This is a genomic window from Bradyrhizobium sp. CCBAU 25338 (assembly GCF_028128965.1).
GTDB lineage: Bacteria > Pseudomonadota > Alphaproteobacteria > Rhizobiales > Xanthobacteraceae > Bradyrhizobium > Bradyrhizobium liaoningense.
Genome location: NZ_LFKY01000041.1, coordinates 57,672 through 114,522, shown reverse-complemented (window position 1 = coordinate 114,522; position 56,851 = coordinate 57,672). Strand labels below are relative to the sequence as shown.

The 56,851-nt window shown below is 64.0% G+C and carries 51 protein-coding genes and 1 tRNA gene (2 of these 52 only partly in view); 36 read left to right on the top strand and 16 right to left on the bottom strand.

Annotated features, from left to right (window positions below; genetic code table 11):
* From ACM42_RS27505 to ACM42_RS27450, 12 genes are all read left to right on the top strand, one after another.
* Positions 1-779, top strand: the 3' portion of a protein-coding gene (locus ACM42_RS27505) for a YncE family protein (RefSeq protein WP_271530803.1). The gene continues 691 nt to the left of window position 1, outside the view; 779 of the gene's 1,470 nt are visible here — the last part of the coding sequence; the start codon falls outside the window, past its left edge; it ends in the stop codon at positions 777-779.
* 39 nt (positions 780-818) lie between these two features.
* The gene (locus tag ACM42_RS27500; protein ID WP_271530801.1) at positions 819-1,337 is read left to right on the top strand and encodes a sigma-70 family RNA polymerase sigma factor; all 519 of its coding nucleotides are present in this window, start codon (positions 819-821) and stop codon (positions 1,335-1,337) included.
* Positions 1,334-2,107 carry an anti-sigma factor family protein gene (locus tag ACM42_RS27495; RefSeq protein WP_271530799.1) on the top strand — a complete coding sequence of 258 codons (774 nt, stop codon included), beginning with the start codon at positions 1,334-1,336 and terminating at the stop codon, positions 2,105-2,107. The genes ACM42_RS27500 and ACM42_RS27495 overlap by 4 nt, the downstream gene beginning before the upstream one ends.
* Positions 2,108-2,340: 233 nt before the next feature.
* The gene (locus tag ACM42_RS27490; protein ID WP_271530798.1) at positions 2,341-3,366 is read left to right on the top strand and encodes an ABC transporter substrate-binding protein; all 1,026 of its coding nucleotides are present in this window, start codon (positions 2,341-2,343) and stop codon (positions 3,364-3,366) included.
* A gap of 30 nt (positions 3,367-3,396) precedes the next feature.
* The gene (locus tag ACM42_RS27485) at positions 3,397-4,101 is read left to right on the top strand and encodes an NUDIX hydrolase (protein WP_271530797.1); all 705 of its coding nucleotides are present in this window, start codon (positions 3,397-3,399) and stop codon (positions 4,099-4,101) included.
* Between the two features lie 94 nt (positions 4,102-4,195).
* Complete coding sequence (locus ACM42_RS27480; protein WP_028177141.1) at positions 4,196-5,506, top strand: ABC transporter substrate-binding protein; 1,311 nt, start codon at positions 4,196-4,198, stop codon at positions 5,504-5,506.
* Between the two features lie 15 nt (positions 5,507-5,521).
* Positions 5,522-6,289 carry an ABC transporter ATP-binding protein gene (locus tag ACM42_RS27475; protein WP_271530796.1) on the top strand — a complete coding sequence of 256 codons (768 nt, stop codon included), beginning with the start codon at positions 5,522-5,524 and terminating at the stop codon, positions 6,287-6,289.
* 3 nt (positions 6,290-6,292) lie between these two features.
* Positions 6,293-6,997: an ABC transporter ATP-binding protein gene (locus ACM42_RS27470; RefSeq protein WP_271530795.1), complete on the top strand. Its 705-nt coding sequence runs from the start codon at positions 6,293-6,295 to the stop codon at positions 6,995-6,997.
* A gap of 5 nt (positions 6,998-7,002) precedes the next feature.
* Entirely contained in the window at positions 7,003-7,884 is an 882-nt protein-coding gene (locus ACM42_RS27465; protein WP_271530794.1) for a branched-chain amino acid ABC transporter permease, read from the top strand.
* A complete protein-coding gene (locus ACM42_RS27460) occupies positions 7,881-8,900 on the top strand; it encodes a branched-chain amino acid ABC transporter permease (RefSeq protein ID WP_271530793.1) in 1,020 nt (339 codons plus the stop codon). The genes ACM42_RS27465 and ACM42_RS27460 overlap by 4 nt, the downstream gene beginning before the upstream one ends.
* Positions 8,860-9,789 carry a polyphosphate kinase 2 family protein gene (locus ACM42_RS27455; protein WP_271530792.1) on the top strand — a complete coding sequence of 310 codons (930 nt, stop codon included), beginning with the start codon at positions 8,860-8,862 and terminating at the stop codon, positions 9,787-9,789. The genes ACM42_RS27460 and ACM42_RS27455 overlap by 41 nt, the downstream gene beginning before the upstream one ends.
* Positions 9,786-10,823, top strand: coding sequence for a patatin-like phospholipase family protein (locus ACM42_RS27450; protein WP_194392461.1), 1,038 nt, complete (start codon positions 9,786-9,788; stop codon positions 10,821-10,823). The genes ACM42_RS27455 and ACM42_RS27450 overlap by 4 nt, the downstream gene beginning before the upstream one ends.
* A 286-nt stretch (positions 10,824-11,109) precedes the next feature.
* On the opposite strand, the gene ACM42_RS27445 is transcribed toward ACM42_RS27450, so the two are convergent.
* Positions 11,110-11,994, bottom strand: a complete 885-nt coding sequence (locus ACM42_RS27445; protein WP_271530791.1) for an MBL fold metallo-hydrolase — start codon at positions 11,992-11,994, stop codon at positions 11,110-11,112.
* 715 nt (positions 11,995-12,709) lie between these two features.
* Between ACM42_RS27445 and ACM42_RS27440 the strand changes: the two genes are divergently transcribed.
* From ACM42_RS27440 to ACM42_RS27430, 3 genes are all read left to right on the top strand, one after another.
* Positions 12,710-15,040: a mechanosensitive ion channel domain-containing protein gene (locus ACM42_RS27440; RefSeq protein WP_271530790.1), complete on the top strand. Its 2,331-nt coding sequence runs from the start codon at positions 12,710-12,712 to the stop codon at positions 15,038-15,040.
* Between the two features lie 305 nt (positions 15,041-15,345).
* Positions 15,346-16,998 (top strand): NAD-dependent malic enzyme, encoded by a 1,653-nt coding sequence (locus ACM42_RS27435; RefSeq protein ID WP_271530789.1) that lies wholly within the window; start codon positions 15,346-15,348, stop codon positions 16,996-16,998.
* 371 nt (positions 16,999-17,369) lie between these two features.
* Positions 17,370-17,888 (top strand): septal ring lytic transglycosylase RlpA family protein, encoded by a 519-nt coding sequence (locus ACM42_RS27430; protein WP_271530788.1) that lies wholly within the window; start codon positions 17,370-17,372, stop codon positions 17,886-17,888.
* Positions 17,889-17,919: 31 nt separating this feature from the next.
* On the opposite strand, the gene ACM42_RS27425 is transcribed toward ACM42_RS27430, so the two are convergent.
* The 4 genes from ACM42_RS27425 to ACM42_RS27410 form a co-directional block, all read right to left on the bottom strand.
* Positions 17,920-18,135: a hypothetical protein gene (locus ACM42_RS27425; protein ID WP_271530787.1), complete on the bottom strand. Its 216-nt coding sequence runs from the start codon at positions 18,133-18,135 to the stop codon at positions 17,920-17,922.
* 179 nt (positions 18,136-18,314) lie between these two features.
* Complete coding sequence (locus tag ACM42_RS27420; protein WP_271530786.1) at positions 18,315-18,620, bottom strand: hypothetical protein; 306 nt, start codon at positions 18,618-18,620, stop codon at positions 18,315-18,317.
* Positions 18,621-18,703: 83 nt separating this feature from the next.
* Positions 18,704-18,976: a hypothetical protein gene (locus ACM42_RS27415; protein ID WP_271530785.1), complete on the bottom strand. Its 273-nt coding sequence runs from the start codon at positions 18,974-18,976 to the stop codon at positions 18,704-18,706.
* Positions 18,977-19,102: 126 nt separating this feature from the next.
* A complete protein-coding gene (locus ACM42_RS27410; RefSeq protein ID WP_271530784.1) occupies positions 19,103-21,790 on the bottom strand; it encodes a flavin-containing monooxygenase in 2,688 nt (895 codons plus the stop codon).
* Positions 21,791-21,981: 191 nt separating this feature from the next.
* On the opposite strand from ACM42_RS27410, the gene ACM42_RS27405 reads away from it, so the two are divergent.
* Together ACM42_RS27405 and ACM42_RS27400 are read left to right on the top strand one after the other, a co-directional pair.
* Positions 21,982-22,230 carry a hypothetical protein gene (locus ACM42_RS27405; RefSeq protein WP_271530783.1) on the top strand — a complete coding sequence of 83 codons (249 nt, stop codon included), beginning with the start codon at positions 21,982-21,984 and terminating at the stop codon, positions 22,228-22,230.
* A 75-nt stretch (positions 22,231-22,305) separates the two neighbouring features.
* A complete protein-coding gene (locus ACM42_RS27400) occupies positions 22,306-23,772 on the top strand; it encodes a carboxylesterase/lipase family protein (protein WP_271530782.1) in 1,467 nt (488 codons plus the stop codon).
* 7 nt (positions 23,773-23,779) lie between these two features.
* On the opposite strand, the gene ACM42_RS27395 is transcribed toward ACM42_RS27400, so the two are convergent.
* Positions 23,780-23,959 carry a hypothetical protein gene (locus tag ACM42_RS27395; RefSeq protein WP_035669098.1) on the bottom strand — a complete coding sequence of 60 codons (180 nt, stop codon included), beginning with the start codon at positions 23,957-23,959 and terminating at the stop codon, positions 23,780-23,782.
* A gap of 158 nt (positions 23,960-24,117) precedes the next feature.
* On the opposite strand from ACM42_RS27395, the gene ACM42_RS27390 reads away from it, so the two are divergent.
* Positions 24,118-24,912 (top strand): DODA-type extradiol aromatic ring-opening family dioxygenase, encoded by a 795-nt coding sequence (locus ACM42_RS27390; RefSeq protein WP_271530781.1) that lies wholly within the window; start codon positions 24,118-24,120, stop codon positions 24,910-24,912.
* Positions 24,913-24,957: 45 nt separating this feature from the next.
* Here ACM42_RS27390 and ACM42_RS27385 read toward each other — a convergent pair whose 3' ends face one another.
* The 3 genes from ACM42_RS27385 to glgC are packed head-to-tail and all read right to left on the bottom strand — an operon-like array spanning position 24,958 to position 27,964.
* Positions 24,958-25,218 (bottom strand): SemiSWEET transporter, encoded by a 261-nt coding sequence (locus tag ACM42_RS27385; RefSeq protein ID WP_024339661.1) that lies wholly within the window; start codon positions 25,216-25,218, stop codon positions 24,958-24,960.
* A 32-nt stretch (positions 25,219-25,250) separates the two neighbouring features.
* Positions 25,251-26,705 carry a glycogen synthase GlgA gene (gene glgA, locus ACM42_RS27380; protein ID WP_271530780.1) on the bottom strand — a complete coding sequence of 485 codons (1,455 nt, stop codon included), beginning with the start codon at positions 26,703-26,705 and terminating at the stop codon, positions 25,251-25,253.
* Positions 26,702-27,964, bottom strand: a complete 1,263-nt coding sequence (glgC, locus tag ACM42_RS27375) for a glucose-1-phosphate adenylyltransferase (RefSeq protein WP_271530779.1) — start codon at positions 27,962-27,964, stop codon at positions 26,702-26,704. The genes glgA and glgC overlap by 4 nt, the downstream gene beginning before the upstream one ends.
* Before the next feature lie 333 nt (positions 27,965-28,297).
* Between glgC and ACM42_RS27370 the strand changes: the two genes are divergently transcribed.
* On the top strand, positions 28,298-28,735 hold the full coding sequence (locus tag ACM42_RS27370; RefSeq protein WP_271530778.1) for a hypothetical protein: 438 nt from the start codon (positions 28,298-28,300) through the stop codon (positions 28,733-28,735).
* Between the two features lie 122 nt (positions 28,736-28,857).
* Here the strand turns inward: ACM42_RS27370 and ACM42_RS27365 are convergent, their stop codons facing one another.
* Positions 28,858-29,838: an ABC transporter substrate-binding protein gene (locus ACM42_RS27365; protein WP_271530777.1), complete on the bottom strand. Its 981-nt coding sequence runs from the start codon at positions 29,836-29,838 to the stop codon at positions 28,858-28,860.
* A gap of 466 nt (positions 29,839-30,304) precedes the next feature.
* Here ACM42_RS27365 and ACM42_RS27360 point away from each other — a divergent pair, with 466 nt between their 5' ends.
* The 9 genes from ACM42_RS27360 to ACM42_RS27320 all read left to right on the top strand — a co-directional run bounded on the left by ACM42_RS27360 (position 30,305) and on the right by ACM42_RS27320 (position 39,243).
* Positions 30,305-31,405, top strand: a complete 1,101-nt coding sequence (locus ACM42_RS27360) for an ABC transporter substrate-binding protein (protein WP_271530776.1) — start codon at positions 30,305-30,307, stop codon at positions 31,403-31,405.
* Positions 31,383-32,405, top strand: coding sequence for an ABC transporter permease (locus ACM42_RS27355; RefSeq protein WP_271530775.1), 1,023 nt, complete (start codon positions 31,383-31,385; stop codon positions 32,403-32,405). Before ACM42_RS27360 ends, ACM42_RS27355 begins: the two co-directional genes overlap by 23 nt.
* Positions 32,399-33,196: an ABC transporter ATP-binding protein gene (locus tag ACM42_RS27350; RefSeq protein WP_271530774.1), complete on the top strand. Its 798-nt coding sequence runs from the start codon at positions 32,399-32,401 to the stop codon at positions 33,194-33,196. The genes ACM42_RS27355 and ACM42_RS27350 overlap by 7 nt, the downstream gene beginning before the upstream one ends.
* Entirely contained in the window at positions 33,190-34,362 is a 1,173-nt protein-coding gene (locus tag ACM42_RS27345) for an acyl-CoA dehydrogenase family protein (protein WP_271530773.1), read from the top strand. The genes ACM42_RS27350 and ACM42_RS27345 overlap by 7 nt, the downstream gene beginning before the upstream one ends.
* Before the next feature lie 21 nt (positions 34,363-34,383).
* Positions 34,384-35,484, top strand: coding sequence for an LLM class flavin-dependent oxidoreductase (locus ACM42_RS27340; protein WP_271530772.1), 1,101 nt, complete (start codon positions 34,384-34,386; stop codon positions 35,482-35,484).
* The gene (locus tag ACM42_RS27335; RefSeq protein WP_271530771.1) at positions 35,481-36,419 is read left to right on the top strand and encodes an ABC transporter substrate-binding protein; all 939 of its coding nucleotides are present in this window, start codon (positions 35,481-35,483) and stop codon (positions 36,417-36,419) included. Before ACM42_RS27340 ends, ACM42_RS27335 begins: the two co-directional genes overlap by 4 nt.
* Before the next feature lie 347 nt (positions 36,420-36,766).
* Positions 36,767-37,612: a CmcJ/NvfI family oxidoreductase gene (locus ACM42_RS27330; RefSeq protein ID WP_271530770.1), complete on the top strand. Its 846-nt coding sequence runs from the start codon at positions 36,767-36,769 to the stop codon at positions 37,610-37,612.
* Positions 37,613-37,714: 102 nt separating this feature from the next.
* Complete coding sequence (locus tag ACM42_RS27325) at positions 37,715-38,029, top strand: septal ring lytic transglycosylase RlpA family protein (protein ID WP_271530769.1); 315 nt, start codon at positions 37,715-37,717, stop codon at positions 38,027-38,029.
* Between the two features lie 44 nt (positions 38,030-38,073).
* A complete protein-coding gene (locus ACM42_RS27320; RefSeq protein WP_271530768.1) occupies positions 38,074-39,243 on the top strand; it encodes a Gfo/Idh/MocA family protein in 1,170 nt (389 codons plus the stop codon).
* Between the two features lie 64 nt (positions 39,244-39,307).
* Here ACM42_RS27320 and ACM42_RS27315 read toward each other — a convergent pair whose 3' ends face one another.
* From ACM42_RS27315 to ACM42_RS27300, 4 genes are all read right to left on the bottom strand, one after another.
* The gene (locus ACM42_RS27315) at positions 39,308-40,618 is read right to left on the bottom strand and encodes an ABC transporter substrate-binding protein (RefSeq protein ID WP_271530767.1); all 1,311 of its coding nucleotides are present in this window, start codon (positions 40,616-40,618) and stop codon (positions 39,308-39,310) included.
* Positions 40,619-40,766: 148 nt separating this feature from the next.
* Complete coding sequence (uvrA, locus tag ACM42_RS27310) at positions 40,767-43,277, bottom strand: excinuclease ABC subunit UvrA (protein WP_271530766.1); 2,511 nt, start codon at positions 43,275-43,277, stop codon at positions 40,767-40,769.
* Between the two features lie 369 nt (positions 43,278-43,646).
* Complete coding sequence (locus tag ACM42_RS27305) at positions 43,647-44,831, bottom strand: calcium-binding protein (RefSeq protein WP_333922008.1); 1,185 nt, start codon at positions 44,829-44,831, stop codon at positions 43,647-43,649.
* Positions 44,832-45,047: 216 nt separating this feature from the next.
* Positions 45,048-46,286: an SMP-30/gluconolactonase/LRE family protein gene (locus ACM42_RS27300; RefSeq protein ID WP_271530765.1), complete on the bottom strand. Its 1,239-nt coding sequence runs from the start codon at positions 46,284-46,286 to the stop codon at positions 45,048-45,050.
* Positions 46,287-46,463: 177 nt separating this feature from the next.
* Here ACM42_RS27300 and ACM42_RS27295 point away from each other — a divergent pair, with 177 nt between their 5' ends.
* From ACM42_RS27295 to ACM42_RS27275, 5 genes are all read left to right on the top strand, one after another.
* Entirely contained in the window at positions 46,464-46,733 is a 270-nt protein-coding gene (locus tag ACM42_RS27295) for a hypothetical protein (protein WP_271531169.1), read from the top strand.
* 398 nt (positions 46,734-47,131) lie between these two features.
* Positions 47,132-48,694 carry a 2-isopropylmalate synthase gene (locus ACM42_RS27290; RefSeq protein WP_271530764.1) on the top strand — a complete coding sequence of 521 codons (1,563 nt, stop codon included), beginning with the start codon at positions 47,132-47,134 and terminating at the stop codon, positions 48,692-48,694.
* A 214-nt stretch (positions 48,695-48,908) separates the two neighbouring features.
* A complete protein-coding gene (locus ACM42_RS27285; protein WP_028180623.1) occupies positions 48,909-49,913 on the top strand; it encodes a TRAP transporter substrate-binding protein in 1,005 nt (334 codons plus the stop codon).
* A 200-nt stretch (positions 49,914-50,113) separates the two neighbouring features.
* Positions 50,114-50,710, top strand: a complete 597-nt coding sequence (locus tag ACM42_RS27280; protein ID WP_271530763.1) for a Spy/CpxP family protein refolding chaperone — start codon at positions 50,114-50,116, stop codon at positions 50,708-50,710.
* Positions 50,711-50,876: 166 nt separating this feature from the next.
* Positions 50,877-50,952, top strand: a tRNA-Lys gene (locus ACM42_RS27275).
* Between the two features lie 229 nt (positions 50,953-51,181).
* Here ACM42_RS27275 and ACM42_RS27270 read toward each other — a convergent pair.
* Both ACM42_RS27270 and ACM42_RS27265 read right to left on the bottom strand, forming a co-directional pair.
* Complete coding sequence (locus ACM42_RS27270; protein ID WP_128948312.1) at positions 51,182-52,708, bottom strand: hypothetical protein; 1,527 nt, start codon at positions 52,706-52,708, stop codon at positions 51,182-51,184.
* Between the two features lie 59 nt (positions 52,709-52,767).
* Positions 52,768-53,088 carry a hypothetical protein gene (locus ACM42_RS27265; protein ID WP_208757077.1) on the bottom strand — a complete coding sequence of 107 codons (321 nt, stop codon included), beginning with the start codon at positions 53,086-53,088 and terminating at the stop codon, positions 52,768-52,770.
* A gap of 473 nt (positions 53,089-53,561) precedes the next feature.
* Here ACM42_RS27265 and ACM42_RS27260 point away from each other — a divergent pair, with 473 nt between their 5' ends.
* The 3 genes in view from ACM42_RS27260 to ACM42_RS27250 are tightly spaced (at most 30 nt apart) and all read left to right on the top strand, a layout consistent with a single transcriptional unit that may run on beyond the window.
* Positions 53,562-54,896: an NtaA/DmoA family FMN-dependent monooxygenase gene (locus ACM42_RS27260; RefSeq protein ID WP_271530762.1), complete on the top strand. Its 1,335-nt coding sequence runs from the start codon at positions 53,562-53,564 to the stop codon at positions 54,894-54,896.
* Between the two features lie 30 nt (positions 54,897-54,926).
* Positions 54,927-56,615 carry an ABC transporter substrate-binding protein gene (locus ACM42_RS27255; RefSeq protein WP_128948315.1) on the top strand — a complete coding sequence of 563 codons (1,689 nt, stop codon included), beginning with the start codon at positions 54,927-54,929 and terminating at the stop codon, positions 56,613-56,615.
* Positions 56,612-56,851, top strand: the beginning of a protein-coding gene (locus tag ACM42_RS27250; protein WP_271530761.1) for an ABC transporter permease. The gene runs 723 nt beyond the window's last position; only the first 240 of its 963 coding nucleotides appear in the window; its start codon is at positions 56,612-56,614; the stop codon falls past the right edge of the window. The genes ACM42_RS27255 and ACM42_RS27250 overlap by 4 nt, the downstream gene beginning before the upstream one ends.

Here is a 56,851-nt window from a genome sequence, read left to right as displayed (position 1 = left end):
GGTTCACGCTGAAAGACGTGGGCCGGACCCAGGTGTTCAACGCGAGGCCGCCGTTCAATGCGATCAAGACCATCGAAACCGGCCCGATCACAAATCACGTCAACTTCGCGCATACGGCCAAGGGCACGTTTGCCTATGTCACTGTCGGTGGCCTGAACGAAGTGAAGGTGTTCCGCACCGACGACTTCTCGCAGGTCGCGACGATCCCGGTCGGTAGTCTTCCGCACGGTGTGTGGCCGTCCGGCGACGGGACTCGCATCTATGTCGGGCTGGAGAATGCCGACGCGCTTGCGGCTATCGATACGGCAACCAACAAGGTAATCGCCAACGTTCCGATCGGCCAGGCGCCGCAAGCGATCGCCTATGTCCCGAACGCCGCGCCTGACCCGGATGACCGCCAAAACCTGCAGGCTCTCGGCGTTGCCGGCCAGGTTGCTCATCTCGCGCTAGTGTCGAAGGGCGACGCAGGGGGCGGCAAGGCGCCGACCAGCGTGTCGTTGTTCGATCAAGGCTTGATACAGGTCCTGCAGGCTTCGGTGACGGGACTTCAGCCCAGGCAGAAATATGTGCTAGCGCTGGCGGACCATGGCGATGGAAGCGGCCCGCTGCAGCCATTGGCGGCGTTCATGACCAATCCAGCCGGATCGGCCATCGTCAACGCGGTGGGTCCGATCCGGCAGATCGTCGACCAGTCTGCCGCGGCTGCCAGGCGATATCTGGTGATTGCGTCCGGCGATGCGACCAAGCCGGGCGACGCCATTCAAATCGAGGCGCGATGACGTTCGGCGGGCATCAACCGAGATGAGGCGGAGCGCGTCATGAAGGATATGCTGGTTCAGGTCGAGCCGCTGATCCCCGCGCTCCGCCGCTATGCGCGTGCGCTCATGCGCGATCGCGCGGCGGCTGACGATCTGGTCCAAGACTGCCTGGAGCGCGCCGTCAGCCGCTGGCATCAGCGGCGCGATGGCAGCGTCCGCGCCTGGCTCTTCACCATCCTTCACAATTTGGCGATCACGCAATTCCGCCAGGCCACAGCGCGGGGAAGGCATATGCCGATCGACGATGCGGGTCAGCAGGAGCTTGTCAGCGCGGCAGCGCAGGAACAAAGACTGATCTACCGGGACGTCCTGAGCAAGCTTGCGCGACTGCCGGAAGAGCAACGGGCGGTCTTGCTGCTGGTCGCAGTCGAGGATCTCTCCTACGCGGATGCTGCGAAAGTTCTCGGCGTTCCGGTGGGCACCGTGATGTCGCGCCTGTCGCGCGCACGGGAGCGGTTGCAGCAGGAGATGGATGCGGTGGGGCCGAGGAACGTCGTCGCATTGCGGAGCTTGAAATGAACCACCGGCCGATCACGGAAGATGATCTCCACGCCTACGTGGACCAAGCGCTCGAGCCCGAGCGTCGCGCCGAGGTCGCATCCTATCTGGACGAGCATCCGGATGTCGCCAACCGCGTTGCGGGCTTCGCCAACCAGCGCGAGCAGTTGCGTGGTGCGCTCGCTTCAATCGCCGACGAGCCATTGCCCGCGGAATTGAACCTGTCGCACATCATCGAGAGCCGGAAGCGCCGTCCCCTGCGGGCGTGGCGGGCAATCGCTGCGATGTTGCTTCTAGGTATCGGAGGCCTCGGCGGATGGACCATGCGCAGCGTACTGCAGGATAGCTCGAACGGACTATCCGCGTTGGCCCAGGAAGCAGCCTATACCTATGGCGTCTACGCACCGGATCGCGTGCGCCCGGTCGAGATACGGGCGTCCGACAGCGCAGAGCTCACGCAATGGATCTCCAGCCGGCTGAAGCAGCCGGTCAAGGTACCGGACCTCTCCGTCTCGGGCTATCGGCTGATGGGCGGGCGCCTGGTCGCTACCTCGCACGGTCCGGCCGCGATGTTCATGTACGACGACGATCGCGGCGATCGCCTCGTGGTGCTGACGCGTCCGATGAGCAGCCGCAATCAGGATGCGCCGATGATGCCGCAGTCGTCCGGCGACATCGCGGGTTTCGCCTGGATAGACGGCGGCCTTGGCTATACCCTCGTCGGCCAGCTTCCGACAGACACTCTCAAACCGATCGCGAACGAGATCCGGAAGCAGGCGCGCTCGATCTAGCGGCGAAATTCACGAAGCGGGCCCGCGCATCGGCGCGAGCCCAATCGCGAGGGCTCAATCCGGCAGCGTGACGTCGTCAGGCGCCTGCGGCGGCGTCTTGATCCTCCCCATCGGGAATTGCTCTTGTTTGGGCACGCTATTGCGCCGAAAGGCCGATGGCCAGCCCACCCAGGCAGTGCTTCTCAAGCCCATCCCGCTGCTCTATGGTGCCGCCGGCCGAACGGAGGAAACCAATGAAGAACACGATTGCCAGGCTCGCCGGCGCGCTGCTCGCGCTGACGCTCACCACCTCGCTTGCCGCGGCGCAAAGCAAGGTGACCATCGCGATCGGCGGCGGCTCCTGCCTGTGCTACCTGCCCACGGTGCTGGCCAAGCAGCTCGGCGAATACGAGAAGGCTGGCCTCAATGTCGAGCTGGTGGACCTCAAGGGCGGTTCGGATGCGCTGAAAGCCGTGCTCGGCGGGAGCGCCGACGTGGTCTCCGGTTATTTCGACCATTGCGTCAATCTCGCGGCCAAAAAGCAGGAGCTCCAGTCCTTCGTGGTCTATGACCGTTACCCCGGTCTCGTGCTGGTGGTCGCACCCTCGCGCACCAACGACATCAAATCGGTCAAGGATCTCGCCGGCAAGAAGGTCGGTGTCAGCGCACCCGGATCTTCCACCGACTTCTTCCTCAAATACATGCTCAAGAAGAACGGGCTCGATCCCGCCGGCACGGCCGTGATCGGAGTCGGCCTCGGTGCCACCGCGGTCGCCGCCATGCAGCAGGGCCAGATCGACGCGGCCGTGATGCTCGATCCTTCGGTGACCGTGCTTCAGGGCACCCACAAGGATCTGCGCATCCTCTCGGACACCCGCACCCAGAAGGACACGCTCGAGACGTTCGGCGGCGAATATCCGGGCGGCGCGCTGTACTCGACCGCGGCCTGGATCAACGGCCATGAGAAGGAGACGCAGGCGCTCACCAATGCGATCCTCGCCACGCTGGCCTGGATCCATGCGCATTCGCCCGAGGAGATCATGGCGAAGATGCCGGAAGAGACGGTCGGCAAGAACAAGGACCTCTATCTCGCCGCACTGAAGAACACGATCCCCATGTACTCGGAGACCGGCAAGATGGATCCGAAAGGCGCCGACGCAGTGCTCGCGGTGTTCACCGTCGGCTCGCCCGAGGTGGCCAACGCCAAGATCGACGTCAGCAAGACCTTCACCAACAAATTCGTCGACCAGGCCAAGAAGACCACGGGGAGTGCCAAATAGCCGACGCGAACGCGTGGTAATCGCCCGGCCATGACGTCACCTGTCATTCATCGCGTCACGACGCTCGATCTCGCGGTGCGGCCGATCGTGTGGCCGTTCGCGGAGGAACGGCGCGCCGAGATCGCGGCGCATTTCGCCCAGAAGCAGCGCGAGCGGCCGAAGATCTGGAACGGCCGCGTCTTGCTCGGGCGCGATCCCGTGTTCACCGGCGACCGTTTTGCCGCGACCTATTTCGAGACCGATTTCGCCAGCTTCCTCGCCTGGCGCGACTGGGGCTTTCCCGATACGGCCGTGTTCAACGGTTTCGGCATGGGCGCACTGCGCACCTCCGACGGCGCCTTCGTGATGGGCGAGATGGGACAGCACACCGCCAATGCGGGCCGCATCTATTTCCCGTCGGGCACGCCCGACCTCGGCGACGTCAGAGGTGGCGCCCTCGACGTTCCCGGCAGCGTCGTCCGCGAGATCGCGGAAGAGACCGGGCTGACCGCCGACGACTACGCGGCGGAGGCGGACTGGCACTGCGTCGTCTCCGGCCGTGCGATTGCGATGATTCAGATCCTCAACCTGGACATGCCGGGCGACGAGGCCCGCGCCCGGATCGAAGCCAATCTCGCAGGTGACGACGAGCCTGAATTGTCGGCCATTCATCTCGTGCGCGACATGGGTGATCTCAGGCCGTCCATGCCGCGATTTGTCACGGCCTTCGTCGAGCGCCAGTTCGCGTCGCGCTGATGCGCGAGGCTTGACATCGTCGCGCTCAACCCATGTGATGGGCAAAAAGCAAAAGCAACAAGAATGCGATGCACAATCGTCCAGGGAGGTTTTGATGCGCCTGCGCATGGCTACCCGTTTGGTACGTGGGCTGTTGGTCGCGATATCAGCGACAGGCTTGGCGGTGTCCGCCGAGGCCCAGGAGAAGAAGCTCAAGATCGGTGTCATCTATGATCTGACCGGCCCGCTAGCCGGCGGCGGTTCGGAGCTGCAATATACCGGCGCAAGGATCATGCTGGATCAGTACAGCGCGAAGGACGTCGAGGGCTACAAGATCGAGGCGATCTATGCCGATGCTCAAAGCAAGCCGGATGTCGCCATCAATGAAGCGATCCGTTTGATCGAGCAGGAAAAGGTCGACATGCTGCTCGGCTTCTTTTCCTCGGCGCAGTGCGTGCCGGTGGCAGCGCGCGTCGAGCAGCTGAAGAAGTTCATGTGGATCACGACCTGCATTTCGTCCGCGGTGCTGGAGAACAAGAACTACAAATACGTGTTTCGGCCGCAGGCATCCGGCGATCAGTTCGGTATGATGACGATGGATTTCATCGCGCAGAACACAAAGGAAAAGCTAGGCAAGGATCCCAAGGACCTGCGGGTCGCGATCATCCATGAGGACGGCGCCTACGGCGTCGACGTGGCCAAGGGCAATGAGGCCGGTGCCAAGAAGGCTGGCTTCAACATCGTGCTGAGGGAGGGATATTCGGCCACGGCTCCGGATTTGTCCGCACTCGTAACCAAGCTGAAGCGGGCAAAGCCGGATGTGGTTTTCCACACGGGCTACAATCCCGACATCACCCTGTTGCTCCGGCAAGCCCGCGAACAGGGGCTGAAGTTCGGTGCACTGGTGGGACATGGCGCCGGCTACGGGGTCTATGAGAAGCTGAAGGAAGGCTTGGGCGCTGATGTAAACTACGTCTTCAATACCGATCCGATCTCGATCTGGCTCGCCAACCAGAAGAGCATGGATCCGAAGCTGCCGCCGATCATTAAGGCGGTTGGCGAGGAGTTCGACAAGCGCAAGCCGGGCGTCGCCATCCGTTCGGCTCATGTCGGCATGGCTGCGTCCAACACCTACCTGTTCCTGACCGACGTGCTGCCGCGAGCGATCAAGAAGTATGGCGGCATAGATCCCGACGCCCTGCGCAAGGCAGCACTCGATACCGACATACCCGAAGGCGGCACCATGCTTGGCTTCGGCGTCAAATTCCATGGCGAGGGCTCGCCAATGGCCGGCCAGAACGAGCGCTCGTTCCCTGTCGTAATCCAGTACGTTGACGACAAGTCCTACGTGGTGTGGCCCAAGAGTCAGGCGCAGCGCGAGGCCGTGCTGCCGCTGCCGAAAGGCACCACCTACAGCAACCAGTAGCGGCGGAGAACGACGGTGCTGGAAGTGAACGGGCTGGTGAAGCGATTTGGCGGCTTCACCGCCGTGAACAACGTGTCGTTCAAGGTCGACGACGGCGAGATCCTCGGCCTGATCGGCCCCAACGGTTCGGGCAAGAGCACGATCTTCAACATGCTCTCCGGCACGCTGGCGCCGACATCAGGTTCGATACTTTTCGCCGGCCACGAGATCGCGGGCCTCGCGCCGCACCGGATCATCAACAGCGGCATCGGCCGCACCTTCCAGATTCCGCGTCCCTTCCGCCGCCTGACCATTTTCGAGAACGTCGCGCTCGCCGGTTTCTACGGCCAGGGCCGCCACAGCCGCGCCAGGGCGGAAGAGGCGGCCGAGCGCTCGCTCGCCATGGTCGGCCTGCCCACCGATCGCCATGCCAGCGTCGATGGCCTCGGGGCTGCCGGCCTGAAGAAGCTCGAACTCGCCAAGGCGCTCGCCACCGCGCCAAAGCTGCTGCTCGCCGACGAGAGCCTCGGCGGTCTCGACGAGGCCGAAATGGATCAGGCCGCGGACATGCTGCGCAACATCCGCGACGAGCTCGGCATCACTATCATCTGGGTCGAGCACATCATGGGCGTGTTGATGCGGGTCGTCGATCGCGTCATGGTGCTCGATCACGGCGAGAAGATATCGGAGGGCCTGCCGAGTGCGGTCGCCGGCGATCCGCGGGTGATCGAGGTCTATCTCGGCACCGATGCCGAGACCACGCAGGCCGCGGCCGCCGAAGCGCGCCGCCGCGCGGGAGGGTAGCCGATGCTGGAGCTTCGCGGCGTCAATGCCGGCTACGGCACCTTCCAGGCCCTGTTCGACGTCGGCCTCGATGTGAAGGCCGGTGAGGCCGTCGGCGTCATCGGTCCGAACGGCGCCGGCAAGACCACCTTGATGCGCGTCATCTCCGGCCTGATCAGGCCCTCGCGCGGCTCGATCAGAATGGAAGGCGTCGACCTCGTGGCGACGCCGGCGCACAAGATCGTCAGCCTCGGCATCGCGCATGTGCCGGAGAACCGCCGGCTGTTTCCGCAGCTCACAGTCGATGACAATCTCAAGATGGGCGCCTTCATGAAGGAGGCGCGCGGGCACTATGCCGAACGCCTCGAGGTCGTGTTCGAGCTGTTTCCGCGCCTGAAGGAGCGCCGTCACCAGATGGCGGGCACCATGTCCGGCGGCGAGCAGCAGATGTGCGCGATCGGCCGCGCGCTGATGTCAAATCCAAAGCTGCTGCTGCTCGACGAGCCCTCGGCGGGGCTTGCGCCGGTCGTGGTGCAGCAGGTGTTCGAGCTGGTGAAACGGATCCGCGCCAGCGGCCTGACCGTGCTGATCGTCGAGCAGAACGTGCAACAGGTGCTGAAAGTGGTCGACCGGGCCTATCTGATCGAGGCGGGCACGATCCGCGCCTCCGGCACCTCGGCCGAGATGCTGGCGAGCGACACGGTCAAGGAAGCGTATCTCGGGGTGTGAAGGGCATGCAGGCGTTCCTGGACATTTTCGACATCTACCTGCTGGAGGCCGTGATCAACGGCATCCTGCTCGGCGGCGTGCTGGCGCTGCTCGCGCTCGGCCTCAATCTGATCTTCGGCGTCATCGACGTCACGTGGATCTGCTATGCCGAGCTCGTGATGATCGGCATGTACGGCATGTACTTCATGGTGCAGTACTACGGGGTCAGCTATTTCGTCGCCGCGCCGCTGACCATCCTGCTGGTCGCGGCACTTGGCGCGGCGCTGCACTACCTCGTGATCGCGCCGCTGCTGACCGCGCCGCCGATCAACCAGCTGCTCGCGACCGGCGGCGTGCTGTTCGTGCTGCAGAGCTTTGCCACCGTCGCCTTCGGCATCGACTTCCGCAATCTCGGCATCCGCCTGCCGGTGCTTGCCTTCGGCGAGATGAATTTCAGCTACGCACGGCTGCTATCGTTCGTGGCGGCGCTGGTCGGCATGGTCGCCGTCTATCTGTTCATGACGCGAACCTTCACTGGCACTGCGATCCGCGCCATCTCGCAGGATCGGCAGATCATGGCATTGATGGGCGTCGATACCAGACGGATCTATCTGATCACGTCGGCGCTGGGCGGCGCGCTGGCCGGCCTCGCCGCCTGCCTCCTGGTGCTGCAATACGACGTGCATCCCTTCGTCGGCCTCTCCTTCGGGCCGATCACCTTCCTGATCTGCGTGCTCGGGGGCCTCGGCAATTTCATCGGCGGCTTCATCGCCGCCTTCGTCTTCGCGGAGATCATCTCGCTCGGCGGCCTGTTCTCCGATCTCGAATGGGGCTATGTGCTCGCCTTCGCCTTCTTCATCGTCATGATGTTCATCCGGCCCGCGGGCCTGCTTGCGAGGCGCCGATGATGGGGCAGGGGCGGCTTGCAGCCTGGGGAATAGGCCTGGCGGCGCTGGTCGCGCTGCCCTTCGTCTATCGCGATCCCTATCATCTGCACATTCTGGTGCTGATCCTGATCTGGTCGTTCGCCTACACCTCCTGGTCGATGATGGGCCGGTTCGGCCTGGTCTCGCTCGGCCATGGCGGCTTCATGGGGATCGGTGCCTATGTCACGGCGCTGCTCTGGAATCATCTCGGCCTGTCGCCGTGGATTGGCATTCCCATCAGCATGGTCGCGGCGGGGGCGCTGGCGCTGATCGTCGGCTATCCCTGCTTCCGCTTCCGCATCACCGGCCACTATTTCGTGCTGGTGACGCTGGCGCTCTCCGGCATCGTGCTCCAGGTCATCACCGCGACGCGCGACTACACCGGCGGCTCGCTGGGCTACACGCCGAACCGGACCTCGGGCAACAAGCTGCTGGCGCTGCAATTCGACGACAAGACGACCTGGTACCTGATCGCGCTCGGGATCTGGCTTTTCGGCATCGTGGTCTGGCACTGGGTCGATCGCAGCATGGCCCGCTATGCGCTGGAGGCGATCTCGGAGGACGAGGACGCCGCTGCCGCCGCCGGCGTCGATGTCACTGCGGAGAAGCTGAAGATCACGCTGCTCAGCGCGCTGATGACGGCGCTCGCCGGCGCGATCTACTGCCAGTACCAGATGTTCATCACGCCTGACACGGTCAGCGGCATCGCGGTGTCGCTCCAGATGGTGTTCGCTGCCATCGTCGGGGGCCTGTTCGTCTCGCTCGGCCCGACCGTCGGCGCCATCATCACAATTCTGCTGGCCGAGACCCTGCGCATCGGCTTCGGCACGAGGGCGGTCGGCTGGGACAACCTCGTCTACGGCGTGCTGCTCGTCCTTTTCATCATATTCCTTCCCAAGGGCATCCTTGGTAGCTTGCTCGACCGATTGAAGCCGCAACGCAAGGTGCCCCGCGCTCATGAGCAAGAAGCCGTCCAAATCGCTCGCCCAGGAACTTGACCGCTACATCACGCCATTCCGCCACGATGGTTCGGGCAAGTTTCACCTCAAGGACCACAAGACCGACGAGAGGGACGATCTCGACAAGGAGAAGGCGCAGGCGATCCTCGACTCCAACAAGAAGCGGATGATCGAGTTTCAGGAGAAGCTCTACGCGCAGGACCGCTGGTCGCTCCTGATCGTGTTCCAGGCGATGGACGCCGGCGGCAAGGATTCTGCGATCAAGGCGATCTTCGAGGGCATCAATCCGCAGGGCTGCGAGGTTCATGCCTTCAAGGCACCGAGCAGCAAGGAGCTCGATCATGACTTCCTCTGGCGCCATATGATCGCGCTGCCCGAGCGCGGACGTATCGGCATCTTCAACCGCTCCCACTACGAGGAATGCCTGGTGACGCGCGTGCACCCGGAGATTCTCGCCAAGGAGAAGCTGCCGCAGAAGCTCGTGACCAAGCACATCTGGAGGGAGCGGTTCGAGGACATCTCTGCCTTCGAGCGCTATCTCTGCCGCAACGGCACCGTTGTGCTGAAATTCTTCCTCAACGTCTCCAGGGAGGAGCAACGCAAGCGCTTTCTCGAGCGGCTGGAGGATCCGGCCAAGCAGTGGAAGTTCTCGATGGACGACGTCAGGGAGCGCGCGCTGTGGCCTCGCTACCAGGCGGTCTATCAGGACATCGTTCGCCACACGGCGACGCCCCACGCGCCCTGGTACGTCGTGCCCGCCGACCACAAATGGTTCGCCCGTGTCGTGATCGGCTCCGTGATCAACGCGACGCTCGAAAAGCTCGACCTGCGCTTTCCCCGCGCCGACAAAGCCTCGCTGCAAGAGTTCGAACAGGTGCGCCAGGCGCTGGAGAAAGAGGAGACAGGAGGCAGGAAGAAAGCCAAGTGACAGCCAACCGTACCTCGGACCGCAAGACCGTCAATTTCGCGCTCCAGGGCGGCGGCGCGCACGGCGCCTTCGTCTGGGGCGTGCTCGACCAGGTGCTCGAGGACGGCAGGCTCGCGATCGAGGCGATCAGCGCGACCAGTGCGGGCGCCATGAATGCGGTCGCGATGGCCTCCGGCATGGCGCACGGAGGTGCTGAGGCCGCGCGGGAGAGCCTGCACGCTTTCTGGTACGAAGTGTCGCGCATGGACATGGCGTACGATTTGATGTCGCCGCTGAACCAGTGGATCCAGGCGCTGAGGCTGCCGCCGGAATATCATCCGGTCCACGCCGTCATCCATACGCTGACGCACACGCTGCCGCCGGGCCTGCTCAATCCCTTTCATTTCAATCCGCTCCGCGCGTTGCTGCAGCGCGTGGTCGATTTCGACCTGCTCAATTCCTCGCCCGAGGCGCCGCAGCTGTTTCTCAACGCCACCAACGTGCGCACCGGCAAGATCAAGGTGTTCCAGAGCCCGCTGCTCACGGCGGAGACCGTGCTCGCCTCAGCCTGCCTGCCGCCCTATTTCCAGGCCGTCGAGATCGACGGCGAGCATTATTGGGATGGTGGCTATCTCGGCAATCCCGCGATCTATCCGCTGATCTACCGCAAGGGCAGTCACGACGTCATCATCGTGCAGGTCACGGCGATCCGGCGCGACGAGCTGCCGACCAGCGCAGCCGACGTGCTCCACCGCATCAACGAGATCAGCTTCAATTCGTCCCTGATGCGCGAGATGCGCGCGATCGCCTTCGCCACGCGGCTGATCGACGACGGCGAGCTCGACAGCGACAGGCATAGTCGCATGTACATGCACTGGATCGGCAACGACCAGTTGATGTCGCAGCTCGGCACCGCCACGCAGTTCCACCCCGAGTGGAGCCTGTTGTGCCGCCTGCGCGACGAGGGCCGCGAGGCGGCACGAAGCTGGCTGGCACGACACTTCGACCAGATCGGAAAATCCTCGACGGTCGACCTGGCGGACATGTTTCTCTAGGCCGCCCCGCCTGCATCGACAAGAAAGTCCGAAAACAACCCCATGCACAGTAGCCCGTGCCAGCGGAATCAATGACTTGGCGAGGCAGCCTGTGCCTTGCGGATTTGGCGAAGCCGTTTGACTCGTCGGGCAAAACAGGGGCATGATGTCATGATCGCCGCGGACCGGTACGGTGGGCGAAGCGTGGCCACTATTGCCACTATTGTTCATGCGAAAAGGATGGCGGGCACGGCGCTCTCGCGCCTTTGGCCTATCCTGAACCCTCACGGCCCGCTGTAGACTCCCCTCAATACCCGCGAGCCCACCAGTAGCAGAAGCGCTCGACATTGGCGGGAAGCGCTGACTCGTAGTTCGACCACTTCTCGTATTTCGGCAGCTTCACCTCCTTCATCGCGACGTCGAAGCACTTGCCGGCGTCCGCGGCCTTCTTCACCTCGGCGGAGAGATCCTCCATGTAGGCGATGTCGTCCTCGACGTCCTTCCTGGTGCCGAGGCGACCGCCGGCATAGGGATGGCCGGGGATCATCCGCTCCCAGTCGAGCGACGCCAGCTTCTTCAGCGAGGCGATATATTCCAGCGGCGAGGCGTTGTCGGGGATGTTGCGGAACTGGACCTGCTCGATCGGGGCGAAATCGACCACGAAGACGAGCTTTTCCTTCGGCAGCCGCATCACCAGCGAATTGTCGGAATGGTTGCGGCCGACATAGTTCAGCTCCAGCGTGGTGCCGCCGAGCGTGATGCTCTTCCTGTCATCCACCACCTGATCCGGCATCACGACGTCCGCGAGCAGCGATTTCTGCTTCTTCAGCTCGAGCAGGCGCTCCTTGGTTCGCCGGTGCGCGATGAAAGTCGCGCCGAGATCCTTGAAGGGCTGGCCTCCGGCGATGTGATCGTAGTGATGGTGGCTGTAGATGACGTATTTTATCGGCTTGTCTGTGACTGCCTCGATCGCGTCGATATAGGGCTTGGCGGGACGCAAATAGGAGATCGGATCGGTCGCGATCACGCCTTGCGGCGTCACCACGAACATCGCCTGATGGCCGCCATAGCGGAAGATGTAGACGTTTTCGGTGCCGTCGACCTTCCTGGTGGACGTCTGCGGCGGGTTCTGCGCGAATGCTGATCCGGTGACGAGGGCGGCGACAACCGCGATGCAAAATGATGCTTTCATCTCTGGCTTTCCGGAAATGAACGAGGGTGACAGAGGCGGATATTCTCTTCGATACAAACGCTGTCGTCAGGGATTTATTCCGCCGCTTTCACGGGGCCAATCGGTCGTGGGAACGCCTGGAACGCGCCTTCAAATGTGATTTCAAGGCCTTTGATCCCGCTTGACAGTTTTGTGTCGCAGGAGGACCATCCCAATGGTCGCAAACAAGCGACGCGCAATGTCCACCTCATGAGCAAGGGGAGGTCTATGACGCCACCTCCGCAAATCCAGCCGCGTTGATTGCGATGGAGCTCGTTCGGACTATCGCATAGCGGCAGAAACCGCGAACGGCACGCCGGGACCAGGTTTAGCGGGCTGCATCAGTGAGGCAAAGCCCCTACCTTCCCGGCGCTGTATTTTGCGTCACATCGATCGCGTCTGACGGCCGTGACGAGGCCGCCGCGACGAGCATCTATGACATTCTGCTTTCCGCCTTCCTCCTCGTCGCCGGCGTTTCGCGATGACGGGAGAGGTCTTTGCGCGCACGGGCCTGAAGGCGTTTCGCTGACGCCGCGGCTCCTGATCTTGCATTGCGGCAAATGCCAAGAGAATGTCGCCTCAAAGGCCAACTTCCGACACAGGGCCGGGGCGAATAGCGGCAATCCGACATGATGCATGTGCTTCGTCGGTGACGGTCCCGACGCCGCTGGCGCATTCATATTTCCAGGGAATCTTCGTGTCGCATAAGCTGGCCGCGGCGCTCCTCGCCGCTCTCTTCCTCACGATTCCGCCTTCCTCCGGCGCCCGCGCCGAGCCGTCTCCGCCGCCGGCAAACAGCGCTGCCGCACTGTCGCCCGACGAGGCGAAGCGCGCGCTGGAAACCCTTCAGGACGACAAGAAGCGCGCGCAGATGATCGACACGCTCCGCGCGATCGCCAACGCGTCCGGTCCGCAGCAACCCGCGCCCGAGCCGAAATCGCCGATCCCGCTCTCGGCCGACGGCCTCGGTGCGCAGCTCCTGCTCACGGTGTCGGAGGAGATCGGCGAGATCTCGGGTGAGATCGCCAGCATGGCGCGGACGCTCACGCACTTCCCGGCGTTCTATTACTGGATCATGCGGACCGCGAACGATCCCGCGGCCTACAATCTCCTGATCGAGATTGCCTGGAAGCTGGCGCTGGTGTTCGGTGCTGCCTTCTGCGCGGAATGGGTGATCTTCCGCCTGATCCGGCGTCCGGCCGCGTTCCTGGAAGCACGCGTGCCGCAAACAGCACGCCTGCCAATGCAAGCCCTGCCGATCGCCGATCCGCCGTCATCGGTCACAGATGTCACCCCGCAGCCGGAACTGCACAAGCGCCGTCACAGCCTCGCGCGGATCTGGCAACTGTTGCTGCGGCTGCCTTTCGTGCTGGGTCGCATCGTGCTCGAACTGCTTCCCGTGATCGTCTTCGTGGGCGTTGCTACGGCGCTGCTCGGGACCGAGATCGGCGAGCCCACCACCGTCCGCCTCGTGATCCTCGCAGTCGTCAACGCCTATGCGTTCTCGCGCGGGCTCATCTGCATGGTCCGGGCACTGGTGGGGCCGTTCGGCCTGTTCCCGGTGCGCGCCGAGACCGCCGCCTATATCGAGATCTGGGCGCGCCGCATCGTCGGCGTCGGCGTCTCCGGCATCGCCTTTGCCAATGTGGCGCTGCTGCTCGGCCTGCATCGCGCCGGCTACGCCGCACTGCTGCGCATGGTGATGCTGGTCGTGCACCTCTTCATCGTCGTCATCATCCTGCAATGCCGCCGCCAGGTCGCCGAGGCCATCCGTGCGCCGGCCGAGCGGCAGGGGATTGCGGCCCGTTTGCGCAACCGTATCGCCGGGGGCTGGCACTATCCTGCCATCGCGCTCGATCTCGCGTTGTGGGCGGTTTGGGCGCTCAACATCCGCAACGGGTATTCGTTGTTGCTGCAATATTTCGTCGGCACCGCCGTGGTGGCGCTGGTCACGCGCGTCGTCATCATGGTGACGCTGAGCCTGATCGACCGCGGCTTCCGCATCAAGCCGGAGATCCTCCAGCGCTTTCCGGGCCTCGAGGTCCGCGCCAACCGCTATCTGCCGCTGCTGCGCAGGATCGTGTCCAGCGTGATCGCCTTCATCGGCTTCGTCGCCGTGCTCGAAGTCTGGGGCGTCGACGCCATCGTCTGGTTCTATGGCGGCCAGATCGGCAGCAGGCTGATCTCCGCCGTGGTGACGATCGGCCTTGCCGTGTTCATCGCAGCTGCGATATGGGAAGCCAGCAACGCGCTGCTGGACCGTCAGATCAATACACTGTCCCGGGACGGCCATTATGCCCGCGCCGCGCGTCTGCGCACCTTCCAGCCGATGCTGCGCACGGCGCTGCTCTGTCTGATCGCAACCGTCGTCGGCCTCACGGCGCTGAGCGAGATCGGCGTCAATGTCGCGCCGCTGCTCGCGGGCGCCGGCATCGTCGGCATCGCGATCGGCTTCGGTTCGCAAAAGCTGGTGCAGGATCTCATCACCGGCCTGTTCCTGCTGCTGGAGAACACGGTCCAGGTCGGTGACAATGTCAGCGTCTCGGGGCTCTCGGGCGTGGTCGAGAATGTATCGATCCGCACCATCCGCCTGCGCGCCGGTGACGGTGCCGTGCACATCGTACCGTTCAGCGCGGTCACGACCATCACCAATGCCAGCCGCGGCGCCGGCAACGCCTCCGTCAGCGTCAACGTCGCCTACAAGGAAGATACCGACCGCGCCGGCCAGATCCTCAAGGACATCGTCGACGAGATGCGCCGCGAACCGGAATTCCGCGCACTGATCCGCGGCGACCTCGAACTGTGGGGCATTGACAAGGTCGATGGCGCGATGGTGTCGATCGTCGGCCAGATCCGCTGCACCGAGGCCGGGCGCTGGCCGGTCCAGCGCGAATTCAACCGGCGCATGAAGCTGCGCTTCCAGCAGAACGGTATCGAGGTCGCATCCGCCACCCAGACCATCTTGATGCATATCGGGCCACCGGCGGATGGCGCCGCCAGTCTGACGCCGCGGCGGGCGACCGGATAAGCAGTCCCCAAGATTTCCGGCTTGCCTCTATTGATGCGGCGGTGTTCAGTCTGCATCCAGGCGCGCGAACATGGCCGCTTTTCATGAGGCCGAGACGGTGAAATGGTAGCCTCTCGTTGAGACGGCCGACATCAAGCCGGAGTAGCGCCGTTAACCCTTTTTTCACGCGCAACTGCCAGGCGTTCGCCAAAAGCTCGCTGCGGTGCGAGATCACAGTCCATGGCCGAGTCCTCTCCGTCCTTGATCTGGATGGAGCGCTGGCCGACAATGTCGGCGATTCAACTACAAGCTCCTTGGGGGAATTCGTGAATAGACCTGCCCGGGTCGTTACCCAACCGACATCGTCCAATCCGCAGCAAGGCATGACGCTGTTGCGCGATCCCTTGCTCAACAAGGGGACTGCCTTCACGGAAGCGGAGCGCGAGACGCTCGGCCTGCGCGGCCTCTTGCCGCCTTGCGTGCTGACGATGCAGACCCAGGCCGAGCGAGTTCTCACCAACCTGCGCGCGCTTCCGACCGACCTCGAAAAATATGTCGCGTTGAACGCGCTGCATGACCGCAACGAGGCGTTGTTCTTCCGCGTCGTCGTCGACAATATCGACGAGATTCAGCCGATCATCTATACGCCGACGGTCGGGCTTGCGTGCCAGAAATACGGCCTGATCTTCCAGCGGCCGCGCGGCATGTTCATCTCCTCGCGCGATCGCGGCCAGATCGCGGAGCTTCTGAAGAACTGGCCCTATCCGGCCAAGCTGATCGTCGTCACCGACGGCGAGCGCATCCTCGGTCTCGGCGATCTCGGTGCCAACGGCATGGGTATTCCGGTCGGCAAGCTCTCGCTCTACTCGGCCTGCGCCGGCGTGCATCCCGAGCTCTGCCTGCCCATCGTGCTCGACGTCGGCACGAACAATGAGGAGCTGTTGAACGATCCCTATTATATCGGCCTGCGCGAGCGGCGGCTGACCGGCGAAGCCTATGACAGCTTCGTTGACGAGTTCATGCAGGCTGCGCGAAAGACTTTCCCGGGCGTGCTGATCCAGTTCGAGGATTTCGCCAATCACTCCGCCTTCAAGCTGCTGCACAAGTACCGGGATGAGGCCTGCGTCTTCAACGACGATATCCAGGGCACCGCGGCGGTGGCGCTCGCGGGCCTGTTCTCAGGCTTGCGCATTTCCGGCGGCAAGCTCAGGGATCAGCGCATCCTGTTCCTCGGCGCGGGCGAAGCCGCAACCGGCATCGCCGATCTCGTGGTGTCCGCCATGATCGCCGAGGGTGCCACCGAGGCCGAGGCGCTCCGCCGCAACTGGCTGGTGGATTCCCGCGGTCTCGTCGTCAGCGGCCGCGAGGGCCTCTCCGGCCACAAGCTCCGCTATGCGCATACCGACCAAGAGCCGATCGCCGACTTCCTCACCGCGATCAAGACGCTGAAGCCGACGGCGATCATCGGCGTTGCCGCGGTTGGCGGCGCCTTCACACCCGACGTGCTCAGGACAATGGCCGAGCTCAACGAGCGGCCGATCGTGTTCGCATTGTCCAACCCGACGTCGAAGGCCGAGTGCTCGGCGGAGGATGCCTATCGCTACACCGAGGGCCGCGCGCTGTTCGCCTGCGGCAGCCCGTACGACCCGGTGAAGCTCAACGGCCGCAGCTTCGTGCCGCGCCAGGGCAACAATTCCTACATCTTCCCCGGCGTCGGCCTCGGCGTCATTGCCAGCGGCTCGCGCCTGGTCACCGACGAGATGTTCATGGCGGCGGCCCATACGCTTGCCGATTGCGTCGGCAAGGAGGACCTTGCGCAAGGCAGTCTCTATCCGGCGCTGCCGCGCATCCGCGAGGTCTCGGTTCGGATCGCTGCGGCCGTCGCCGACGTCGCCTATCAACGCGGACTCGCGGACGGACCTGCGCCGAATGACGTGAAGGCTTTGGTCCAATCGCAGATGTACGAGCCGAAATACTGAGGCACCAGGCCGACAGTTGGTCGGCGCCGGAACGCAATCCAGTCGGGCGCTCGCCAGGCTTCTGGCGTAGCGCCCGATTTTCGTCACCCCTGCGCTGGCCAAAGCGCGATGAAATGAAGATTGATCGCTGCGACGACGGTAGTGAGCCCCCTCTCCCGCTTGCGGGAGAGGTGAACCGAGGCCGGTCCGGGCAAGGATTCAAGCAAAGCCCGCCACGCTCATCTGGGGCCGTCTATGCCGATTCAGAACACGCACTGTGGTGGAATCGTCACAGCCGGACGCGAAACGGCCGCGGCCCCAGAGCCGCTTTTGTTCCGACAAGGTTCTGCCCTCATTGCCGACCGAAAATCCGGCCGTTCGGAGGGCGTACCATGTCTCGCATTGCACGTGCCGAAACTGCCCGGATTTCCTTCGCAACCTCGTGCCGGTTGCTGCTCGCGGTCGTCGCCGCGGCATCGCTCGCGGCCTGCGCGCAAGCGCCGGTCGGCCGCCAGAAGGCCGATCTCGCCGCTACCGGCCGGCATGCCGCGGTGGAGCGGCCGCACAGGGTGGCGGCGCTGCATCCACGCCCGGTCAGGCGGGAGCGTGCCCCGGACCGTGACGCCAAGCAGACCCCCTCGCACGGCGTCGCCAGCTTCTATTCGGATACGGAAACCGCGAGCGGCGAGAAGTTCGACAAGAACGAGTTGACCGCGGCGCATCCGACCCTGCCGTTCGGCACCAAGCTGCGGGTCACCGATACCTCCTCCGGCCGCTTCGTCACCGTCAGGGTCAACGATCGCGGACCCTATGTTCGCGGGCGCGTGGTCGACATCACCCCTTCTGCGGCCGAGGCGCTCGGCATGGTCGACAAGGGCATCACCAATGTCAGGCTGGAGGTCGTGCAATAGGGCACGACTCGGCAAGACCAATGCAACGCGCTTAACCGGCTGTTAGCTGCTTCTCGAGCACCATGGCTGCCCGCACAATTCGGGGCATATGGGGAGGCAGCGCTTGAACACGATCCAGTATCTTGAAGATCAGGCTGCGCGCGCCGAGCGGCTCGCCAAACGGATCACGGATACGCTGACGATCGAAAAGCTCCTGACTTTCGCCGGCGAGCGCCGCCGCGAGATCGAGGTCATCGCCGGCAAGCATCGCGCCACTCGTTCCCCGCAAACCATGCTTTGAGCGCATCGCGCCACGTCGTTCGGCGCGGCTTCTTTCTTTCCGGTGTCGTCCCGGCGATGCATGAAAAGGACATGACACTGAGGTGCGCCCTCGAAGAGCGCGGCGAACCGGCGCTTCTTTATCGCCCGCATTCGGCGCAACGGGCTTTAGCGGTGGCTCTCGACGAAGTCGCTGAGATAGTCGGGCAGCGTCACGCCATCGATGTCGCAGCGCGCCTTTATCTCGCCGGCGACATCGGCGGAGATGTCCTTCATCCAATGCTCGAGCGTGTTGAACGAAATCACCTTGACGGGATCGTTGAAGCAGCCGGCGACGAGCTCGTCGATCGTGGTTTCGAGATCGCTCCGCTCAATGCGAATTTCGGTCGCCCGGTCGAGGCGATCGATCACCACGAACACAGTCTGGTCTGCGCCATAGGGCACGACATGTGAGGGTAGGCCAGCTTCAAGCATCTGCGGCGCTCACGCCTTGGCTTCCGATCGCTGACAACGGGAAAGACCGGACGAAGGTTCCTGCGCGTGCTTGCAAACTGCCGTCAGAGAAATTCTCTCAACCGCGACAGCTCGGTGACGTGCTCGGGCGAGAGGATCTCCGTCACGAGTGGCGGCTGCGGCACCGTCCGGATCTCATAGAGATGCCGAGTCGTCGCCGGCTTCTCCATGAAGGCCGAGATGCACGCGTCGAGGGTGCCTTCGCTGATCTGGTATGACTCCCGGTCCGGCCGGCGCTGGTTTGCAAGCGACGGCCATTTATGCAGCACCGCATGCGCACCAAAATCGACCTTTGAACCCGCAATCGCACCCCCCATCGCACCCGCCTCACGCAAGAAGCACCCCGGCACGCGGACTTGCGTGCCGGGGGCCCACACCTATCGCTGCATCTCAATGTCACAGCGCTGAACGCGGCAGCCGGGAAAAGGTTCCCGCCGTCGTAATCAGCTCGCGGCCGCCGCGATTCTGTTTCCCAGGCTGGCCTGACCGTTGACGTGCTCGTCGCCGCGCCCGACCTCCGGTGGGAGCCCGGCGAAGCGGCGCAAGGCTTGGGCCATCTGCACCCGGCCCGGCACCCCCGTGATCACCACGTCGACCATGGTGAAGGACGAGTGGAAATGGCCGCGGGCCTGAAGCTGCTCGACCGGGACGCCGGCTGCGGCCATTGCCTCGGCATAGGCGACGCCCTCGTCGCGCAACGGATCGAACTCGCAGGTGACAACGAAGGCCGGCGGCAGGCCGGCGACCTTGCCGCGCAGCGGCGAGACGCGCGGATCGGTGCGGTCGGCCGGCGAGCAGTAGAGGTCCCAGAACCAGTACATCAGCGAAAGCGTCAGGAAATAGCCGGTCGCATTGTCGTTGTAGGACGGGCGATCGAAGGTGCAGTCCGTGACCGGGCATATCAGGAGCTGGCCCGCGATTTCGGGCCCGCCACGATCGCGCGCGAGCTGGCAGGTGACGGCCGCGATGTTGCCGCCGGCGCTCCAGCCCGCGACCAGCACCGGGCCCGGTTTGCCGCCGAGCTCGGCGGCGTGCTCGGCGATCCAGCGCGTCGCCGCATAGCCGTCTTCCGCCGCGGTCGGGAAGCGATGCTCCGGTGCATGGCGATAGCCGACGCTGACGAACATCATGCTGGTTCGCCGCACCATGTCGCGGCAGAACGGCTCGTCCGACTGCTCGTCGCCGAGCACCCAGCCGCCGCCGTGGAAATAGACCACGACCGGATGCGGCCCGGGCGTTGCCGGCTTGTAGACGCGATAGGGCAGCGGACCGTCGGCGCCGGGCAGGGTGCCGTCGACGATCTCGCCGATCGGCCGTCCTGCCGGGCGGCTCTTGTTGAACTCGTTGACGAAGGCGCGCGCCCCGATCGCGCCCATCGACTCGATCGGCGGCAGGTTGAGCGATGCGAGCAGGTTCAGCACCAGCCGCACGTCCGGCTGCAGGCGTACCACCTCGCCGTCATTGCACTGCGCAGCAACGTTGGGGCCGGTGAGCCTGAAGCCGAGCATGCCGCGGCTGACCACCTCGTCGCAGATGCTGCGATACGGGCCGACGCCGCCGGTATAGGGCATCAGTCCCTGGACCTTGCCGGGCACGTTGGCGCCCGTGTACCAGGTGTTGGCGAGCCGGTGCAGCGTCAGCGTCGAACAGTCTGCCATGTGCCGGCCCCAGCCGGCCTGCGCCGTCTCGGTCGGCTCGATCGTGGTGAAGCCGGCCTCGCGCAGCGCAGCAAGGCGATCCACGACCCAGTCGACATGCTGCTCGATCGACACCGCCATGTTCGACAGCACCGACGGGCTGCCGGGGCCGGTGATCATGAAGAAGTTCGGGAAGCCCGCGACTGTGAGGCCGAGATAAGTCTCCGGTCCCTTCGCCCAGACGTCGGAGAGCGACTTGCCGCCGCGCCCGGTGATCGGGTGCACGGCGCGGATCGCGCCGGTCATCGCGTCGAAACCAGTCGCGAACACGATGACGTCGAGGTCGATGCTGCGCTTGGCCGTCGTGATGCCGCCTGCGGTGATCGCCTTGATCGGCTCCTGGCGCAGATTGACCAGCGTGACGTTCGGCCGGTTGTAGGTGGCGTAGTAGTTGGTGTCGAGACAGGGGCGCTTCGCCCCGAAGGGATGATCGTCCGGCATCAGCGCCGCCGCGGTTTGCGGGTCCTTCACGGCGGCTGCGATCTTCTCGCGGATGAGATCGCAGATCAGCTTGTTGCCTTCGACGTCGACCGCCTGGTCGGCCCAGAGCTGCGTGAGGATATAGACGAGATCGCCCTTGCCCCAGGCTTCCTCGAACCGCGCGCGGCGCTCGGCGTCGGTGAGCTGCCAGCTCACGACCGTCTGCTGAGGATAGGGCACACCGGCCATCGACTGGCGCGCCTGCTCGCGATAGGCGGCGCGATCGCCCTGCAGCAGGCTCATGCGGTCCGACGGCGCCGGGCCGTTATGCGCGGGCAGCGCGAAATTCGGCGTGCGCTGGAACACGGTCAGATGTGCGGCCTGCTCGGCGATCAGCGGGATGGACTGGACCGCCGACGAGCCCGTGCCGATCACGGCGACGCGTTTTCCCGCAAGATTGACGCCGTCATGCGGCCAGCGGCCGGTGAAATAGACCTCGCCCTTGAAGTCCCTGACGCCGTCGATCTCCGGCGGCTTCGGCGCGGAGAGGCAGCCGGTGGCCATGATGTAGTGGCGGCAGGAGACCGGTGCGCCATTGTCGGTCGTGAGCTGCCAGCGCTCGGACGCATCGTCCCATCTGGCTTCGGTGACCTTGGTCTTGAAACGAATGTCGCGCCTGAGACCACAGCGATCGGCGACGAAGCCGAGATAGCGCAGGATCTCGGGCTGGGTCGCGTATTTCTCCGACCAGGTCCAGGCGGTCTCGAGCTCCGGATCGAAGGTGTAGCTGTAGTCGATGGTCTGGATGTCGCAGCGCGCCCCCGGATAACGGTTCCAGTACCAAGTGCCGCCGACATCGCCGGCCTCATCGAGGGCGACCGTGGAGAAGCCGGCCTTGCGCAGGCGATGCAAGAGATAGAGGCCGGCAAATCCGGCGCCGACCACGGCGACATCGACCTGCTGAGCGGTTCCGCGCTCATCGGAGGCACGTGTGGCAACCATTGCGTCAGTCATGGCATTCCTCCCGTATGTTTTGTTTTGCCGGCAGGCTATCGCCGCAGGTTCAGCTTGTCATTAGAGCAAGTTCAATCTCCGGTGGTCGTTTTCGGCGGCAGCGTGTCCGCGCGAATGTTGCCGGCATCACACGCACCGCGATGCACAATGGCCGTGATAGCCCGGGGTAATCAGAGCGCATCCTTCTGTGTATGCTTGCGCTTACAAGCCACGCGTACCGGCCGGGCGTCATGACAGAGTTGAGTGAGCGGACCAAAGCGAACATGGACGTCGTCCTCGAGGAGACATGCCGCCAATTGCCGCATGGCGGCGATCATGACAGCCGCAGGTTCATCGCCGAGCGCCTGATCGAGGCGGCGCAGGCCGGCCACTCCACGCTCGGCGAGCTCGGCATCGTCGCGCGCCGCGCGCTGGCGGAGTTGATGGGCAAAGGCAGCTAGGCGAGGGCGCGAGGCTTGCCTCGCTGACGGCCCTGGACATAACCTGCGCGGGATCCTTCATCGAGATATTCGAAGATGCGGTCTTTGCTTGCCCTCGTTGCGGCTTGCGCAGTCCTGTGGTGCGCACGATCGGCCGTGGCCCAGCCGGTCGGACAGTTTCCATTCGCGTTGACGCGTGAAGGACAGATGCTCGGCGCCGTGGAAGGCGAGGTGGCGTCGTTCAAGGGGCTGGCTTACGCGGCGCCGCCGGTCGGCGCGTTGCGCTGGCGCGCGCCGCAGCCGACGACCGAAAGCTCAGAGATGCGCACGGCCTACGACTATGGTGCGCCGTGCCTTCAACCGTCGCTGCAGAATGCGAGCGAGGATTGCCTGACGCTGAACGTGTTCCGTCCCTTCGGCGTCGACGGCCCATTGCCGGTGATGGTGTTCATCCATGGCGGCGGCTTCGTCTCGGGCACGGCGAACGATCTGCTGTTCGATGGCGCCAGGCTGGCGCAGGCGGGCCTCATCGTGGTCACCGCGAATTATCGCCTCGGCGCGCTCGGCTGGCTCGTTCATCCCGCGCTTTCCGACAGCGGCGGAAATTACGGCCTGATGGACCAGATCGCCGCGCTGCATTGGGTGCACGACAACATCGCGGCCTTCGGCGGCGATCCGAGCAACGTCACCTTGCTTGGCAGCGATGCAGGCGCGACGTCGATCGCGCTCCTGATGCTCTCTGCGCAATCGCGCGACCTCTTCCAGAAAGCCATTCTGCAATCGGTGCCCGCTCGTGCGCGCCTGCGCTCAGTGCAAGAGGCGGAGGCGGTGGGCCGGCAGTTCGCGGCCGCGCTTGGACGGGAGGCGGATTTGCGCGCAGCCGAGCCGCAGCGCGTGCTGGCCGCCGAGCAGCAATTGCTGGAGAAGTCGCCGCGCAGCTTCGCGCCGATGATGGATGGACGTCTGGTGACCGAGGATCTCGCCCCAGGCTTCGCGGCCGGACGTCAAGGCCGCATTCCCCTGATCATCGGCTCGAACGACGACGAGACGGGCTTGGACAATGAGACCGACATCAAGAAGGAGCTTGCGTCGTCCGGCATTCCAAGCGACGAACTGCGCAAGCTCTATCCGGACCTCGCCAGACCCTCGGATCTCGCGGCAAGGTTCTACACCGACAAGGTCTTCTCGGAGCCGGCACGATTGCTGACTCGCCTGCACGTCGCAAGTGGTGCGCCGACGTTTCGCTATCGCTTCGCCTATGTGCCGGAGGCCCGGCGCGCGAATCCGGAAGCTGGCCACGGGCGGGAGTTACAGTTCATCTTCGGTGCGGAAGGCGTGCCCGGCGCGGGCATCTTGTCGCGACGTGATCGCGCGGTCGCGAGCCGCATGCGCGCCTACTGGATTAATTTCGCGAGAAGCGGCGATCCCAACGGTCCCGACCTGCCGCGCTGGGACGCGGCGGGCGGCGATCGCCTGCTGCTGATCACGAACGACCGCATCGCGAGCGAAGACGATCCGTTGGCGGAGCGTCTCGATCGGCTGGCCGGTGAGGACAGCAAATGAGTTGGAGTTACGCCGCGAGTTCGACGCGGGGTGCCGGCGTCAGCCGGTCTTCCTCCAGATAGTCCATCGCGCCGTCCTTCTCGACGGCGTAGAACTGCTGGCCTTCCCTCGACTTGAAGGCGGCGCGGACGACACCGCGGCGGCCCTTGTCACTGTTGACGACGTCCCCCAGCGCAAACTTCCTCATCTCACCACGTCTCACTTGTCTTCAGGCCGACTCCTTCGGCCACACCGGGGATTCTGAGCGGCAAATCGTTAACGACTTGCTAACCATGCTGCTTTGCCTATGCTCACCGCCGATCGTGCGGACAGTTCGCACGCGCCCGTTGTCAACGAGACGACTCCATGACGCGATTTCCGACTCTCTTCCTGTCGCATGGCGGCGGCCCCTGGCCCTTCATGGAGGACAGGCGCGTGCAATATGCCAAGACCGCCGAGGCGTTCGGCCGTCTGCCGCAGCTTCTCCCCGCGAGACCGAAGGCCGTGCTCGTCATCACCGGACATTGGGAGGCCGATGCCTTCACCGTGTCGACCTCGCCGCATCCTCCGATGGTCTACGACTACTACGGTTTCCCCGAGCATACCTATCACCTGAAATATCCGGCGCCCGGCAAGCCCGAGCTCGCCGCGGAGGTGAAGGCGCTGCTCGCACGCGCCGGTCTCGATTGCCGGGAGGATCCCAACCAGGGGTTCGACCACGGCACCTTCGTGCCGCTCGGGCTGATGTATCCGAACGCCGACATGCCGATCGTGCTGCTGTCGCTGAAGTCGAGCTACGATGCGGCCGAGCACATCAAGGTGGGACAGGCGATCGCTCCGCTGCGCGACGCCGGCATCCTGATCATCGGCAGCGGGCTCACCTATCACAACATGCGCGGCTTCAACCGGCCGGAGTCCAAGCCGGTCTCGTACGACTTCGAGGCCTATCTGAACGAGGCGATCAGCAACCCGGATGCGGCGCGCCGCAACGCGATGCTGGTCGACTGGGAGAATGCACCGAGCGCGCGCCTCGCGCATCCGCGCGAAGATCATCTGCTGCCGCTGATGGTGGCGGCTGGTGCTGCCGGCAGCGACGTCGGGCGCCGCGTCTTCGTCGACGAGGTCGCGAACGTGGCCATGGCGTCGTATGTGTTTGGGTGACTGCCATTTCCCTCGCCCCGCTTGCGGGCAGATGCGAAGATGGCCTCACCCGTATTTCAGCTTCATGAACAGGATGCCGCCGGCGAGCAGCATGGTGACGGCGTTGGCGGCAACCAGGGGGGCATCGCCGGAGAGCAGGCCGTAAACGAGCCAGAGCGCCAGGCCCAGCACCATGACCAGGAACATGCCGAGCGAGATGTCGCGCGCCGAGCGGGTCTTCCAGACCTTGATGAACTGCGGCGCGTAGGCGACGGTGGTGCAGGTGGCGGCGGCAAAGCCGAGCAGCTTGATCGCGAAGGGGTCCATGCCCGGCTCTATAGCATGGATTCGGCCATGCCTCACGCGCGCGCCGCCAGAAGGCGGCGATAGAGCGCGGCATAGTCGCCGGCGCGGTTGCGCCAGGAGACGTCGGTCGCAAGCCCGCTTCGTTGCAGCCGGCGCCAGGTCGGCTTGTCGTGGAAGACGGTGTTGGCCTTGCGCAGCGTGCCGGCGAGGGCATCCGCCGTCACCGGGCCGAACTTGAATCCCGTGGCATCGCGGCCGGACGCGTCGGCCTCGCCGATGTCGACGATGGTGTCCTCGAGGCCGCCGACGCGGGAGACGATCGGCACGGCGCCATAGCGCAGCGCGCAGAGCTGGGTCAGGCCGCACGGCTCGAACCGCGAAGGAACGATGAGAGCGTCCGAACCGGCCTGGATCAGATGCGCCAGGATCTCGTCATAACCGATCACGACGCCGATCCGGCCGGGGTTGGCGCGGGCCGCAGCCTGATAGCGATCCTGCAGATCGCGGTCGCCGCTGCCGAGCAGTGCGAGCTGCATGCCCTGGCGCAAAATGGTCGGAATGGCCTCGAGCAGGAGATCGAGCCCCTTCTGCCAGGACAGCCGGCTGATGACGCCGAGCAGCGGCGCCTCGTCGGAGAAATCGAGGTTGAACTGCTGCTGCAGCACCGCCTTGTTCGCGGCCCGTGACGAGAGATCCTCAGCGCCGAAGCGGCAGGCGATGTGCGGATCTTCCTGCGGATTCCACACCGATATGTCGATGCCGTTGAGAATGCCGCTCAGCACGCTGGACCGTTCACGAAGCAGGCCGCCGAGCCCCATGCCGCCTTCGTCGCTCTGGATTTCCTTCGCGTAGGTCGGCGACACCGTGGTGATGCGATCAGCGAACCGCAGGCCCGCCTTCAAGAAGCTGATGCCGCCGAAATATTCCACTTCGTTGGCGTTGAAGGAGTGCCAGGGCAGGCCGATTGATCCGATCAGCTCAGGAGCGAACTTGCCCTGATAGGCCATGTTGTGGATGGTCATCACGGTGCCGGGCCGCGGACGATCGTCGTAGTGCAGATAGGCCGGCGCCAGCCCGGCCTGCCAGTCATGGGCGTGCACGATGTCGGGTACGAACGCCGGAACGAGGCCGTGGCCGATATCGGCGGCGATGCGCGACAGCGCTGCGAAGCGCATACCATTGTCGGGCCAGTCGATGCCCTCAGCGGTGACATAGGGGTTGCCAGGCCGGGCATAGAGATGCGGCACGTCGAGCACGAACAGGTCGAGCCCGTCATGCGAGCCCGCCAGCAGCCGGCCGGGGCCGCCGAAATAATCCGGCCAGCTCCGGAGTTCCTCCGCGCCCGACACCAGGCGCATCACGTCGGGATAGCCCGGCATCAAGGTGCGCATCTCGACGCCATGCGCCTTCAGCGCAGCCGGCAGCGCGCCGGCGACATCCGCAAGGCCACCGGTCTTGACGAGGGGATAGACTTCAGAGGCGACCGCGAGGACGCGAACAGGCGTCATGTATTGAGCCTGTCGATCATCGGCTGGGTGATCAGCGAGATGCCCTGCTCGGTGGTGCGGAAGCGCTTTCCGTCGAGCTCGGGATCCTCGCCGACGACGAGGCCTTCCGGAATCTCGACGCCGCGGTCGATCACGACGTTCCTCAAATGGGCACCGCGACCGACATTCACATAGGGCATGATCACGGCGTTCTCGACATTGGCATAGGAGTTGATGCGCACGCCGGTGAACAGCAGCGAGCGCCGCAGCGAGGCGCCGGAGATGATGCAGCCGCCGGAGACCAGCGAACTCACCGCCTGACCGCGCCGGCTCTCCTCGTCGTGGACGAATTTCGCGGGCGGCGTGATCTCGGCATAAGACCAGATCGGCCAGGCGCGATCGAACAGGTCGAGCTCGGGCACGACGTCGGTGAGGTCGATATTGGCCGCCCAATAGGCATCCACCGTGCCGACGTCGCGCCAATAGGCGCGGGGGTCGTTGCCGGAGCGGACGCAGGAGGTCGAGTACTGGTGCGCCATCGCGCGGCCGTTCTTGACGATGTAGGGAATGATGTCCTTGCCGAAATCGTGGTTCGAGTTCGGATCCTCGGCGTCGCGCTTGAGCTGGTCGAACAGGAATTTCGCGTCGAATACGTAGATGCCCATGCTGGCGAGCGAGACGTCCGGCTTGCCCGGCATCGGCGGCGGATCTTTCGGCTTCTCCAGGAACGCCTGGATCCAGCCGTTCTCGTCGATATGCATGATGCCGAAGCCGGAGGATTCCGTCCGCGGCATTTCGAGGCAGCCGACGGTGACGTCGGCACCACTCTCGACGTGCTGACGCAGCATCAGCTCGTAGTCCATCTTATAGATGTGGTCGCCGGCCAGCACCACGATGAAGCGGCAGGCGTGAGTTTCGATGATGTCGATGTTCTGGTACACCGCGTCCGCCGTGCCGACATACCACATGGTCTCGGAGACGCGCTGGCTGGCGGGAAGGATGTCAAAACTCTCGTTGCGTTCGGGGCGGAAGAAGTTCCAGCCCATCTGGAGATGCCGGATCAGGCTGTGCGCCTTGTATTGGGTCGCGACCGCGATGCGGCGGATGCCCGAGTTCACCGCGTTCGACAGCGCGAAATCGATGATGCGGGACTTGCCGCCGAAATAAACCGCGGGCTTGGCGCGCCGGTCGGTCAGCTCCTGGAGCCGGCTGCCGCGCCCGCCAGCCAGGACGAACGCCAGCGCCTGACGGGCAAGCGGCTCGGGTCTCGCGGCACTCATGTCATCCTCCCACAACTCTGGCGCTCGCGAGAAGCCTCCCGGCCGCGCACATTGGAACCGATAGTAATGGCACGAATAGTAAATCGTGAAGGTGGTTGTTGGTTGCGAAAGCACGGGAAGCTTAATGCTTTGCGGGTGTTCGGGCCTCAGGCGCCGTCGCGCCGGTGTCACACGAGGCGAGGTCGCCGAGCTTCGCCGGGCACCGGTTGATCAGAACGGAGGCATGCGTCTTGTGCGGTGCACGCAAATTCCAGGCTTTGACTTGGCGCAAGGATGCCCGATCATGACGCTGCGATCCTTTTCCGAGCGAAAGGTCAGACAGGGAGTAAGACGATGAGGATCTGGAAGACGGCAATTGCCTGCTCGCTGGCCGGCGTGGTCATGGCAGGCCAAATCGGGCAGGCCGCGGCGGGCCCGATGCCGACCAACGTCGCGACGATGAAGGCCGCGGCCGGCGACAACGTCGCGCAGGTGCATTGGCGCGGCGGCGGATGGGGATTTGCTCTTGGTGGTCTCGCAGCCGGCGCGATCATCGGCGGCGCCATCGCCAGCGGCGCGCCTTACGGCTACGGCTATTATGGCGGCCCCTATTACGGCGGCTATGGATATCCGGGCTATGGCTATGGTTATGCTCCCGCGTATTACGGCTATGGCTACAGACCAGTCTATGCCTATCCGCGATACTATCGGCCCTATCGTCCGTATTACGGCTATGGCTATTACCGGCCGTACCGGGTTTATCACCGCCACTATTACCGCAGATATTGGTGAGCACCGCGGCTAGAACGAGAGCCACACGATCAAGCTCATGCATGCTAGATGCATGAGCACGATCGCGGCGAGATGCAATGGGCCGGGCTTGAGGCGAAGCCCGCGCATCCCGCCGCCTCCACCTAGTTCGATCCCGCGGCCGCCGCCGTGAAGCTGCGGTCGACGGCTTGGCTAACGTCGAGCTTCTTCGGCAGGATGCCGTATCGCGTCGAGCGGTCGGAGGCCTCCTGGACCTCCTTCACCACGTTATCGTCGATCACGATCGGGCTGGTGCGCTGCGCGGTGTAGGCCGACAGCAGTACGTCCTCCGGCAGCCTGGTCAGCTCGGCCGTGTTCCTGGCGTATTCGCCGAGGTGATCGAGCGACCATAAACGAGCCTTGTTCAAACGCTGCACGAGATCCTGCACCGCCGCGCGCTTGGTGGCGATGGCGTGGTCGGAGGCGACGATGAAGGTGATGGTCGGCGTCAGGCCCTCGCCGTCGGCGATCACGCGGGCCTTGTCCTTCAGTGTCGCGAACGAGACGTAGGGCTCCCACACCGCCCAGGCGTCGATCGAGCCTGCGACCAGCGCGACCTTGGCGTCGACGGGGCCGAGCGGCGCGAAGGTCGCATCCTCGAGCTTGATCTGCGCCTTCTCCAGCGTCGCGTCGATCAGGAACTGACCCCAGCCGCCGCGTGTGCCGGCGAGGCGCTTGCCCTTGAGGTCGGCGGCCGACCGGATCGACGAATCCTGGCGCACCAGGATGGCCTGCGTCTTCGCGTCCGAGCGCGTGCCCCCGATCGCCTTGATCGGCGCGCCGGCGGCGTAGACCGAGAGGAAGGAGAGGTCGCCGGTGTATCCGACGTCGAGCGCGCCGGCGTTGAGCGCCTCGAGGATCGGCGCGGCTGCAGGGAACTCAGACCACTCGATCTTGTAGGGCAGGTCCTTCGCGTAGCCGGATATCTCGAGCAGCGAGCGGTTGCCGCCCTTCTGGTCGCCGACGCGCAGCACGACCGCGTCCGCGGCGATGGCCGTGGCAGCCGTCGACAATGTGATCGCAACGGCGAACAGCGATACTGCGAGCCGGCGGGTGATGGAATGGTCGTGGGAGTTGATGCTCATATGGCCTGTCTTGCTAGTTGGCTCACGACGCGTGAGCCAGCGATGCTGCGAGACCATCAAGTCTATGAGCGCGCGATGCGCCGTCAATGAAATGGCCAACCGTATTGCGGGTGCTCCAGGCAATGACGTTTCAGAGAAGCGTCGCTTTTGAGAACGTGTGGCGTAAATGGCCGACAATGCGCAAGAATGGAGCAGGAGCGTGATAGTCGCGCCGCACTCCGCGGGCGAAATCGTTTCATCGCTCCCGCATCCACCGATGGAGAGAATGACTTTCCTTCGCGCAACATTCGAAAATCCATTTCATTGACGATGCGGCAAACGCGCCGCATGATTTGAACATCGCATCAACGCGGCGCGCAAAACGCCGACGGGAAAATCTTCTCTCAACGCAGCTCCGCCCGGAACATGCGCAACGCGAGCCGTTGCGCAGACGGCGGAGTCGTGCCAGCGCAGGAGCCAGGGGCCGATGAAGAATGACGACAAGCGCAGCGGAGCAAGCCTCGACCGCCGTTATCTGCTGCAGGCGGGGCTTGCTGCGGCCTTCGCCGCGCCGCTGGGCGCACTGGGAGCGCAGGCCTTCGTGCCGCGCGGGATCGCGTCGGGCGTCGACTTCTCGGAATTTCCGCTGTGCCGGACGGCATCGGATGCGCCCGCGCTCACCGGCGCGCCGCGCAAGCTGAAGCTGTCGTGGAACGCCGGCGCCGTCTGTCTCGCGCCGGTGCCAGTCGCCATCGAGCACGGCTTCTTCCAGAAGCACAATCTCGACGTCGAACTCGTCAACTATTCCGGATCGACCGACCAGCTGCTCGAGGCGATCGCGACAGGAAAGAGCGATGCCGGCCTCGGCATGGCGCTGCGCTGGCTGAAGCCGCTGGAACAGGGCTTTGACGTCAAGATCGCCGCGGGCACCCATGGCGGCTGTATGCGCGTGCTGTCGCGCACCGATTCCGGCGTCGCCAAGCTCGCCGACCTCAAGGGCAAGATCGTTGCCGTCGGTGATCTCGCAGGTCCCGACAAGAATTTCTTCTCGATCCAACTGGCGAAGCTCGGCATCGATCCGGTGAAGGACGTGGACTGGCGTGCCTATCCCGGCAATCTGCTCAACGTCGCCGTGGAGAAGGGCGAGGTGCAGGCCTTCCTCTCGTCAGATCCGCTCGCCTATCTCTGGCTCAAGGACACTCAGTACAAGGAGGTCGCGTCCAATCTCGACGGCGAATACCGCGAGAAAAGCTGCTGCATCCTCGGCCTGCGCGGCAGCCTGGTGCGCGAGGAGCCGCAGGTCGCCCGCGCCATCACGCAGGCGCTGCTCGATGCGGCAATGTTCACTTCGCAAAATTCGTCCGTCGCGGCGAAGTCGTTCCAGCCCTACGCGCCGAAGGCGGCCACGCTCGCCGATATCGAGGGCATGGTGCGCTACCACACCCACCATCATCATCCCGTCGGCGAGATCTTGAAGCGCGAGCTCAAGGCCTATGCCGACGATCTCAAGAGCGTGCAGGTCTTCAAGCAGAGCACCGACACGGCCAAATTCGCGGAGCGCATCTATGTCGACGTATTCGCTGTCTGACGGGCTTGCCTCCGGCGCGCCGCGGCTTTCGCGCGCGCCGTTGCTCGCAAATTGGGTCCGGCAGTCCGGCGTCGGCTTTCTCGCCAGCGTCGTCTGGATCGCCTTCGGCCTCTCCTGCCTGTGGTGGGCGGACGTCGGCGACTGGTCGCGCACGCATTCGCTCGGCATCGTGGCCTTCGTCATTGCTGCCATCGCGCTGTTCGGGACCGTCGGCGCCGACTATCTCGGCGCGGCGGGACGAGCGTTGCACAAGCGGGCGCCATGGCTCGTCGCGCTCGGTGCATTCCTGACGGTTTGGGAGGTCGCGACCGCAAAGTTCGCCTGGCTGCCGCTGCCGTTCTTTCCGCCGCCGCAGGCGATCATCGAGGTCTACACTGACGACTTGCCAAAGCTGCTCGACAGCGTCTTTGCGTCCGTGAAACTTCAACTCGGCGGCTATCTGATCGGCGCGACGGTCGGCTTCCTGACCGGCGTCTCGATCGGCTGGTCGCGCGCAGTCGGCTATTGGGTGCACCCGGTCCTGCGCTTCATCGGTCCGCTGCCGGCGACCGCCTGGCTGCCGATCGCCTTTTTCACCTTCCCCTCGAGCTGGAGCGCATCGACCTTCCTCATTGCGCTGGCGACGGGCTTTCCTGTCACCGTGCTGACCTGGTCGGGCGTCGCGAGCGTCAGTAACGCCTATTACGATGTCGCGCGCACGCTGGGCGCGAAGCCGTCCTTCCTGGTGCTGAAGGTCGCGATCCCCGCCGCATTGCCGCACGTCTTCGTCGGCTTGTTCATGGGGCTCGGCTCGTCCTTCGCCGTGCTCGTCGTCGCCGAGATGATCGGCGTCAAGGCCGGGCTCGGCTGGTACCTGCAGTGGGCGCAGGGCTGGGCGGCCTACGCCAACATGTATGCGGCGTTGATCGTGATGTCGCTGCTCTGCTCCGGCGCGATCACACTGCTGTTTTCGATCCGCGACCGCTTGCTGATCTGGCAGAAGGGGACCGTGAAATGGTAGCCGCAGCTCTGGCCGAAATTGCCACGCATCCGGCCGCCGGCGCCGCGCTCGACATCGAGCAGGTCAGCCATGCCTTCGACATCGACGGGACCGAGCTGCCGGTGTTGAGCGACGTCAGCATCTCGGTCGAGCCCGGCGAGTTCGTCGCCCTGCTCGGCCCCTCCGGCTGCGGCAAGTCGACCTTGCTGCGGCTGGTCGCTGGCCTCGACAAGCCCAAGGCGGGGAGGCTGCGGGAGGACGAAGACCGGATCAGAAGTCCGCATCCCTCGCGCGTGGTCGTGTTCCAGGACCCGACCCTGTTTCCCTGGCGGTCGGTCTGGGACAACGTCGCCCTGGGGCTCGAGGCGCAGGGCGTCCTCAAGAGTCAGCGTCACCGCGTCGATGCCGCGCTCGATCTCGTCGGGCTGTCCTCCTTCCGCAAGGCCTACCCGCACCAGCTCTCCGGCGGCATGGCGCAGCGCGTCGCGCTCGCGCGGGCGCTGGTCAATGATCCCAAGATCCTGATCCTCGACGAGCCGCTGGGAAAGCTCGACTCGCTCACCCGCATCACCATGCAGGCCGAGCTCGTCTCGCTCTGGCAACGCAAGGGCTTTACCACCCTGCTGGTGACGCACGACGCCGAGGAGGCGCTAGTGCTTGCCAACCGGGTCATCGTCTTCAGCGATCGTCCCGCGCGCGTGAAGGCCGACATCCGCGTCGACCGCCCATATCCGCGCCATCGCGGCGATCCGTATCTGGCCGATCTGCGTCGCCAGATCCTTGGTTTGCTGGGGTTGGATGCCACATGGTGACGTTCGTAGCCGAGGACCGCACGGTCCATAGCCAGCCCGACTACGTCGCCCGTGCCGAGACGCTTGCGGCACGCTTTGCCGCGCGCGCCGCCGAGCACGACCGCACCGGGACCTTTCCGTTCCGGAATTTTGGCGAGCTCTCCGAGGCAGGCCTGTTGTCGCTGACGGTGCCAGCCGTTCATGGCGGGGCAGGTGCGGGCGCGCGTTACGCCGCGCGCGTCATCGGCATCATCGGTAGGGCCGATCCGTCGACCGCGCTGGTGCTGTCGATGCATTACATCAATCATCTCGTCATGGCACGCAGCCCGACCTGGCCGGCGCGGCTGTCGCGCAAGCTTGCGCGCGAGAGCGTGGAAGGCCTCGCGCTGATTAACGCGCTGCGCGTCGAGCCGGAGCTCGGTTCACCGGCGCGCGGCGGCCTGCCAGCGACGATTGTGCGTCGGACCGAGACCGGCTGGAGCCTGACCGGCCACAAGATCTATTCGACGGGATCGCCGATCCTGAAATGGTACCTGGTCTGGGCGCGGACCGACGAAGCCGAGCCGCGCGTCGGTCAGTTCCTGGTGCCGGCAGGCTTGCCGGGCACGCGCATCGTCGAGACCTGGGACCACCACGGCCTTCGCGCCAGCGGCAGCCACGACGTGATTTTCGAGGACGTCGTGATTCCGCGCGATGCCGAGATCGACGTGCGCAAGCCGGCGGATTGGCGCGCGCCCGACATTGCACAGGCGGCGGTCCACGCCGTCTTCGTCGCCGCGATCTATGACGGCGTCGCCCGCGCCGCACGCGACTGGCTGATCACATTCCTGAAACAGCGCGTGCCCGCCAGCCTCGGCGCACCGCTCGCAACACTGCCGCGCGCGCAGGAGATTCTCGGCGCAATCGAGGCGCGGCTCGCGGTCAATGCGCGGCTGATCGACACGTTCGCCCGCGATGTCGACGAGGGCGTCAAGCTTTCCGCCGGCGAGTCCAATGCCGTCAAGCTGACGGTGACCAACAATGCCGTCGCCGCGGTCGAGGACGCGTTATCGCTCACCGGCAATCACGGTCTCAGCCGTACCAATCCGCTGGAGCGGCACTATCGCGACGTCCTGTGCGGTCGCGTGCACACGCCACAGGACGATTCCACGCGCGTCGGCCTCGGCCGCGCCGCACTCGGCCTCTAGGACATCAACAGGGAGACGATCATGTCGATTGAGTTCATCGGCTTCATCAGCAACAACAATTCGTCCGAGACCATCGTCCGCGAAGGACCGGTCCTCAACCCGACCCACATCGAGACGGTGGCGAAGGCGCACGAGAACGCCGGCTTCGATCGTGCGCTGCTGGCGTTTCATTCGACGACGCCCGACTCGCTCCAGGTAGCCCAGCACGTGCTCAGCACGACCAGCCGCCTCAACGTGCTGATCGCGCAGCGGCCCGGCTTCACCGCGCCGACGCTGCTGGCGCGGCAGTTCGCCGTGCTCGATCAGTTCTCCCGCGGCAGGGTCGCGCTCCATGTCATCACCGGCGGCAACGCTACCGAGCTTCGGCAGGACGGCAACACGCTCGACGACAAGGACGAGCGCTATGCCCGCACCTCGGAGTTTCTCGATGTCCTCAAGCTGGAGTGGTCCAGCGACAAGTCGTTCAGCTACAAGGGCAAGTACTATCAGGTTGAGAACGCCTTCTCGCAGGTGAAGCCCTATCGTCCGGAGGGCATCCGGATCTATTTCGGCGGCGCTTCGGATGCGGCGACCGACGTCGCCGGCAAGCATGCCGATACCTTTGCGCTGTGGGGCGAATCCTATGCGCAGGTACGCGACATCACCTCCCGCGTCCACAACGCGGCGGTTCGGCATGGGCGGCCAACGCCGCGCTTCAGTCTCTCGGTGCGGCCGATCATCGCCCCGACTGAAAAGCTGGCCTGGGAGAAGGCCGAGGAGATTCTGGCGCGCGCCACCGCACTCCAGGACAAGACCGGCTATCGCAAGCCCGCGGACGGCCATGCCACCGCCGGTGCCCGGCGCCTGCTCGCGCTCGCCGACCAGGGCAGCCGCATCGACAAGCGGCTCTGGACGGAGGTCGCAAAACTCACCGGCGCCAACAGCAACACGACGGCCCTGGTCGGTACCCCCGAGCAGGTCGCCGAAGTCTTCGGCGACTATTACGATCTCGGCATCAGCCATTTCCTGATCCGCGGCTTCGACCCGCTGATCGACGCCATCGAGTATGGTCGTGAGCTGATCCCGCGGACGCGCGAGCTGATCGCGAAGCGTCAGGCCGTTCGCGGTGAGGCTGCGGAATGATCCGTCTCGTGCTGGCAGGCGCGCTGCTACTCGGCTCGTTCGGGCTGACGGCGGCACAAACCACGCTCCGCGTCGGAGATCAGAAGGGCAATGCACAGGCCGTGATGGAAGCGGCCGGCGTGCTCAAGGACGTCCCCTACAAGATCGAGTGGAAGGAGTTTCCGGCGGCAGCTCCACTGCTCGAAGCGCTCAGCGCCGGTGCGATCGAGACCGGGCTCGTCGGTGACGCGCCGTTCACCTTCGCCGCCGCCTCCGGCGCGCCGGTCAAGGCGATCGCCGCGATCCGCCAGACGCGCGAGGGTCTCGCGATCCTCGTACCGGAGAGTTCGCCGATCAAGAGCTTCGCCGATCTGCGCGGCAAGAAGATCGCCACCGGCCGCGGCTCGATTGGCCATCAGCTGATCCTCGCCGCGCTGGAGAAGAACGGCTGGAGTGCGAATGACGTGCAGATCGCATTCCTGGCGCCCTCGGACGCCAAGATTGCCTACACGCAAGGCTCCGTTGATGCGTGGTCGACCTGGGAGCCCTATGTCAGCCAGGAGGAGGTGCTGTTCAAGTCGCGACGCATCATCACCTCGGAGGGCCTGACGCCGGGCCTGAGTTTCCAGGTGGCGCGGCCAGACGCGATCCGCGACAAGCGCGCGGAGTTGACCGACTTCGTCCGACGTCTCACCGCAGCGCGGGCGTGGTCGCTGAGCAACGTCGATAGCTATGCGGCGACCTGGGGCAGGCTGATGAACATCCCGGCCGCCGTGCCGCAGAACTGGCTGTCGCGCGCCAAGATCCGGATCGCTCCGATCGACGATGGCGTGGTTGCGGACGAGCAGAGCACGATCGACCTCTATTTCCGCTGGGGTCTGATCAAGCAGAAGCTCGATGCAGCCGAGATCGTCGATCGTTCCTTCGCGGACGCGATCTCGAAGGCGGGGCTGTAGGAACCTCTCGTGTCCGGACCCGGCGCAGGGTCGAACGCTGCTCCGGTGTCGTTCCGGGGCGCGACCAAGTCACGAACTCGGAACCCATTGTCTACAAGCATCGCGGCTCGAGGGATTCCGGGCTCGTCCTTCGGGCGCCCGGGATGACGGCGGCGGTCGCGAGAGCTCGCGAGTCTCTCAAGCATTCGTTAAGAGAGAAGAGCATCGTCAAAGCGACCGCCATCCTCGACTGATTCATTCTGCATTCCTCGCTCGCGACAACATCCTCATCGCTATTCGCGGCACCTCCCTTGCGCCGCCCGGCCCACCGCCAAAATCAATCAAACGACCACATCGGGAGACCGGCCATGGGCCTGCAAGAAACAAGAATCGAATCGCTTCCCTTCGTCACTGCCGAACTCAACTATCTCGCACCGACATCAGGCAAGCCGCGCACCTACGCCTTCGACCCGCCGCCGGGCGAGCCCAAGAGCACGTCGCTGCCGGAACCGCATCAGGTGCCGATTTTCGACGCACGGCTGATCGCGCAAGATTTCTCGCTCGATCGTGAGGGCTTTGCGCTGGTGCGTCACCCGACCCGGGTGAAGGATTTCTACAACGACGAGGAGGTGAGGGCGGTCTATTATCCCGCGGTCGAGGCATTCCTGCGCGCCACTTTGAAGGCGGATCGCGTCTTCATCTTCGATCACACCGTGCGCAAGCGTGTCGAAGGTGCGCCGGATATTCGCGACGGCGGCCCGCGCCAGCCGGCCACGCGCGTCCATGTCGACCAGACCGCAATCTCCGGCGCCAACCGTGTACGTGAGCATCTGCCTGACGAGGCCGAGGAGCTGCTGAAAGGACGCGTGCAGGTGATCAATCTCTGGCGTCCGATCCGCGGCCCCTTGCGCGATTCCCCGCTCGCAATGGCCGATGGCACGACGGTCGATCCCGGCGATCTCGTCGCCTCCGACCTGATCTATCCCAACCGACGCGGAGAGATCTATTCGGTGAGATACAATCCGAACCACCGCTGGTTCTATTTCCCGGAGATGACGCCGGACGAGGCGCTGCTGCTGAAGTGCTACGATTCCGCACCCGACGGCCGCACCCGTTTCGGACCGCACACTGCGTTCGTCGATCCGACCACGCCGGCCGATGCGGCGCCCCGCGAAAGCATCGAAGTCCGCACGCTGGTGTTCCACCGGGAGTAACGAAGTGCGATGGCATTGCCGGGCATCGCCACGGCAATGTTCCTGGAACTTTGCGGAACAAGGGACGTTTGCAGGCCGGGCAGGGCAACCCGGGAGGGTGCCGTGCAAGCGCAGACGACGCTACTGGTATCTCTGGCCAGCTTTTTGCTTTTTTCCTTTTCTGTTGCCCACGCTGAAAGCGGGCTTGCTTCGTACTACAGATACGCGAAAGCCGGCAAAGACGGCGAGTTGGCCTGCGCCCATCGCACGCGCCCGTTCGGCAGCGTGCTCAAGGTGTCCTATAGCGGACGCACGATCCAATGCCGCGTCAACGATCGCGGTCCCTTCATCCGCGGGCGTATCGTCGACCTCTCGGTGCCGGCCGCCCGCGCGCTCGGCATGATGAGCGCGGGCGTGGTGCGCGTCTTGGTGGAATAGGCTTCTGAGCGCGCTATAGTGCCGCCCCAAAGCAAGGGGGCACCATGGCCAGGATCAGGGTGGGAGTCGTCGGCTGCGGCTTCGTATCGGAGCTGCACATGCATGCGTTCCGGCGCGTCTATGGCGTGGACGTCGAGGTCGCGGCGGTTGCGGCGCGTGGCGGCCACGTCATTGAATTTGCCGATCGACACAACATCCCGCGCGTCTATCGCAGCTTCGCCGATCTGATCGCGGACGCCGATCTCGACGTCATCGACATCTGCACCCCGCCCAATCTCCATGCCGGGATGATCGTCGGCGCGATGCAGGCCGGAAAGCATGTGATCTGCGAAAAGCCCTTCGCCGGCTATTTCGGCCGCGAGGGCGACGAGCAGCCCATCGGCAAGCACGTGCCGAAGGCGCTGATGTATGAGCGCGTGCTGGAAGAGATGGATGCGACACGCGCCGCGATCGAGCGGACAGGGAAGCTCTTCATGTACGCCGAGGACTGGATCTACGCGCCGGTGGTGACCAAGACCGCGGAGATCATCAGGGCGACGAAAGACAAGATCCTGTTCATGAAGGGCGAGGAAAGCCATTCCGGCTCGCACGCCGCGCATGCCGCGCAATGGGCGATGACCGGCGGCGGCTCGCTGATCCGGATGGGCTGCCATCCGCTCTCGGCCGTGCTGTATCTCAAGCAGGTGGAAGCGAAGGCCCGCGGCGAGACCATCCGCGTCGCCAGCGTCACCGGCGACGTCGGCAACGTCACCGCCGGCCTCAAGCCCGAAGAGCGCAGCTTCATCAAGGCCAATCCCGTCGACGTCGAGGACTGGGGAACGCTGACGGCGACCTTCTCCGACGGCACCAAGGCCACCGTGTTCTCCGGCGACATGATCATGGGCGGCGTGCGCAATCTGATCGAGACCTATACGAGCGGCGGCTCGCTGTTCGCCAACATCACCCCGAACACCCATCTGATGAGCTACCAGACCAGCGAGGAGAAGCTCGCCGGCGTCTACATCACCGAGAAGGTCGACCGCAAAACCGGCTGGCAATATGTCTGTCTCGAGGAGGAATGGACGCGCGGGTACTTGCAGGAGATCCAGGACTTCATGGAATGCGTTGCGACCGGACGACAGCCGCTGTCGGACCTCGCGCTCGCGTATGAGACGATCAAGGTGAACTATGCCGGCTATTGGGCGGCGGAGGAGGGACGAAGGGTGGTGCTGTAGGGGGGCTGCTTCTTACCCTCCCCCTCCAGGGGAGGGTGGCACCGACCGTGCCGCGCACACCGCCTCACGCCCCGTAGGTCGAGCCCTTCGGCAGCGGGAACACCGGGTCCTGTGTCCTGATGTTGGTCGGCCACACCACCGAGATGTGCTCGCCCGCGTTCTGCATCACCACCGGTGTCGAGCGTTCGTTCTGGCCGGAGAGCGGCGTGCCCGGAGGGAAGAATTTCACGCCATAGCCCTGGATGGTGCCGCCTGCGGGGATGTCGACGTCGAGCGCCGCCTTGCGGATGGCCTCGGGCTCGAAGCTGCCGTACTTCTCCTTGGCGACCGGCAGCACGTTGTTGAGCAGTACCCAGGTCTGGTTGAAGCCCATCGAGCAGTGTGGCGGCACGTCGGTCGCACCGGTCTTGGCCTTGTAGCGCGTGACCATGGCGTTGATCAGATCACCCATGCCCGGCGCGAGCTTGGCGGGATCGAGCAGTTGCGCCGGCACCGGGTCGATGTTGCAGAAATTGTCGATGTCGGCCCCGAAGGTGGCGCGCAGCTTGTCGAGCTGGCTGTAGCCGGCGCCAGCCCCGAACAGCATCTTGAAGCGCAGGCCGCTCTCGCGTGCCTGGCGCAGGAACAGGGTGATGTCAGGGTTGTAGCCGGCATGCGAGATCACGTCGGCCTTGGCGCGCTTGATCTTGGTGACGAGCACCGACAGGTCCGGCGCCGATGCCGAATAACCCTCGCGCAGCACCACCGGGATGCCGGCCTGCCTGGCATAGGCTTCGTCGGCCGTGGCGACACCGACGCCATAGGGCCCGTCCTCGTGGATCAACGCGACCTTGACCTCCTTCGGGTCCATGCCGAGCTTGGCTTTCGCATGCTCGTTGATGAAGCTTGCAAAGGCCTGCCCGTATTGATCCGAATGGATCTGCGCGCGAAACACGTATTGCAGGTTCTTGTCCTTGAACACGGCGGTCGAGACCGCGGTCGTGATCCAGAGGATCTTCTTCTGCTGCTCGACCTTGGCCGCGAGCGGCACCGCATGCGAGCTCGCATAGACGCCGTTGAGGATGTCGATCTTCTCCTGGCTGATCAGCCGTTCGGCCTCGTTGATTGCAACGTCGGGCTTGCTCTGGGAATCCGCAGCGACCGGAGCAATCTTGGTCTTGCCGCCGATACCGCCCTTCTCGTTGACGAGATCGATCGCGATCTGCGCGCCGATCGACGAGGCGACCGAGCCGCCGGCGGCGAAGGGGCCGGTGAGGTCGTAGATCAGGCCGATGCGTAAAGTCTCGGCCTGCGCCTGGGCTCTGGTCCAATCGAGGCTGAGTGCGGCGGCGGCAGCCGCCGTACCCTTCAGCAGCTGCCTGCGTGAAGTCGGCATCCTATCCTCCCTCAAAACCGTCTTATGATTGGTTGTTATTTTTTTGCGAAGTATGGTGAGGGGGACAGCGGAAAGTCAACATCGCGAAAGTCGGGTGCGCCGTAGAACGCAATTGCGAAATAACGGTCAGGCCCGGCGCGATCGTGCGCTACTGCGCCAAGCGCCGCGCCAGATAAGGCGCCGTTTTCCCGCCGGCTGTGGCGACCTGATCCGGTGTCCCCGAGGCGACGATCCGGCCGCCCTCGTCGCCGGCGCCGGGGCCGAGATCGATGATCCAGTCGCTGTGCGCCACGACGTCCATGTCGTGTTCGACCACGATCACGCTGTTGCCGGCATCGACGATCCGATCGAGCTGGGCGATCAGCCGCTCCACATCGCGCGGGTGAAGGCCGGTGGTTGGCTCGTCCAGCACATAGAGCGTGTGGCCGCGTTGCGGGCGCATCAGCTCGGTCGCGAGCTTGATGCGCTGCGCCTCGCCGCCGGACAGTTCAGTCGCGGACTGGCCAAGGCGGATATAGCCGAGGCCGACCTCGCGAACGACGGACAGCGAACGGCTGAGCGCAGCATCGCCCTCGAAGAACGCGAAGGCCTCGTCGACGCGCATCGCCAGCACGTCCGCGATGGATTTACCGTCGATCTTCACCTCGAGCGTCTTGTCGTTGTAGCGCGCGCCCTTGCAGGTCGGGCAGGGCGCGTAGACGCTGGGCAGGAACAACAGCTCGACGCAAACGAATCCTTCGCCCTCGCAGGTCGCGCAGCGGCCCTTGGCGACGTTGAACGAGAAGCGGCCGGCATCGTAGCGTCGGGACTTTGCCTGCGGGGTTGCGGCGAACAGTTTCCGGACATGGTCGAACAGACCGGTATAGGTCGCAAGATTGGATCGCGGCGTGCGGCCGATCGGCTTCTGATCCACCACGACGAGGCGGTTGATCCGGTCGAGGCCGGCAACGATTCTGCCGCCTGACGTCTCGACCGTCGGGGCGAGGCTGTCGTCATCGGCATCAGTGGCAAGCGTATGGCCGAGATGTTCGGCCACGGCCTCGACGAGAAATTGGCTGATCAGGCTCGACTTGCCGGAGCCGGACACGCCGGTGATGCTGGCGATGACACCGAGCGGAATGTCGACGTCGAGGCCGCGCAGATTGTTGCGGGTCACGCCCTTGAGCTTCAGATGTCCCTTCGGCTCGCGGCGGACCGCCGGCAGTTTCTTTCGCGGATGCGCGAGGTAATGCGCGGTTCGCGATTGCTCGATGTCACCGAGCCCTTCGGGCGGCCCGCTGTAGAGAATGAGCCCGCCGCCCTCGCCGGCATCGGGGCCGACATCCACCAGCCAGTCGGCATGCCTGATCACCTCGATCTCGTGCTCGACCACGAAGATCGAGTTACCCGCGTGCTTCAGCCGGTCCAGCGCGCGCAGCAGTGCCTCGGTGTCGGCGGGATGCAAACCTGCGGACGGCTCGTCGAGCACGTAGACGACGCCGAACAGGTTCGAGCGGACCTGCGTCGCAAGACGCAAGCGCTGCAACTCGCCCGGCGACAGTGTCGGGGTGCTGCGCTCGCAGGCGAGATAGCCGAGGCCGAGGTCGAGCAGCACGGCCAGACGTGCCGACAGATCCTCGCAGATGCGCCGGGCGACGACGGCTTTCTCCGACCTGTCCGTCGAGGCTTTTGCGAACGGCTTGATCAGCTCGTGCAACTGCTTGAGCGGCAGATGCGACATCTCGGCGATGTCGAGGCCGGCAAATTTGACCCTGAGCGCCTCGGGCTTGAGTCGCGTGCCGTGGCAGGTCGGGCAGTCCCGGATGATCATGAATTGCGCGACGCGGCGCTTCATCATCGCGCTCTCGGACTTGGCGTAGGTCTGCATCACGTAGCGCTTGGCGCCGGTGAACGTGCCCTGGTAGCTCGGCTCCTCCTTGCGGCGCAGGGCGCGCTTGACCTCGGCGGCGTCGTAGCCGGCATAAACCGGGACGGTCGGCTGCTCCTCGGTGAACAGGATCCAGTCGCGGTCCTTTTTCGGCAGCTCGCGCCAGGGCTTGTCGACGTCGTAGCCGAGCGTCGTCAGGATGTCCCGGAGGTTCTGTCCCTGCCAGGCGCTCGGCCAGGCCGCGACGGCGCGCTCGCGGATCGTCCTGGTGTCGTCGGGCACCATGGATTTCTCGGTGACGTCGAGCATCCGGCCGATGCCGTGGCAGGTCGGGCAGGCGCCCTCGGGCGTGTTGGGCGAGAACGACTCCGCATAGAGCATCGGCAGCCCCCGCGGGTAGTCGCCGGCGCGGGAATAGAGCATCCTGAGCAGGTTCGAGATGGTGGTGACGCTGCCGACCGACGACCGCGTCGTCGGCGCCCCACGCTGCTGCTGCAGTGCCACCGCGGGCGGCAGGCCCTCGATGTCGTCGACCTCGGGGATCTGCATCTGGTGGAAGAGGCGCCGGGCGTAAGGCGACACCGATTCCAGATAGCGCCGCTGCGCCTCGGCGTAAATCGTTCCAAAGGCCAGCGAAGATTTCCCGGAGCCCGAGACGCCCGTGAACACGACGAGGGCGTTGCGGGGGATCCTGACGTCGACGTTCCTGAGGTTGTGCTCCCGCGCGCCCCGGACCCGGACGAAGCCGTCGTCCTGCGTCAGGCTCCCGGTTAGCTTTGCTCGATCGTCCATCTTGCCTCCACTCCCCCGCACGGGTAACGACAAGATCGCAGGATGGGTCCTTCGATGCCAGCGGCCGCTTCCGTTCTGTACAAAGCGAAGGCCCGCCGCGGTGATCGCGACGGGCCTTGCAAGCGCCCTGGGCAACCAGCCAACCCGCAGAGCTATCGCATTGCCGCTTTGTGCGAGCTGAGTGCACGCCTCGTCCTTCGAGACGACCGCTTCGCGGTCTCCTCAGGATGAGGCTAAACAGCATCGGCGCCCGTTGAAAGTAGCGCAACCCGTTCGGTCCTCATCCTGAGGGCCCGCCAACGGCGGGTGTCTCGAAGGATGGCCACAGGCGAATCTCCCATATGCGATTGCCCTACGGCGAGCCGCGCCTCAGACGATGAAGTCCTGGCATTGAGATCGGCGGCATGGATGCCGTCCAGCGTGATCGTGTCGTTGGCCGTCAGCTGGATCACCGCATTGCCGGCGCCCGTCGTCGCTGATCAGGCTCTTCAGATCGGCCCAGCCCGCAAAGCCGTAGGCGTGGACGTCGATCACATCATGCTCCCGCACCATGCTGCCGACGGCCTTGTTGCCCTGATCGAAATCGTTGATCACGTCCTGGCCCGAGCCTGTCCCGAATACGAACAGATCGTTGTTTGGTCCGCCCCAGAGCTGATCATTGCCGCCACCGCCGCTGAGGAGATCGCGGCCGCCCGTGATAGAGCCGGGCGCGGTTGGGGCATAGATGCGTGCATCGCCATACAGCCAATCGCCGCGCTCGCCGCCGAGAAGGATATCGTTTCCGCCTTGCGTATTGCCCGACATGTTCGAGGCATCCCCGGTGAGTGCGATGGACGTCGAGTCGGGATTGCCATCGACGGCCGCGATCAGGATGTCGTCGCCTCCACGGGCGTTGTCGCTCATATAATACGTATCCCCCTCGAGAGAGGCCCCTCCCGAACGGGCTTCGGCGCCGACGGTGTAAATGAGGATGTCGTTGCCGCCACGTGTGTTGCCGCTCATGGCGTAGAGCGCATCCCTCGACATCGTCGCTCCGCCATAGATGCCGGCCTGGGTCACGTGGAGGATATCGTTGCCGCCATGGGCATTGTCGCTCATGATGTAACCGGTGTCGCCCCCGAAAGAGCCAAACGCTCTGTTCCCCATCACTGCGGTGATATCGTCATTGCCTCCCCTTGCATCGCCCGACATCGTGTTTCCGGCGTCTCCCAGCACAGAGACACTCGAATATGTCGTGTACGAGGCATCGACGTAGATCGTGTCATTGCCGCCACGGGAGTGACCGGACATCGTCTGCGCATCGCCGTCGATATACGCATAGGTGCCGTAGCCCTCGATGTCCGCGACGAGGAGGTCGTTTCCTCCGCGCGAACGCCCCTGGAGGTCTGCTTCGTCACCGAGCAAGGTCAAGACACCGTGGCCCGCACGGACCGTGGCTATCATTATATCGTTCCCGCCGTGGGCGTCGGTCGGCAGGCCCGGATCTCCAAAAGCGGTCACAACTTGCAGGTCTCCGACGCTGACGATGATCGTGTCGTTTGGCATGCGGCGCATCGCGCAACTCCCACCTGATGTTCGGTCGCGCTCGGAGAGAGCATCACGCTTCCCCCGCACGCCACGGTCTGCTGCGCGACCTATCTTCGTTGAATTAATGGCGGAGATTTGCCCGAGGTTTGGGGAACTGCGATCAGCGTGTCGTCGTGCTGTCACAGAACGCAAATTCACGCGCCGGCGCTTCACGCCGGCGCGCTCGCTCGTGCACGGTTCCGCTCAGCCCGGGCCAGCGCCTTGCGTCGCCGTGTACACTGCGTAGAGCGATTGGCTGGCGGCCATGAAAAGACGATTTCGTTTCGGGCCGCCGAAGCAGACGTTGCCGCAGACTTCAGGCAGGCGGATGCGGCCGAGCAGCTTGCCCTCCGGCGACCACACGGTCACGCCGCTGTAGCCGACGGCGCGGCCGGCATTGCTGGAGGCCCAGAGGTTGCCATTGACGTCGCAGCGCAGGCCATCCGGTCCGCACTTCACGCCGTCGATCATGCAATCGCTGAACTTCTTGAGATTGGAGAGTTTGTTGTCGCTGCCGACGTCGAACACGAAGATCTCGCCCTTGCCGCCGGGGCCGGTGTCTCCAGGTCCCTTGCCGGTCGAGGCGATGTAGAGCTTCTTGTAGTCGGGCGAGAAGCAGAGCCCGTTCGGGTCGGGCACCTGGTCCTCGGTGACGACGAGATCGATGCGGCCGGAAGGGTCGATGCGATAGCAATTGGTCGGCAGCTCGCGCTTGCCCGGCACGAAGCCGGCCGGCTGGCCGATCCGCGGATTGAGCTTGCCGCCCGCATTGCTCGGGCCGCCCGCGACGTCGGGCTCGCCCTCATAGAGCTGGCCGCCATAGGGCGGATCGGTGAACCAGTAGCTGCCATCGGGATGCGCCGCGATGTCGTTCGGCGAGTTCAGCTTCTTACCCTGATAGGAGTCCGCCAGCACCGTGGCGGTGCCGTCATGCTCGTAGCGCGTCACCCGGCGCGTCAGGTGCTCGCAGGAGAGCTGGCGTCCCTGGAAGTCGAAGGAGTTGCCGTTGGAATTGTTGGAGGGCGAGCGGAACACGCTGACGCGGCCGTCGTCCTCGCTCCAGCGCATCTGCCGGTTGTTGGGAATGTCGCTCCACAGAAGATACCGGCCCTGCGCGCTCCACGCCGGGCCTTCGGCCCATAGCAGTCCGGTGTACAGACGCTTGATCGCGGTGTTGGGCTGCGCGAGATCGTTGAAGGACGGATCGACCGCGATGATGTCGGGGTCCCAGAAATAGGTCGTCGGCGCACCGTGGGGCCCGAAATCGCGCGGCGGGGTCGTGATGGTGGTCGGCGGTGCGGCGGGCCCGGTCTGGGCCAGCGCGGAGCCGGCTCCCATCACGGTCGCAGCGGCGCCGAGCGTAAGTCCCCGGACAAGTGTTCGTCGTGAAAGCGCAGCGTCCTGGTCACGCTGCTCGTGGTCACGAGCCTCCTGGCGTGTCATCGCGTCCTCCCGATCATGTTCACTGGCCAGTTGATCCGGCCGAGCCGGGCGGAGGTTAGTCCGGTCCGGTGTCGGTTGCGAGAGGTGGAATCGAAACCACGGCGCGATGGCGGGTCGCAATTTCGTCACCTTCGAGTGCGTTTTGGATGAGAGTTTGACGGGATAAAGCCGGAGCTCATTGTGCAAATTGTCGTCCTGGTCTTCATCCTCGCGATCGCATTTGCGGCCGGCTATTTCGCGCGCGACTACGTCTCCCGCAAAAGGCGTGCGGAGGCACGCCGCTGGCGCGAATACAGCGAACCGGATTGGCTCCATGCGAACGCGCCGGCCAATACCAACGAGCTTGCGAAGGCCGGCACCGCTGCACCCGTGCCGACCGGTGAGCTCGGCCAGATGCTGGGCCGCTGGGAGAGCCGGGCCCGAGCCCGCCGCACCGGCGTGGGATAGCCGCCTCGGGCTATGTGGGCCTGCTAGGTCAAATATGCTGACCATCTTTTGGCGTTGCAGTTGCAGCCGTTTTTCGTCTAGAAACGGGCCGTACTGAGCCTTCCGGCAACGAACCGTCAACGGTTTTGGCCGAGGATTTGTGGCTCAAAAGGGTCTGGCAATGTCGATTCGCGGCCAAATCGAGGGGATTTCGGGGGAGGTGGCTCTGGCCGCCGCCACGACCTCGGCCGCGTTGCTGCCCACCCTCCTTATTGGCGGCCTCCTTCTTACTTGCCCCTGAGGGCCGGCTGGGCGCCACGCGCCTGGGCGCTCAGGGGTTGGTCGAGATCACCGGACACCTCAAGCGCCAAGGGACAAATCGGTCTGAACGGCGCAAACGCTCAAAAGGAAATTTCGTAATGGCCATCCAGAACAAGTCCGACAAGGACCGCGTCATCATTTTCGACACCACGCTGCGCGACGGCGAGCAGTGCCCTGGTGCCACCATGACCTTCGAGGAGAAGCTCGAGGTTGCCGAGCTGCTGGATGATATGGGCGTCGACGTCATAGAGGCCGGCTTCCCGATCACCTCCGAAGGCGACTTCCAGGCCGTCAGCGAGATCGCCCGCCGCTCCAAGAACGCAGTCATCGCCGGACTGTCCCGCGCGCATCCGGCCGACATCGACCGCTGCGCCGAGGCGGTGAAATTCGCCAAGCGCGGCCGCGTCCACACCGTGATCGCGACCTCGCCGCTGCATATGCGGGTGAAGCTGAACAAGACCCCCGAGCAGGTGATCGAGACCTCGGTCGCCATGGTCGCGCGCGCCCGCAACCAGATCGACGACGTCGAATGGTCGGCGGAAGACGGCACCCGCAGCGAGATGGACTTTTTGTGTCGCATCGTCGAGGCCGTCATCAAGGCCGGCGCCACCACGGTGAACATCCCCGACACCGTCGGCTACACGGTGCCGGAGGAATACACCCACTTCATGAGAACGCTGATCGAGCGCGTGCCGAACTCGGACAAGGCCGTGTTCTCGGTGCACTGCCACAACGACCTCGGCATGGCAGTCGCGAACTCGCTGGCCGGCATCGTCGGCGGCGCGCGCCAGGTCGAGTGCACCATCAATGGCATCGGCGAGCGGGCCGGTAACGCGGCGCTCGAAGAGATCGTGATGGCGATCAACGTCCGCAACGACAAATTCCCCTACTGGAACAGGATCGACACCACGCAGCTGACCCGCGCCTCGAAGCTGGTGTCGGCGGCGACCTCATTCCCGGTGCAGTACAACAAGGCGATCGTCGGCCGGAATGCCTTCGCGCACGAGAGCGGCATCCACCAGGACGGCGTGCTGAAGGACGCTTCCACCTACGAGATCATGCGGCCGGAGATGGTCGGCCTGAAGCAGTCCTCGCTGGTGCTCGGCAAGCACTCCGGCCGTCATGCCTTCGTGCACAAGCTGGAGGAGATGGGCTACAAGCTCGGCCCCAACCAGCTGGAAGATGCGTTCACGCGGATGAAGGCGCTGGCCGACCGCAAGAAGGACATCTACGACGAGGACATCGAGGCGCTGGTCGACGAGGAGATGGCGGCGTCCCACGACCGCATCAAGCTGACCTCGCTGACCGTGATCGCCGGCACCCATGGCCCGCAGCGCGCGACCATGAAGCTGGACGTCGACGGCCAGATCAAGATCGAGGAGGCCGAGGGCAACGGTCCCGTCGACGCGGTGTTCAACTGCATCAAGCGCCTGGTGCCGCACGAGGCCAAGCTGGAGTTGTATCAGGTCCACGCCGTCACCGAAGGTACCGATGCGCAGGCCGAAGTCTCGGTGCGGCTGTCGCATGACGGCCGTTCGATGACGGCACGCGCGGCGGATCCGGATACGCTGGTGGCCTCGGCCAAGGCCTATCTCGGCGCGCTCAACAAGATCGTCATGAAGCGCCAGCGCGACACGGTGACGACGGCGGCGGCGAGCTGACGAGCGAAGCTGTCGTTCCGGGATGGTCCGAAGGACCAGCCCCGGAATTTCGAAATTCCGGATTCGGTCTCGGACCGCTCCGGAATACCGCCGAGGAGATGGCTGCCCTGCTAACGGCCAATAGCCTCTGGCGATGCCGGTCTGTATGAATGCAGCCGGCATGAGGATAGGCCGCTCGGCATGTCGGGCGGCCCAATAACACCAGGGAGAGATTATGCGCACCTTCGCGATCGCCGCGTCCATGGCGGTACTGGCACTTGGCCTGACCGGGCCGGCACTGGCCCAATCGCCAATCATCATCAAGTTCAGCCACGTCGTCGCCACCGACACGCCGAAGGGCAAGGGGGCGGAGAAATTCAAGGAGCTCGCCGAGAAATACACCGGCGGCAAGGTCAAGGTCGAGGTCTACCCGAACTCGACGCTCTACAAGGACAAGGAAGAGCTCGAGGCGCTCCAGCTCGGCAGCGTGCAGATGCTGGCACCGTCCAACTCCAAGTTCGGGCCGCTGGGCATTCGCGAGTTCGAGGTATTCGATCTGCCCTATATCCTGCCTGACCTGAAGACGCTGCGGAAGGTGACGGAAGGCCCGCTCGGCGCAAAGCTGCTCAAGCTGCTGGATGCCAAGGGCATCACCGGCCTTGCCTATTGGGACAACGGCTTCAAGCAGATGAGCGCCAACAAGAAGCTGATCACGCCTGCCGACTATCAGGGCGTCAAGTTCCGCATCCAGTCCTCGCGCGTGCTGCAGGCCCAGTTCAAGGCGCTCAGCTCGCTGCCGCAGGTCATGGCGTTCTCGGAAGTCTACCAGGCACTGCAGACCGGCGTGGTCGACGGTCAGGAGAACACCTGGTCGAACATCTATACCCAGAAGATGCACGAGGTGCAGAAGTACATCACCGAGACCAACCACGGCTACATCGGCTACGTCGTGATCGTGAACAAGAAGTTCTGGGACGATCTGCCGGCTGACATCCGCGACCAGCTTTCCAAGGCGATGAAGGAGGCGACCGCCTTCAGCAACACGCAGTCGCAGAAGGAGAACGACGACGCGCTCGCCGAGATCAAGAAGAGCGGCAAGAGCGAGATCATCAAGCTCACGCCGGAGCAGGACGAGGCGATGCGCAAGGCGATGGAGCCGGTCTACAAGGACGCCGCAAGCCGCGTCGGCCAGTCGCTGATCGACGAGTTCCAGAAGGAAGCGAAGAGCACGACGAACTGATCCTGACGGACGATGAATGATGAACGAAGGCTTCCGTGCGGTCCGCACGGAAGCCTTTTTGTTGCGAATGATTTCCGATCGCGGCTGGAGGTAAAATCGGCCGTTACATCTTCGTAACAACGCGCTCCCTGTCCAAGTTGTAAGTTGCGCGTCAGCCGCGCCGCGCTCATCCTCGGAGCATCCTTCAAGAGGAGGTTCGTATGAGGAAATTCACCATCGCAGCCATCGCCGTGCTCAGCATCGCCGGCTCGGGCGCGGTCTATGCCCAATATCATCGCCCGTGGATGGAGCACGTCCGCCACATGCGCATGAACCCCGAGGACCGCGCCGCCTTCGTCGACGCGCGGATCGCCGCCGTCCATGCCGGGCTGAAGCTCAACGCCGATCAGGAGAAGCTGTGGCCGCCGGTCGAGGCCGCCGTGCGGGAGTTCGCCAAGCTGCGCATCGATCGCGCCAATGCGCGGATGAATGCCGGTCCCGGTGATGCCGACAAGGCCGAGGATCCGATCGCCCGCCTGCGCCAGCGCGCCGAGGACATGGGCGCCAGCTCCGCCGCCCTGAAGAAGATCGCCGATGCCGCCGATCCGCTCTACAAGACCCTGGACGAGGGCCAGAAACGGCGCCTCGCCGTGCTGACCCGCCACCGCGGCCCGTTCGGCGGCGGCGAGGATGGGCCGCGGCACCGCCATTTCATGGACCGCATGGACCGCATGATGGACCGGGGCATGGACCACTTCCACCATGACCGCTTCGACCGTGACGGCGGCCCGGACCGGGACCGCGAGGGCCGGCTCTGAGCGGATCGGGTTTCCGGCCATTAACCGTGGCGAAGCCGCTGGAATCCAGCGGCTTTTCGCATTTCTGGGCCTGTGGACGAAGCCTTGGAAAACTTGCGCCCAATCGCTTGCCATCCCCGGATCGCTTTGCTAAACGACCGGCCTCGCAAGGCATTAGCCGCCTTTCGGGCGCATAGCTCAGTTGGTAGAGCAGCTGACTCTTAATCAGCGGGTCCCAGGTTCGAGCCCTGGTGCGCCCACCACTCTCAAGAGATTGGCCCACAAGGGCTTTTTTCATTTTTGCGGATAGAACAAAATGTGGCCGTGCGACGCTTTTTGTGGTCGCACGTCGCACGCCGTGCGACGAGTCTGTATCGTTCTCTGAATGTTCTTTGTGGCACTTTGTAGGAGACGGTTGCAACCGGCGAGGGTATCACCGACATAAACAGAGCACACGGGCTGTCGCCGAACGAGGTTCGGCCGGTCCCGCAGTCAGCCCTTCATCCCTTCCTTGCGTACCTGCAATTCGAGCCGGTCGATGCCGGCGTCGGCGCGATCGGCATTTCGGGCGCGGTAATGCTTCACGATGGTTTGCGCGCTTCGATACGAGTGCCCGGTAATGTCGCAGATGGTCAGCAGGTCGCAGCCGGCGCGATCAAGCAGCATCACACAAGTATCGCGCAGGTCCTGGTCGTGTTTCTGGTCGAGTTCGCCGGCCACATTGACAAACATTAGCGACGGGCAGGGCTTCAGGCGCCACGCCGCCGTCTCCCCATTGCTGTCGCGCGTTGCCTGCGCATCCAGCCATCGCGCCAATGCACCCGCGCGCTGATCGACCGCGCGGGCCCGTTTCGCTTTGTTTTCTGAATCGAGTGAGAAAGGCGCGAACAGTGTGTCGACGGTATTGATCAGTTCGGAGGTCAGCCGCTCAGCGCGGACGACCGCCTGACGCGCGGTATGACTTGCGAGAAAGCCGAAGACGGCGACGGCCCGCGCGGTTGATACCCAATGGCGATAGGTGCTCTCGTCATATGGCTCGCCATTGTCCTCGTTGATGACAAGTTCGAGCGGTACTGTCTCAAGCTGAAGCCGCAGCTTGAGCGCCTTTATCCTGGCGCGCGAAGCGCTTAGCCTTGCGCTAAGTTGTGGCGCCTCCTTGATGTCGACGAGTTCGCCAGTCTTGCTTTGCCGGAACGCGTGCCGTCCCTCGACGTCACCCTCGTCACGCATGATCAGACGATCGGTCTGGCGCTGCCCGGTGAACAGGGCAAGATAGAAGCTGTCACCAATCGAAGGCCGTTCGATTGCATCGGCTGCAGCCACCCATGCCGAAAATTCTCGCATCGCTACCAGCACGATCCGGCCGTCCGGATGATCGAACTCCATGCCCTCTCGCGGGTTTGGTCCGAGGCGCCACAGGATGCTTTCCTGACCCCAAGTGAACGCGGCAGACAGCGTCGCGATCATCGACAGCGCCATGTGATGCCCGCGCACTGATTTCGCATAGTTATAGAACGCGCGGAACTCCGGCTTGCCAATCGAAGATGGCGTCGCGGTCGCGATCGCCTCGAGCTCTCGCGCGGGCTCCGCCAGGCCGAGCAGTCGGGCGGCTCGGATCTCCGCACGCATCCGTGCAGCAGCCTCGCGCGTCTGCGGTCGATACAGGATGGCGGAGATGCACTTCCGGTAGGATGATTGCGAGGCGGCCGACAATGCCTTGAACTCAGCCGATTTGCTCCAGTCGTCTAGAAGATCTCCAATTGTGGTACGCTTCCTTACAGTTATCTTTTTGGGCAGTTTGCCGGCGCGCCGCGCCGCATCGATTTCCGATCTTCGTCTATCTGAAAAGTCAGAGGCCTCCTGGAGATTGAACCATGCACCGACCGGATGGCCTTTTTCATCGTGGGGCGGATGGCGCAAGTCGGAATCGAGGAAGCCAAGTGCTCTGGCGTAAGCGCCATGCGATGAACGCGGGCGACCGTCACGCCACTTCACGTACGGAAATTTCGGATCCGCCATAGCAAACCTTGGTGCCGAAGTAAGAAAGCACCTATTGGACTCTGGGGCGATCTACGATGTCAAGCGCGATGATTGCCATAGGCCGTTCTCAGCCGCTCGCGATGTTCTGCATCGGTTGCTGCTGGTGGTGGCACGAATGTGTCATTGGCGATCGTCTTTGGACGCATGGGGTGATGTCGGGTCAGCCAGGCGTCGAAGCCCGTGCGCTCCCATTTGAGCGGCCCCCGCGCGCTGATCGGCGCTGGCAAGCCGTCGCGCTCGTGTCGGATCTGACGCGTGCGATAGAAAGTGTCCAGCGAAATGCCCATCGCTTTTGCGACTTCAATTGAAGAATAGGGCGGCTCCATGGTCTGTGCGCTATTTGGCGAGCGCAGCTGCATAAGTCCGCAACGCCGCGTCACTTTTTTCTCCGTTGAACGATTTCGATACAACATGGAAGCAGACAAGAACGAACATGAAAAGCGTGCCCTCCTAATCGTAGCGAATTCGGCTAATTTCGCGTGCAAAATAGGATGCAAGGGTCCTCTCGCGTCGCGTCTTCACGCACCGTGCTGAGGGAGAACATTCATGGGAGGAGCCCAAAGACCGCCGATGCGATTGCAAACCGGATAGATGGGGCTTCTCAGTCGCGGAGTTTATCGTTCCGTGCGGTGATGCATTCCCAACAAAAATCAATTATCGGGCGGCACGAATTGAAACAGGCATTCTTATTTCGTCTGCATGGTTGACGCTGGTCGGCTACTCAACAATGTTGAAGTGCCATGACGGGTTCATGGCTACCGAAAATTGAGAGGAGCGGGATGACGTTTTTGAGCTTCCGGTGCACCTCCACTCGAATCACATGTGCCGCGTGATGACGTCAGCGCTTGAACGTGAGCTTCACCTTGGTTTGAACCTGCACGGCGCTGGGGGACATGCAGCGGCGTGGCGGTGGCCCGGAAATCCTCCTGGGGCATTCTACGACGTTGAACATTACGTACGAGCCGCAAAGCTCGCCGAGCGTGGAAAGCTCGACGCGGTTTTCCTCGCCGATACGCCAGCGCTCAATCCAGCAATCGACAAAAGCCCGCCGCTCAATGGCATCGAGCCGACGATTACGCTTGCCAGCATCGCACGAGAAACAAAATTTGTCGGGTTAATCGGCTCGGCATCCACCACCTACAACGAGCCCTATAACCTCGCGCGCCGATTTCAGTCGCTTGACGTTGTCAGTGGCGGCCGTGCGGCCTGGAATGCAGTTACGACATCCAATGTCTATACGGCCAGGAGCTTCGGCGGCCAGGAGCAATCACGTGATGACCGTTATCGCCGCGCTGAAGAATTCGTGGAGGCCGTGCGAACCCTTTGGCAGAGCTGGGGAGAAGGCGCTCTTATTCTGGACCAGGCCTCGGGGCGTTTCGGTGATCCGAGCCGGCTGCAGAGGGTAAGACATGCCGGCGAGTTCTTCGACATCAGCGGGCCACTGACACATCCGGGCTCAAGACAGGGACAGCCGGTTATCTTCCAGGCAGGCGGATCGGATCAGGGGCTTCAGTTCGCTGCCCGAAGCGCCGACGCCGTGTTCTCGTCGACAGGCAATCTGGAAATCGCCTTGCGCGAGGCCGATCGCCTCAGGTCGTTTGCTTCTCAACATGGACGACGGGCGCCCCTTGTGCTGCCGGGCATCGTCACTTTCATTGCCGGAACGGAAGAGGAAGCAATCAAGCGCAAGGCAGGGCTTGACGAGCTTATCAACTTTGACGTTGCCCTTGATGTGCTGTCCGGTCGTTTCGGTATTCCTGCCGAAAGGCTGAAGATCGACGAACCAATCGACCCCAACTTACTGCCGCGACATGCGGACGCGGCTTTTTCCATCGGCCAGTATCGCACTGTGGAAGCGCTCGTGCGCTCCGGCAAAACGGTCCGCGAGATCATCGTCGAGGCGCCTGCTTACGGTCACCGGGTGCTGGTTGGATCGCCGGAGCAGATTGCCGCTTCCTTCGAAGAGTGGTTCCGGGCTGGCGCAGTGGACGGGTTCAACGTCATACCGGATGTTCTGTCCGACGGCACGCCTGCGTTCGTCGACCATGTTGTTCCCGTTCTGCAGCGGCGCGGCTTGTTCCGTTCGGACTATAGCGGCGAAACGCTGCGCGAGCATCTTGGCATTCCTCTGCCGGGCGAGCGCGCCGAACAGGTCTCCGCCGCCTGAGTTCTTCTCCCTTCATATTCGGAGCTTATCATGTCTAAGCCGGCTGCCGTTCGTTCGGCGTTTCTTCTCAAAAGTATGAATCGTCGTCTGAAGTCTCACGCCGCAATCATCGCCATCGCGATGTCTGGCCTTACCATAGCGGATGCCGTGAAGGCGGAAGATGCTTCTGCTGGCAAGCCGCAATCGGGCGGGATCATCCGGTACGGTCACTTCCAGGAGCCGCCGTGCCTCTATGGTGGCTGGGTGCAGCAATGGTACCTGCAGCGTCAATTCAGCGACAATCTGGTCGCCAGGGCTGAAGACGGAAGAATCCTGCCTTGGCTTGCGACCGCCTGGAGCGTTTCGGATGACCGCAAAACCTACATTTTCCAGATCAAGCCCGACGTCAAATTCACGGACGGGACGCCTCTGGACGCCCAGGCGGTCGTCGATAACATCAATGGATGGCTGAGCGACAATCCGGAGCTGGAGAACCCCACAGCCGGCCCTTATCTCAAGGGCGTCTTCGAGTCCGCGGCGGCGGCTGGCCCGCTGACGCTCAAGATCACCTTGAAGACGCCATTCGAGCCGCTGCTGAATGTCTTTGCGCAGTCCTCGCAAGGTATCCTATCGCCGACGGGGCTGAAGCGTGGCAAGGCCGTGAACTGCGAAAGCCCTGTCGGTTCGGGACCGTTCATCGTGGAGAAATGGAACCGCGGCAAGAACGTCATATTCCGTCGAAACCCAAACTACAATTCGGCCCCGGCCACTGCCAAGCATCAAGGCCCAGCCTATGTCGAAGGAATCGAGTGGCGTTTTCTCGCTGACCCCACGATACGCTACGGCTCGCTTCTGTCCCGCGAATCCGACGTTGTCTATCATATCCCGGCCGTCAACTGGCAAGACGCCAATTCCCGCTTCAAGATCGTGCGTCACCTCACGGGCGGAACGCCGCTTCGGCTTGCGTTGTTCTCCGAGAGACCGCCGTTCGACGACGTGCGTGTCCGGCAGGCTTTTGCTTATGCCTCCGACCGGCGTGCTGCCGTGCAAGCGGCGTTCCTTGGCTCGCTGCCCTATGAGGGCAATTTCGCTTTGAGCCAAAGCTCGCCTGAATATGTCGGCGAGCTCTCAAAATCCTATTCTTATGACGTTGAGAAGGCGAACAAGCTGCTCGATGAGGCCGGGTGGACGGTGCGCGATGCAAACGGCATTCGCAGCAAGAACGGCAAAGCGCTGATCATACGCATCACCTACACCAACGCCTTTTCGCCTCCCGATGGCGATCAGGTCCTGCAGATCATCCAGCAGCAAGCGAAGGCTGCAGGCTTCGACGTGCGCCTCCAGCCCACCAACCAGGCTGATTTCTGGGCCGGAAAGAATCTTGGTCCAAATGACTATGAGATCGTGCCCCTATATTGGGTTGCGCCCGGCGCCGAGATCTATCGCATCTCGTACAAGCCCGACCTGAATGGTGTCCGCAATCCTTTCAATCCCTCCCGCTATCAGGATCTGCCCCTGTGGGACATCATCCAGAAGGCCGAACAGACCGCTGACAAGGAGCAACGCACCGCGGTTTATCAGCAGGCGGAGCGCCGGATCGTCGAGAACGCGCCGTCCCTGAGTTACACGGTTTTGGATGTCACCCTCGCTTTAGCCGATAATGTGAAGGACATCTGGCTCGACAGCGGGTCGGTGGGCGAGCCCGTTTTCTCGGACGCATATTTCACCGATAAGAAATGAATGCGGCGAAGATGATAGGCCATCAAAGCCTTTGGCTGGCGCGCCGGCTCTTGTCCGGCGTGATCGTGGTCTGGGCCGCGGCGACATTCACCTTCTTTGTGCAGTTTCTGATGCCCGGGGAACGCGCCCAGATCATCTTCAATGCAAATAGCGGAAACGTGGGAGAGATTCCTCGGGACCAACTGCTCGCCATCAACGCCAAATATGGCTTCGATCAACCCGTCATCGTGCAATAT

What these genes read in the sequence shown, in the direction of transcription:
- ACM42_RS27480 (WP_028177141.1), top strand. Translation starts at nt 4,196, where the DNA reads ATGCGCCTGCGCATGGCTACCCGTTTGGTACGTGGGCTGTTGGTCGCG.
- ACM42_RS27350 (WP_271530774.1), top strand. Translation starts at nt 32,399, where the DNA reads ATGGTAGCCGCAGCTCTGGCCGAAATTGCCACGCATCCGGCCGCCGGC.
- ACM42_RS27305 (WP_333922008.1), bottom strand. Translation starts at nt 44,831, where the DNA reads ATGCGCCGCATGCCAAACGACACGATCATCGTCAGCGTCGGAGACCTG.
- ACM42_RS27315 (WP_271530767.1), bottom strand. Translation starts at nt 40,618, where the DNA reads ATGCCGACTTCACGCAGGCAGCTGCTGAAGGGTACGGCGGCTGCCGCC.
- glgC (WP_271530779.1), bottom strand. Translation starts at nt 27,964, where the DNA reads ATGAGTGCCGCGAGACCCGAGCCGCTTGCCCGTCAGGCGCTGGCGTTC.
- ACM42_RS27285 (WP_028180623.1), top strand. Translation starts at nt 48,909, where the DNA reads ATGCGCACCTTCGCGATCGCCGCGTCCATGGCGGTACTGGCACTTGGC.
- ACM42_RS27270 (WP_128948312.1), bottom strand. Translation starts at nt 52,708, where the DNA reads ATGGCGGATCCGAAATTTCCGTACGTGAAGTGGCGTGACGGTCGCCCG.
- ACM42_RS27265 (WP_208757077.1), bottom strand. Translation starts at nt 53,088, where the DNA reads ATGCAGCTGCGCTCGCCAAATAGCGCACAGACCATGGAGCCGCCCTAT.
- ACM42_RS27385 (WP_024339661.1), bottom strand. Translation starts at nt 25,218, where the DNA reads ATGGACCCCTTCGCGATCAAGCTGCTCGGCTTTGCCGCCGCCACCTGC.
- ACM42_RS27290 (WP_271530764.1), top strand. Translation starts at nt 47,132, where the DNA reads ATGGCCATCCAGAACAAGTCCGACAAGGACCGCGTCATCATTTTCGAC.
- ACM42_RS27460 (WP_271530793.1), top strand. Translation starts at nt 7,881, where the DNA reads ATGATGGGGCAGGGGCGGCTTGCAGCCTGGGGAATAGGCCTGGCGGCG.
- ACM42_RS27260 (WP_271530762.1), top strand. Translation starts at nt 53,562, where the DNA reads ATGACGTCAGCGCTTGAACGTGAGCTTCACCTTGGTTTGAACCTGCAC.
- ACM42_RS27320 (WP_271530768.1), top strand. Translation starts at nt 38,074, where the DNA reads ATGGCCAGGATCAGGGTGGGAGTCGTCGGCTGCGGCTTCGTATCGGAG.
- ACM42_RS27255 (WP_128948315.1), top strand. Translation starts at nt 54,927, where the DNA reads ATGTCTAAGCCGGCTGCCGTTCGTTCGGCGTTTCTTCTCAAAAGTATG.
- uvrA (WP_271530766.1), bottom strand. Translation starts at nt 43,277, where the DNA reads ATGGACGATCGAGCAAAGCTAACCGGGAGCCTGACGCAGGACGACGGC.
- ACM42_RS27370 (WP_271530778.1), top strand. Translation starts at nt 28,298, where the DNA reads ATGAGGATCTGGAAGACGGCAATTGCCTGCTCGCTGGCCGGCGTGGTC.
- ACM42_RS27410 (WP_271530784.1), bottom strand. Translation starts at nt 21,790, where the DNA reads ATGACTGACGCAATGGTTGCCACACGTGCCTCCGATGAGCGCGGAACC.
- ACM42_RS27425 (WP_271530787.1), bottom strand. Translation starts at nt 18,135, where the DNA reads ATGCTTGCCGGCGATGACCTCGATCTCGCGGCGGCGCTCGCCGGCGAA.
- ACM42_RS27465 (WP_271530794.1), top strand. Translation starts at nt 7,003, where the DNA reads ATGCAGGCGTTCCTGGACATTTTCGACATCTACCTGCTGGAGGCCGTG.
- ACM42_RS27490 (WP_271530798.1), top strand. Translation starts at nt 2,341, where the DNA reads ATGAAGAACACGATTGCCAGGCTCGCCGGCGCGCTGCTCGCGCTGACG.
- ACM42_RS27360 (WP_271530776.1), top strand. Translation starts at nt 30,305, where the DNA reads ATGAAGAATGACGACAAGCGCAGCGGAGCAAGCCTCGACCGCCGTTAT.
- ACM42_RS27500 (WP_271530801.1), top strand. Translation starts at nt 819, where the DNA reads ATGAAGGATATGCTGGTTCAGGTCGAGCCGCTGATCCCCGCGCTCCGC.
- ACM42_RS27400 (WP_271530782.1), top strand. Translation starts at nt 22,306, where the DNA reads ATGCGGTCTTTGCTTGCCCTCGTTGCGGCTTGCGCAGTCCTGTGGTGC.
- ACM42_RS27445 (WP_271530791.1), bottom strand. Translation starts at nt 11,994, where the DNA reads ATGAAAGCATCATTTTGCATCGCGGTTGTCGCCGCCCTCGTCACCGGA.
- ACM42_RS27470 (WP_271530795.1), top strand. Translation starts at nt 6,293, where the DNA reads ATGCTGGAGCTTCGCGGCGTCAATGCCGGCTACGGCACCTTCCAGGCC.
- ACM42_RS27415 (WP_271530785.1), bottom strand. Translation starts at nt 18,976, where the DNA reads ATGGGGGGTGCGATTGCGGGTTCAAAGGTCGATTTTGGTGCGCATGCG.
- ACM42_RS27340 (WP_271530772.1), top strand. Translation starts at nt 34,384, where the DNA reads ATGTCGATTGAGTTCATCGGCTTCATCAGCAACAACAATTCGTCCGAG.
- ACM42_RS27335 (WP_271530771.1), top strand. Translation starts at nt 35,481, where the DNA reads ATGATCCGTCTCGTGCTGGCAGGCGCGCTGCTACTCGGCTCGTTCGGG.
- ACM42_RS27365 (WP_271530777.1), bottom strand. Translation starts at nt 29,838, where the DNA reads ATGAGCATCAACTCCCACGACCATTCCATCACCCGCCGGCTCGCAGTA.
- ACM42_RS27405 (WP_271530783.1), top strand. Translation starts at nt 21,982, where the DNA reads ATGCTTGCGCTTACAAGCCACGCGTACCGGCCGGGCGTCATGACAGAG.
- ACM42_RS27355 (WP_271530775.1), top strand. Translation starts at nt 31,383, where the DNA reads ATGTCGACGTATTCGCTGTCTGACGGGCTTGCCTCCGGCGCGCCGCGG.
- ACM42_RS27395 (WP_035669098.1), bottom strand. Translation starts at nt 23,959, where the DNA reads ATGAGGAAGTTTGCGCTGGGGGACGTCGTCAACAGTGACAAGGGCCGC.
- glgA (WP_271530780.1), bottom strand. Translation starts at nt 26,705, where the DNA reads ATGACGCCTGTTCGCGTCCTCGCGGTCGCCTCTGAAGTCTATCCCCTC.
- ACM42_RS27430 (WP_271530788.1), top strand. Translation starts at nt 17,370, where the DNA reads ATGTCTCGCATTGCACGTGCCGAAACTGCCCGGATTTCCTTCGCAACC.
- ACM42_RS27280 (WP_271530763.1), top strand. Translation starts at nt 50,114, where the DNA reads ATGAGGAAATTCACCATCGCAGCCATCGCCGTGCTCAGCATCGCCGGC.
- ACM42_RS27485 (WP_271530797.1), top strand. Translation starts at nt 3,397, where the DNA reads ATGACGTCACCTGTCATTCATCGCGTCACGACGCTCGATCTCGCGGTG.
- ACM42_RS27330 (WP_271530770.1), top strand. Translation starts at nt 36,767, where the DNA reads ATGGGCCTGCAAGAAACAAGAATCGAATCGCTTCCCTTCGTCACTGCC.
- ACM42_RS27345 (WP_271530773.1), top strand. Translation starts at nt 33,190, where the DNA reads ATGGTGACGTTCGTAGCCGAGGACCGCACGGTCCATAGCCAGCCCGAC.
- ACM42_RS27420 (WP_271530786.1), bottom strand. Translation starts at nt 18,620, where the DNA reads ATGCTTGAAGCTGGCCTACCCTCACATGTCGTGCCCTATGGCGCAGAC.
- ACM42_RS27300 (WP_271530765.1), bottom strand. Translation starts at nt 46,286, where the DNA reads ATGACACGCCAGGAGGCTCGTGACCACGAGCAGCGTGACCAGGACGCT.
- ACM42_RS27390 (WP_271530781.1), top strand. Translation starts at nt 24,118, where the DNA reads ATGACGCGATTTCCGACTCTCTTCCTGTCGCATGGCGGCGGCCCCTGG.
- ACM42_RS27455 (WP_271530792.1), top strand. Translation starts at nt 8,860, where the DNA reads ATGAGCAAGAAGCCGTCCAAATCGCTCGCCCAGGAACTTGACCGCTAC.
- ACM42_RS27495 (WP_271530799.1), top strand. Translation starts at nt 1,334, where the DNA reads ATGAACCACCGGCCGATCACGGAAGATGATCTCCACGCCTACGTGGAC.